52 protein-coding genes, 3 tRNA genes and 1 pseudogene (2 of these 56 cut by a window edge) are annotated in these 57,113 nt (G+C 68.0%); 44 read left to right on the plus strand and 12 right to left on the minus strand.

Annotated elements, in window-relative coordinates; all coding sequences use genetic code 11:
• From QMG61_RS08055 to QMG61_RS08160, 22 genes are all read left to right on the plus strand, one after another.
• Positions 1–1,570 carry the 3' portion of an acyl-CoA dehydrogenase family protein gene (locus tag QMG61_RS08055; RefSeq protein WP_502847020.1) on the plus strand. The gene continues 539 nt to the left of window position 1, outside the view, so 1,570 of the gene's 2,109 nt are visible here — the last part of the coding sequence; its start codon lies beyond the left edge, outside the window; its stop codon occupies positions 1,568–1,570.
• A 154-nt stretch (positions 1,571–1,724) separates the two neighbouring features.
• The gene (locus tag QMG61_RS08060; RefSeq protein ID WP_283493823.1) at positions 1,725–2,657 is read left to right on the plus strand and encodes an ABC transporter ATP-binding protein; all 933 of its coding nucleotides are present in this window, start codon (positions 1,725–1,727) and stop codon (positions 2,655–2,657) included.
• Positions 2,654–3,526 (plus strand): ABC transporter permease, encoded by an 873-nt coding sequence (locus QMG61_RS08065; RefSeq protein ID WP_283493824.1) that lies wholly within the window; start codon positions 2,654–2,656, stop codon positions 3,524–3,526. Before QMG61_RS08060 ends, QMG61_RS08065 begins: the two co-directional genes overlap by 4 nt.
• Before the next feature lie 10 nt (positions 3,527–3,536).
• Entirely contained in the window at positions 3,537–4,832 is a 1,296-nt protein-coding gene (locus tag QMG61_RS08070; RefSeq protein ID WP_283493825.1) for a sensor histidine kinase, read from the plus strand.
• Positions 4,829–5,488, plus strand: coding sequence for a response regulator (locus QMG61_RS08075; RefSeq protein ID WP_283493826.1), 660 nt, complete (start codon positions 4,829–4,831; stop codon positions 5,486–5,488). Before QMG61_RS08070 ends, QMG61_RS08075 begins: the two co-directional genes overlap by 4 nt.
• 140 nt (positions 5,489–5,628) lie before the next feature.
• Positions 5,629–6,585 (plus strand): prolyl aminopeptidase, encoded by a 957-nt coding sequence (pip, locus tag QMG61_RS08080; RefSeq protein ID WP_283493827.1) that lies wholly within the window; start codon positions 5,629–5,631, stop codon positions 6,583–6,585.
• Positions 6,586–6,594: 9 nt separating this feature from the next.
• Positions 6,595–7,479: a KPN_02809 family neutral zinc metallopeptidase gene (gene ypfJ, locus QMG61_RS08085; RefSeq protein WP_283493828.1), complete on the plus strand. Its 885-nt coding sequence runs from the start codon at positions 6,595–6,597 to the stop codon at positions 7,477–7,479.
• A gap of 364 nt (positions 7,480–7,843) precedes the next feature.
• Positions 7,844–12,283: a DUF4082 domain-containing protein gene (locus tag QMG61_RS08090; RefSeq protein WP_502847022.1), complete on the plus strand. Its 4,440-nt coding sequence runs from the start codon at positions 7,844–7,846 to the stop codon at positions 12,281–12,283.
• Positions 12,284–12,348: 65 nt separating this feature from the next.
• Entirely contained in the window at positions 12,349–13,413 is a 1,065-nt protein-coding gene (locus QMG61_RS08095; RefSeq protein ID WP_283493830.1) for a Gfo/Idh/MocA family protein, read from the plus strand.
• Positions 13,410–14,435 carry an NAD-dependent epimerase/dehydratase family protein gene (locus QMG61_RS08100; RefSeq protein WP_283493831.1) on the plus strand — a complete coding sequence of 342 codons (1,026 nt, stop codon included), beginning with the start codon at positions 13,410–13,412 and terminating at the stop codon, positions 14,433–14,435. The genes QMG61_RS08095 and QMG61_RS08100 overlap by 4 nt, the downstream gene beginning before the upstream one ends.
• Complete coding sequence (locus QMG61_RS08105) at positions 14,432–15,583, plus strand: DegT/DnrJ/EryC1/StrS family aminotransferase (RefSeq protein WP_283493832.1); 1,152 nt, start codon at positions 14,432–14,434, stop codon at positions 15,581–15,583. The genes QMG61_RS08100 and QMG61_RS08105 overlap by 4 nt, the downstream gene beginning before the upstream one ends.
• Entirely contained in the window at positions 15,576–16,217 is a 642-nt protein-coding gene (locus tag QMG61_RS08110) for a NeuD/PglB/VioB family sugar acetyltransferase (RefSeq protein WP_283493833.1), read from the plus strand. Before QMG61_RS08105 ends, QMG61_RS08110 begins: the two co-directional genes overlap by 8 nt.
• Positions 16,214–17,365, plus strand: a complete 1,152-nt coding sequence (locus QMG61_RS08115; RefSeq protein ID WP_283493834.1) for a DegT/DnrJ/EryC1/StrS family aminotransferase — start codon at positions 16,214–16,216, stop codon at positions 17,363–17,365. The genes QMG61_RS08110 and QMG61_RS08115 overlap by 4 nt, the downstream gene beginning before the upstream one ends.
• Positions 17,362–18,651: a glycosyltransferase family 4 protein gene (locus QMG61_RS08120; protein ID WP_283493835.1), complete on the plus strand. Its 1,290-nt coding sequence runs from the start codon at positions 17,362–17,364 to the stop codon at positions 18,649–18,651. The genes QMG61_RS08115 and QMG61_RS08120 overlap by 4 nt, the downstream gene beginning before the upstream one ends.
• Positions 18,652–18,869: 218 nt before the next feature.
• Positions 18,870–19,856 carry a rhamnosyltransferase WsaF family glycosyltransferase gene (locus QMG61_RS08125; RefSeq protein ID WP_283493836.1) on the plus strand — a complete coding sequence of 329 codons (987 nt, stop codon included), beginning with the start codon at positions 18,870–18,872 and terminating at the stop codon, positions 19,854–19,856.
• Complete coding sequence (locus QMG61_RS08130) at positions 19,853–21,379, plus strand: lipopolysaccharide biosynthesis protein (protein WP_283493837.1); 1,527 nt, start codon at positions 19,853–19,855, stop codon at positions 21,377–21,379. The genes QMG61_RS08125 and QMG61_RS08130 overlap by 4 nt, the downstream gene beginning before the upstream one ends.
• Positions 21,376–22,734: a glycosyltransferase family 4 protein gene (locus tag QMG61_RS08135; protein ID WP_283493838.1), complete on the plus strand. Its 1,359-nt coding sequence runs from the start codon at positions 21,376–21,378 to the stop codon at positions 22,732–22,734. Before QMG61_RS08130 ends, QMG61_RS08135 begins: the two co-directional genes overlap by 4 nt.
• Positions 22,734–24,299: an acyl-CoA ligase (AMP-forming), exosortase A system-associated gene (locus QMG61_RS08140; protein WP_283493839.1), complete on the plus strand. Its 1,566-nt coding sequence runs from the start codon at positions 22,734–22,736 to the stop codon at positions 24,297–24,299. Before QMG61_RS08135 ends, QMG61_RS08140 begins: the two co-directional genes overlap by 1 nt.
• Positions 24,296–25,522 (plus strand): pyridoxal-dependent decarboxylase, exosortase A system-associated, encoded by a 1,227-nt coding sequence (locus tag QMG61_RS08145; protein WP_283493840.1) that lies wholly within the window; start codon positions 24,296–24,298, stop codon positions 25,520–25,522. Before QMG61_RS08140 ends, QMG61_RS08145 begins: the two co-directional genes overlap by 4 nt.
• 27 nt (positions 25,523–25,549) lie before the next feature.
• Positions 25,550–25,807: an acyl carrier protein gene (locus QMG61_RS08150; protein WP_283493841.1), complete on the plus strand. Its 258-nt coding sequence runs from the start codon at positions 25,550–25,552 to the stop codon at positions 25,805–25,807.
• Positions 25,785–27,584 carry an asparagine synthetase B family protein gene (locus QMG61_RS08155; RefSeq protein ID WP_283493842.1) on the plus strand — a complete coding sequence of 600 codons (1,800 nt, stop codon included), beginning with the start codon at positions 25,785–25,787 and terminating at the stop codon, positions 27,582–27,584. The genes QMG61_RS08150 and QMG61_RS08155 overlap by 23 nt, the downstream gene beginning before the upstream one ends.
• Positions 27,585–27,764: 180 nt before the next feature.
• Complete coding sequence (locus QMG61_RS08160) at positions 27,765–29,330, plus strand: DUF4082 domain-containing protein (RefSeq protein WP_283493843.1); 1,566 nt, start codon at positions 27,765–27,767, stop codon at positions 29,328–29,330.
• A gap of 93 nt (positions 29,331–29,423) precedes the next feature.
• Here QMG61_RS08160 and QMG61_RS08165 read toward each other — a convergent pair whose 3' ends face one another.
• Positions 29,424–30,290 carry a hypothetical protein gene (locus tag QMG61_RS08165; protein WP_283493844.1) on the minus strand — a complete coding sequence of 289 codons (867 nt, stop codon included), beginning with the start codon at positions 30,288–30,290 and terminating at the stop codon, positions 29,424–29,426.
• Positions 30,291–30,390: 100 nt separating this feature from the next.
• Between QMG61_RS08165 and QMG61_RS08170 the strand changes: the two genes are divergently transcribed.
• Entirely contained in the window at positions 30,391–31,266 is an 876-nt protein-coding gene (locus QMG61_RS08170; RefSeq protein ID WP_283493845.1) for a glycosyltransferase family 2 protein, read from the plus strand.
• A complete protein-coding gene (locus tag QMG61_RS08175; protein ID WP_283493846.1) occupies positions 31,263–31,916 on the plus strand; it encodes a polysaccharide deacetylase family protein in 654 nt (217 codons plus the stop codon). The genes QMG61_RS08170 and QMG61_RS08175 overlap by 4 nt, the downstream gene beginning before the upstream one ends.
• 5 nt (positions 31,917–31,921) lie before the next feature.
• Here QMG61_RS08175 and QMG61_RS08180 read toward each other — a convergent pair whose 3' ends face one another.
• The 4 genes from QMG61_RS08180 to QMG61_RS08195 are packed head-to-tail and all read right to left on the minus strand — an operon-like array spanning position 31,922 to position 35,771.
• The gene (locus tag QMG61_RS08180) at positions 31,922–32,827 is read right to left on the minus strand and encodes a glycosyltransferase family 2 protein (protein WP_283493847.1); all 906 of its coding nucleotides are present in this window, start codon (positions 32,825–32,827) and stop codon (positions 31,922–31,924) included.
• Positions 32,824–34,182 carry an O-antigen ligase family protein gene (locus QMG61_RS08185; RefSeq protein WP_283493848.1) on the minus strand — a complete coding sequence of 453 codons (1,359 nt, stop codon included), beginning with the start codon at positions 34,180–34,182 and terminating at the stop codon, positions 32,824–32,826. The genes QMG61_RS08180 and QMG61_RS08185 overlap by 4 nt, the downstream gene beginning before the upstream one ends.
• 6 nt (positions 34,183–34,188) lie before the next feature.
• Positions 34,189–35,070 (minus strand): YveK family protein, encoded by an 882-nt coding sequence (locus QMG61_RS08190; protein ID WP_283493849.1) that lies wholly within the window; start codon positions 35,068–35,070, stop codon positions 34,189–34,191.
• On the minus strand, positions 35,067–35,771 hold the full coding sequence (locus tag QMG61_RS08195; RefSeq protein ID WP_283493850.1) for a hypothetical protein: 705 nt from the start codon (positions 35,769–35,771) through the stop codon (positions 35,067–35,069). Before QMG61_RS08195 ends, QMG61_RS08190 begins: the two co-directional genes overlap by 4 nt.
• A 434-nt stretch (positions 35,772–36,205) precedes the next feature.
• Between QMG61_RS08195 and QMG61_RS17425 the strand changes: the two are divergent.
• The 3 genes and pseudogenes from QMG61_RS17425 to QMG61_RS08205 all read left to right on the plus strand — a co-directional run.
• Positions 36,206–36,397 (plus strand): annotated as a pseudogene (locus QMG61_RS17425) (FAD-dependent oxidoreductase); the annotation flags it as partial.
• A 64-nt stretch (positions 36,398–36,461) separates the two neighbouring features.
• Entirely contained in the window at positions 36,462–37,226 is a 765-nt protein-coding gene (locus QMG61_RS08200; protein ID WP_349358153.1) for an FAD-dependent oxidoreductase, read from the plus strand.
• Positions 37,183–37,347: a hypothetical protein gene (locus QMG61_RS08205; RefSeq protein WP_283493851.1), complete on the plus strand. Its 165-nt coding sequence runs from the start codon at positions 37,183–37,185 to the stop codon at positions 37,345–37,347. Before QMG61_RS08200 ends, QMG61_RS08205 begins: the two co-directional genes overlap by 44 nt.
• A 30-nt stretch (positions 37,348–37,377) precedes the next feature.
• Here QMG61_RS08205 and QMG61_RS08210 read toward each other — a convergent pair whose 3' ends face one another.
• The 6 genes from QMG61_RS08210 to QMG61_RS08235 form a co-directional block, all read right to left on the minus strand.
• Positions 37,378–38,091 carry a hypothetical protein gene (locus QMG61_RS08210; RefSeq protein ID WP_283493852.1) on the minus strand — a complete coding sequence of 238 codons (714 nt, stop codon included), beginning with the start codon at positions 38,089–38,091 and terminating at the stop codon, positions 37,378–37,380.
• A 2-nt stretch (positions 38,092–38,093) separates the two neighbouring features.
• Positions 38,094–38,699 carry an acyltransferase gene (locus QMG61_RS08215; protein WP_283493853.1) on the minus strand — a complete coding sequence of 202 codons (606 nt, stop codon included), beginning with the start codon at positions 38,697–38,699 and terminating at the stop codon, positions 38,094–38,096.
• A gap of 51 nt (positions 38,700–38,750) precedes the next feature.
• Positions 38,751–40,298, minus strand: a complete 1,548-nt coding sequence (locus tag QMG61_RS08220) for a sugar transferase (RefSeq protein WP_283493854.1) — start codon at positions 40,296–40,298, stop codon at positions 38,751–38,753.
• 390 nt (positions 40,299–40,688) lie between these two features.
• Positions 40,689–40,761 (minus strand) — tRNA-Phe (locus QMG61_RS08225).
• Between the two features lie 70 nt (positions 40,762–40,831).
• Positions 40,832–40,905 (minus strand) — tRNA-Asp (locus QMG61_RS08230).
• Positions 40,906–40,993: 88 nt separating this feature from the next.
• A tRNA-Glu gene (locus QMG61_RS08235) sits at positions 40,994–41,066 on the minus strand.
• Positions 41,067–41,335: 269 nt separating this feature from the next.
• Here QMG61_RS08235 and QMG61_RS08240 point away from each other — a divergent pair.
• Positions 41,336–42,718, plus strand: coding sequence for a peptidoglycan DD-metalloendopeptidase family protein (locus tag QMG61_RS08240; RefSeq protein WP_283493855.1), 1,383 nt, complete (start codon positions 41,336–41,338; stop codon positions 42,716–42,718).
• Positions 42,711–44,120, plus strand: a complete 1,410-nt coding sequence (locus QMG61_RS08245; RefSeq protein ID WP_283493856.1) for a C40 family peptidase — start codon at positions 42,711–42,713, stop codon at positions 44,118–44,120. The genes QMG61_RS08240 and QMG61_RS08245 overlap by 8 nt, the downstream gene beginning before the upstream one ends.
• Positions 44,121–44,234: 114 nt before the next feature.
• Here the strand turns inward: QMG61_RS08245 and QMG61_RS08250 are convergent, their stop codons facing one another.
• A complete protein-coding gene (locus QMG61_RS08250) occupies positions 44,235–44,726 on the minus strand; it encodes an inorganic diphosphatase (RefSeq protein WP_283493857.1) in 492 nt (163 codons plus the stop codon).
• Between the two features lie 45 nt (positions 44,727–44,771).
• Here QMG61_RS08250 and tilS point away from each other — a divergent pair, with 45 nt between their 5' ends.
• The 15 genes from tilS to QMG61_RS08325 form a co-directional block, all read left to right on the plus strand.
• Entirely contained in the window at positions 44,772–45,815 is a 1,044-nt protein-coding gene (tilS, locus tag QMG61_RS08255; protein WP_283493858.1) for a tRNA lysidine(34) synthetase TilS, read from the plus strand.
• The gene (gene hpt / locus QMG61_RS08260) at positions 45,796–46,347 is read left to right on the plus strand and encodes a hypoxanthine phosphoribosyltransferase (RefSeq protein WP_283493859.1); all 552 of its coding nucleotides are present in this window, start codon (positions 45,796–45,798) and stop codon (positions 46,345–46,347) included. Before tilS ends, hpt begins: the two co-directional genes overlap by 20 nt.
• A gap of 63 nt (positions 46,348–46,410) precedes the next feature.
• Entirely contained in the window at positions 46,411–48,423 is a 2,013-nt protein-coding gene (gene ftsH / locus QMG61_RS08265) for an ATP-dependent zinc metalloprotease FtsH (protein ID WP_283493860.1), read from the plus strand.
• Positions 48,424–48,430: 7 nt separating this feature from the next.
• Positions 48,431–49,000, plus strand: a complete 570-nt coding sequence (gene folE / locus QMG61_RS08270; RefSeq protein ID WP_283493861.1) for a GTP cyclohydrolase I — start codon at positions 48,431–48,433, stop codon at positions 48,998–49,000.
• A 17-nt stretch (positions 49,001–49,017) separates the two neighbouring features.
• Positions 49,018–49,812, plus strand: coding sequence for a dihydropteroate synthase (gene folP, locus QMG61_RS08275; RefSeq protein ID WP_283493883.1), 795 nt, complete (start codon positions 49,018–49,020; stop codon positions 49,810–49,812).
• Entirely contained in the window at positions 49,809–50,174 is a 366-nt protein-coding gene (folB, locus tag QMG61_RS08280) for a dihydroneopterin aldolase (protein ID WP_283493862.1), read from the plus strand. Before folP ends, folB begins: the two co-directional genes overlap by 4 nt.
• Positions 50,171–50,731, plus strand: coding sequence for a 2-amino-4-hydroxy-6-hydroxymethyldihydropteridine diphosphokinase (gene folK / locus QMG61_RS08285; protein ID WP_283493863.1), 561 nt, complete (start codon positions 50,171–50,173; stop codon positions 50,729–50,731). Before folB ends, folK begins: the two co-directional genes overlap by 4 nt.
• Positions 50,728–51,201 carry a DUF3180 domain-containing protein gene (locus tag QMG61_RS08290; RefSeq protein ID WP_283493864.1) on the plus strand — a complete coding sequence of 158 codons (474 nt, stop codon included), beginning with the start codon at positions 50,728–50,730 and terminating at the stop codon, positions 51,199–51,201. The genes folK and QMG61_RS08290 overlap by 4 nt, the downstream gene beginning before the upstream one ends.
• Positions 51,194–51,697, plus strand: a complete 504-nt coding sequence (locus QMG61_RS08295) for a PH domain-containing protein (protein WP_283493865.1) — start codon at positions 51,194–51,196, stop codon at positions 51,695–51,697. The genes QMG61_RS08290 and QMG61_RS08295 overlap by 8 nt, the downstream gene beginning before the upstream one ends.
• Positions 51,694–53,367, plus strand: coding sequence for a PH domain-containing protein (locus QMG61_RS08300; RefSeq protein WP_283493866.1), 1,674 nt, complete (start codon positions 51,694–51,696; stop codon positions 53,365–53,367). The genes QMG61_RS08295 and QMG61_RS08300 overlap by 4 nt, the downstream gene beginning before the upstream one ends.
• Positions 53,364–54,125: a Rossmann-like and DUF2520 domain-containing protein gene (locus QMG61_RS08305; RefSeq protein WP_283493867.1), complete on the plus strand. Its 762-nt coding sequence runs from the start codon at positions 53,364–53,366 to the stop codon at positions 54,123–54,125. The genes QMG61_RS08300 and QMG61_RS08305 overlap by 4 nt, the downstream gene beginning before the upstream one ends.
• 28 nt (positions 54,126–54,153) lie before the next feature.
• Complete coding sequence (gene panC / locus QMG61_RS08310) at positions 54,154–55,029, plus strand: pantoate--beta-alanine ligase (RefSeq protein WP_283493868.1); 876 nt, start codon at positions 54,154–54,156, stop codon at positions 55,027–55,029.
• 76 nt (positions 55,030–55,105) lie between these two features.
• Positions 55,106–56,668 carry a lysine--tRNA ligase gene (gene lysS / locus QMG61_RS08315; RefSeq protein ID WP_283493869.1) on the plus strand — a complete coding sequence of 521 codons (1,563 nt, stop codon included), beginning with the start codon at positions 55,106–55,108 and terminating at the stop codon, positions 56,666–56,668.
• A gap of 4 nt (positions 56,669–56,672) precedes the next feature.
• The gene (locus QMG61_RS08320) at positions 56,673–56,831 is read left to right on the plus strand and encodes a hypothetical protein (RefSeq protein ID WP_283493870.1); all 159 of its coding nucleotides are present in this window, start codon (positions 56,673–56,675) and stop codon (positions 56,829–56,831) included.
• On the plus strand, positions 56,828–57,113 hold the start of the coding sequence (locus QMG61_RS08325) for an SGNH/GDSL hydrolase family protein (protein ID WP_283493871.1). The gene runs 338 nt beyond the window's last position; only the first 286 of its 624 coding nucleotides appear in the window; its start codon is at positions 56,828–56,830; its stop codon lies beyond the right edge, outside the window. Before QMG61_RS08320 ends, QMG61_RS08325 begins: the two co-directional genes overlap by 4 nt.

The following is a 57,113-nucleotide window of genomic DNA, read 5'->3' on the forward strand; positions in this document are numbered from 1 at the left end:
CGGCACCACGGCGACCTACGACCCGGACGCACAGGAATTCGTGATCAACACGCCGTTCCGCGCTGCCTGGAAGGACTACCTCGGCAACGCGGCCAAGGACGGCGTCGCCGCTGTGCTCTTCGCCCAGCTGATCAGCCAGGGCGTGAACCACGGCGTGCACGCGTTCTGGGTGCAGCTCCGCGACGAGAACGGGGACTTCCTGCCCGGAATCGGCGGCGAGGACGACGGCCTCAAGGGTGGCCTCAACGGCATTGACAACGGCCGGCTGCACTTCGACCAGCTGCGCATTCCCCGGACCAACCTGCTCAACCGTTACGGCGACGTCGCCGAGGACGGCAGCTACAGCAGCGCGATCTCGAGCCCAGGACGGCGCTTCTTCACCATGCTCGGCACCCTCGTGCAGGGCCGAGTCTCGCTCGACGGCGCCGCGGCCCAGGCCTCGGCGATGGCCCTGACCATCGCGATCACCTACGGCAGCGAGCGCCGCCAGTTCACCGCGGGCAACGACACCGACGAGGAGGTCATCCTCGACTACCAGCGCCACCAGCGCCGCCTGCTTCCGCGGCTGGCCACGACCTACGCGCAGACCTTCGCGCACGACCAGTTCCTGGTCAAGTTCGACCAGGTCTTCAGCGGCAAGGCCGACACCGACGACGACCGCCAGGACCTGGAGACCCTGGCCGCCGCGCTCAAACCCCTGTCGACCTGGCACGCGCTGGACACCCTGCAGGAGGCCCGCGAGGCCTGCGGCGGCGCGGGCTTCCTGGCCGAGAACCGACTCGTCGGACTGCGCGCAGACCTGGACGTCTACGCCACCTTCGAGGGCGACAACAATGTGCTGCTGCAGCTCGTCGCGAAGCGCCTGCTCACCGACTACAGCCGCAAGTTCGCGCACGCCGGCACCGGCGCACTCGCCCGCTACGTCGTGGCCCAGGCCGCCGACCGGGCCTACCACGGCAGCGGCCTCCGCACGCTCGCCCAGACCGTCGCCGACTTCGGGTCGACCGCCCGCTCCGTCGGAGCGCTCCGAGAGACGAACGTGCAGCGAGAGCTGCTCACCGACCGGGTCGAAACCATGATCGGCGAGATCGCGGCCGAACTCCGCCCGGCCGGGAAACTTCCGGCAAAGGCGGCTGCTGCCCTCTTCAACGCCCACCAGGACGCCCTGATCGAGGCCGCCCGTTCGCACGGCGAACTTTTGCAGTGGGAGGCCTTCACCCAGGCAGTCGAGAGCACCCAGGACGAGGGCACCAAACAGGTACTGACCTGGCTGCGTGACCTCTTCGGCCTTGGCCTGGTCGAGAAGAACCTGGCCTGGTACCTGATCAACGGCCGGTTGTCCGCCCAGCGTGCCCAGTCGGTCACGGCCTACATCGACCGCATCATCGCCCGGCTGCGACCGCACGCGCTCGACCTGGTCGACGCGTTCGGCTACCGCCAGGAACACCTCAGGTCCAACATCGCCAGCGGTGCCGAGAAGGAGCGGCAGGACGAGGCCCGCGCGTACTACCGCGAGCAGCGAGCATCCGGCCAGGCGCCGGCCGCGGAGAAGGCGCCGAAAAAGAAGTAGCCGGCAGAGGAGCGGACCGTCGTACCCAGGTACGAGGGCAGGCCGACCGGGAGGGTCCGCTCGGCCGATGCGGGGCGCATCCGTCTTCCGTAGCGTCGTTGTGGGGCCGTTGTCGCTGAGGCGGCACCGGCCCCACAACGCAACGAGGAGACGGATGATCCAGGCACAGGCCCTGACCAAACGCTACGGAAGCAAGACGGCGGTCGACGCGGTCGAATTCGAGGTGCAGCCCGGCAAGGTGACCGGCCTGCTCGGCCCGAACGGAGCAGGCAAGAGCACCACCATGCGCATGATCGTGGGACTGGACCGGCCGAGCGCCGGTTCGGTCACCGTGAACGGCAAGCACTACCGCGAACACCCGGCACCGCTGCGCGAAGTCGGTGTGCTCCTCGACGCCAAAGCGGTGCACACCGGCCGTTCGGCCCGCAACCACCTCCTGGCGATGGCCGCCACCCACGGCATCCCGGCCGGCCGGGTGGACGAGGTGATCGAGCTCACCGGGCTCGCCTCCGTCGCCCGCAAACGCGTCGGCGGCTTCTCCCTCGGGATGGGGCAGCGCCTCGGCATCGCGGCGGCGCTGCTCGGCGACCCGGCCGTACTGATCCTCGACGAACCGGTGAACGGGCTCGACCCTGAGGGCGTGCAGTGGGTGCGTCGGCTGATGCGCCATCTGGCCGCCGAGGGTCGAACGGTGTTGCTGTCCTCGCACCTGATGAGTGAAATGGCGCTCACCGCCGACCACCTGATCATGCTCGGCCGCGGTCGCGTGATCGCGGATGCCCCGGTCGCCGACGTCATCGGCGGCGCCGGGGGAGACTCGGTGCGGGTGCGCAGCCCACAGGCCACCCGCCTGGCCACCCTGCTCGCCGGGCCGGACGTCACCGTCACGGCCGGCGAGCAGGACACGCTCGAGGTGACCGGGATCTCCGCCGTGGAGATCGGCGAGCGGGCCGCCGGCGCCGGGATCGTGCTGCACGAGCTCACCAGCATCGGCGCGTCACTCGAGGACGCCTACATGGCGCTCACCCAGAACGAGGTGGAGTACCGCACGGGCGGCTCCGCGGAACTGCAGGAGGCAGCACGATGACCACGACGACCACACTGCCCACCGCGCCGGAGGCCACCCCCGTCGCGTCGCCGTCCGGTGCCGACGCCGCACCGGCGGCCAGCCGGCTGAGCGCGACCGGCCTCATCCGCTCGGAGTGGATCAAGCTGCGAAGCGTGCGTTCAACCGTCTGGTCATACGCCCTGCTCGTGGCCTTCTCGCTCGGACTCGCCGCCGTCATGTCCGCCTCGCTCGACCTGCAGGGCGCGGACGTCTCGCAGGTCCCGGCCGCCAACCAGGCCATCTTCGTGGCCCAGGCCTCGACGTTCGGGGTGTTCTTCGGCCAGCTGATCGTGGCCGTCCTCGGGGTGCTGAGCATCAGCGGGGAGTACTCCACCGGCATGATCCGGTCCACCCTGGCCGCGGTGCCGAAACGACTTCCCGCCCTGTGGGCGAAGGTCGTCGTGCTGTTCGGCACCACGTTCCTGGTCGGCCTGGTCAGCACCGTCGGCTCCCACCTGGTTTCCTCCGCCGTGCTCTCCGGCAAGGGGCTGCAGGCCGGCCTGTTCGAGCCCACCGTGCTCTTCCCCGTGCTCGGCGGCGCACTCTACCTGGGCCTGATCGCGGTCTTCGCCCTCGGCGTGGGAACGATAGTGCGCAACGGTGCCGGCGGCATCGCGGTGGTCCTGGGCCTCCTGCTGCTCGTGCCGATGGTGCTCCAGCTGATCCCCGCCGCGTGGGCCACCTCGCTGCTGCCCTACCTGATCTCCAACGCCGGCATCAACATGTTCGGGCTGATGTCCTTCAGCGAGGTTCCGATCGCGTGGTGGGTCGACCTGCTCGTCGTGCTCGGCTGGATCGCGGCCAGCCTGATCGGCGCCGCTGCGCTGCTGAAGCGCCGGGACGCGTAGAGTCCAGACAATGACCACCACACAGTTCGCCCCCGGGCGGCCCTCCCGGCCTCCCGGGGGCGAACTGCGTCTGCCGACGCCGCCCGGCGTGGCCAGGCGGTTCTGGGCGCGGCATCCGTGGCTGACCGATTCCCTCGTCGCCGCCGGGTATTTCGTGCCGATGGCGATCGGTGTCCTGATCGACCTGACGACGCCCGGCGGGCTCGTGCGACCCTCCAGTGTCGCGGTCGCCGTGTCGGTCACCGCCGCACTGCTCTTCCGCCGGCACGCCCCGCTGCTCGTGCTCGGGGTCACCTGCGCCGGGCTGCTCTTGTCCTTCCCGAGCCAGGGGCAGGGCGACACCGTGCCGGTGCTGCTTGCGCTGTACGCGGTGGCGGTCTATCGCAGTGTCCGGAGCGCCTGGTTCGGGCTCGTCGTCGCCGTCGGCGTCGCGGCGCTCGGCGCATTCCTGGCCGACGGCACGATCTATGCCGCCTGGCCGGGCGTGGCCGCCCAGTACGCCATCGTCATGCTCGCGGCCACCCTGCTCGGCGTCACCATCGGCGACCGCCGACGCTACGTCACCGCGCTCGTCGACCTGGCCGCCCAGCTCGCGAGGGAGCGCGATCAGCAGGCGCAACTGGCCAGGATCACCGAACGGGGTCGGATCGCCAGGGAAATGCACGACATCGTCGCGCACAGCCTCTCGGTGATGGTCGCACTCGCCGACGGTGCCGACGCGCTGCTGGACAAGGACCCGGAACGGTCCAGGACGGCAATGCGCGAGGTCGCGGCCACCGGGCGGAGCTCGATGACGGAGATGCGCCGCCTGCTCGGGGTGCTGGCCGACGACCAGTCGGACCAGGACTCGGACCCGGACCAGGGCGGGGCGGATGCGGCGGCCGCGGACGCGCCCCTCAGGCCCCAGCCCGGCGCCGACGAACTGGTCGGCCTGGTCGACTCCTTCCGCGCCGCCGGCCTGCCCGCGCGCCTGGAACTCACCGGTCGGATTCCGGCCAACCCCGGCGTGCAGCTGACCATCTACCGGATCGTGCAGGAATCGTTGACCAATGCCCTGCGCTACTGCGCCGAGCCGACGCTGGTCTCGGTTCGCCTGGCATCCGGGCCCGGCCGGGTCGAGGTCGTCGTCGCCGACGATGGCCGACCACGGGCCGAGGGGCCGGCGCTGCGCCAGGGCCGCGGCATCATCGGGCTGCGCGAGCGCGCCGCCCTCTACGACGGCACGCTCGAGGCCGGGGCACTTCCCGGCGGCGGGTGGCAGGTGCGGGCCGTGATGAATGTGGACGAACCGGAGGCACCACGATGACCCGGACCCGGATCATGCTGGTCGACGACCAGGCCCTGCTCCGCACCGGCTTCCGAATGGTGCTCGAAGCCGAGGACGACTTCACGGTCGTCGCCGAGGCGGGTGACGGCGCGGAGGCGATCGCGCTCGCCGCGAGCGTGCTGCCCGACGTGATCCTGATGGACGTGCGGATGCCCGGGATCGACGGGATCGAGGCCACCCGGCAGATCAGCGCGGCCCACCCCGACAGCAGGATCATCATCCTCACCACCTTCGACCTCGACGAGTACGCCTTCGGCGGGCTGCGCGCCGGAGCCCGGGGGTTCCTCCTCAAGGACGCCCAGCCGAGCGAGCTGACGGCGGCGATCCGCGCGGTCGCCTCCGGCGACGCGTCGGTCTCCTCCCGGGTGACCCGGCGCATGCTCGAGCTGTTCGGGTCGAAGCTGCCGGCCGCGGACGACGACGACGCCTCCCGGCTCGGCGCGCTCACCGAACGGGAACGCGAGGTGTTCCTCGCGATCGCGGAGGGGCTCTCCAACCCCGAGCTGGCCCAACGGTTCTTCCTCTCCGAATCCACCGTGAAGACGCACGTCGGACGCATCCTGGCGAAGCTCGGACTGCGCGATCGGGTGCACGTCGTCATCCTCGCCCACCGGCTCGGCCTCGGCGGCCGCTGACACCGCGCCCGGTTGCGCACGCCGCTCCCGCGCCGGCGGGCGCGGGCTGCCGATCCGGGCGCGGCGACGGACGGATGCTGCGACGGCGTAGCCGGCGGCGCGGTTTCGCTCCGGCCCGGTGCGGCCAATAGGCTCAGGGGATGCGTAGCTTCTACCCCGAGATCGAACCGTACGAAACAGGGATGCTTGACGTCGGTGACGGACAGGCCGTCTACTGGGAGGCATCCGGCAACCCGGATGGCAAGCCCGCGGTTTACCTGCACGGGGGGCCGGGGGGCGGGTCGAGCCCGAAGCAGCGCCGCGTGTTCGACCCCGAGAAGTACCGCATCGTGCTCTTCGACCAGCGCGGCTGCGGCCGGAGCACGCCCCACGCGAGCGAGGCGGATGCCGACCTCGCCACGAACACCACCTGGCACATCGTCGCCGACATGGAGAAACTGCGCGAACACCTGGGTATCGACCGGTGGCTGGTCTGCGGTGGCTCCTGGGGGAGTTCTTTGTCCCTCGCCTACGCCGAAACCCACCCTGAGCGTGTCACCGAGCTCGTGCTGCGCGGCATCTTCACCCTCCGACCCGTCGAGCTGGACTGGTTCTACGAAGGCGGCGCCGCCGCGATCTACCCCGACCTCTGGGAAGACTTCATCGCGCCGGTGCCGACCCCGGAGCGGGGACGCCTGATCGAGGCCTACGGCCGGCTGCTCTACGACCCGGACCAGGCCGTCAGGGAGCGCGCGGGAATCGCCTGGTCAACCTGGGAATCGTCGACCATCACCCTGCTCCAGCAGCCGGACACGATTGCCCGGTTCACCGAGCCGGCCTTCGCCGTCGCCTTCGCCCGGATCGAGAACCACTACTTCACCAACCGGGGCTGGTTCGAGCCGAACCAGTTGATCCGCGACGCGGATCGGCTGAAGAACATCCCCGGCGTCATCGTGCAGGGCCGCTACGACATGTGCACGCCGGCCTTCACCGCGTGGGAGCTGCACCAGGCCTGGCCGGAAGCCGACTTCCGGCTGATCCCCGACGCGGGACACTCGTTCGACGAGCCAGGAAACCTGGACGCGATAATCGAGGCGACGGACCGCTTCGCCGGGTAGCTTTTCTCTATGACGTTCAATGACAACGCGAACATCGGCGGTGGCCGGGTCAGCAAACGGGGCCGAAACACGGGGATCGCCGTGGGGGGCGGCGGGCTGGGCGTGATCGCCCTGTTCCTGCTGTCCCAGTTCCTGGGTGTCGACCTGTCCGGGCTTGCCGGGGGAGGCCAGCCGGCCGCCGAATCCGGCAGCGTCTCGAACCTGGCCGAGTGCACCACCGGCGCCCAGGCGAACGCCGACGTGGAATGCCGGATGAAGGGCGCCGCGGCCTCCCTCGACACCTACTGGTCCGAGGAGTTGCCCCGGCTCGGCGTCGCCTACCAGCAGCCGCAGCCGGTCGCGGTGTTCGCCGACAGCACCGGCACCGGCTGTGGCGCAGCATCCGCCGCCACCGGCCCGTTCTACTGCCCGCCGGATGCGACCATCTACCTCGACACCGCATTCTTCGACGACCTGCGCAGCCGGTTCGGCTCATCCGGCGGCCCGCTCGCCGAGATGTACGTGATCGCCCACGAGTGGGGGCACCACGTGCAGAACCTGACCGGCGTGCTGGAGACGTCACGGGATGGACAGACCGGGGCCGCCTCGAATGCGGTGCGGGTCGAGCTGCAGGCGGACTGTTTCGCCGGAGCCTGGACCGGCGCCGCCGCCACGCTCAAGGATGACAACGGGGTGACCTTCCTCAGGTCGATCAGCCAGGCGCAGATCGACGATGCGCTGAGCGCGGCATCCGCCGTCGGCGACGACCGAATCCAGGCGGCGACCCAGGGGCAGGTGAACCCGGAGGGCTGGACCCACGGCTCGAGCGAGCAACGCCAGCGCTGGTTCGGAACCGGCTTCGAGCAGGGCGCCGGGGCCTGCGATACCTTCGCGCCCGGCGCCGCCGAACTCTAGGTCCAGACGGGCGGTTCGGCCCCGCCGTCGGTGCCATCCGCCACGCCCACAGCCCCCGTTTCGCCCCCGAACGGGGGTATGCGAACAGCCTCGACGTGTGGCATTCTCTTCGGTGTGAGCGGATCTCAACTCTCCGTCGGCCTTACCCTCCGCCGGATTCCGTGAACGCACGCTGGAACGGCAACCACTTCGCCTAGCTACCCCGACGGAGACCAGCAACGGCGGTCGTTACCCGAACGGCCACAGCCTCCCGGGATGCCTTGGAGTACGTGTGTCGACCTTGAAAAGTGGATTTTTCCGCAACACGCTGGCCCCCCGAACGCCGGTCACACGACTGAGCGCCTTGACCGCGAGCGCGATACTGATGGCCACGGTCCTCGTTGCGACCCTGTTCGCCCCGTCGACACCGGCGATGGCCGCAGCCGGGTGCGGCGCCGCCGTCAACCCGATCGTCTGCGAGAACGCGCTCCCTGGCACCAACCCCACGGTGTGGGACATCAGCGGTTCCGGCGATTCCACCATCCAGGGTTTCTCAACCGACATCAGCGTCAACGTCGGTACGACGGTCAAGTTCAAGGTATTGACCGCCGCCCGGGCATACACGATCGATATTTATCGGACCGGTTGGTACCAGGGACTGGGCGCGCGGAAAGTCGCCTCGGTCAGCCCTTCGGTGACGCTGCCACAGGCGCAGCCCGCTTGTTTGAGCGATGCGTCGACGGGATTGTACGACTGCGGCAACTGGGGTGTGTCCGCATCGTGGCCGGTCCCGGCCGACGCGGTTTCCGGCGTCTATTTCGCGCTCCTGACCCGCACCGACAGCGGCGGTCAAAGCCACATCACGTTTGTCGTGCGCAATGAGGCCAGCCGTTCCGCCGTTCTCTTTCAGACCGCGGACACGACCTGGCAGGCCTACAACACCTACGGCGGCTCGAGCCTTTACCAAGGCGGGCCCGTCGGGCGTGCCTACAAGGTCAGCTACAACCGCCCCTTCAGCACCCGCGGCGTCGTGAGTGGCCGAGACTTCTATTTCGCCAACGAATACCCGCTGGTGCGGTTCATGGAGAAGAACGGCTACGACGTCTCCTACTTCAGTGACGTGGACACCGACCGTGTCGGTTCGGTGCTGCTGAACCATAAGGTCTTCCTGTCCGTCGGACACGACGAGTATTGGTCCGGTGCGCAGCGCACCAACGTCGAGGCAGCGCGTGATGCCGGGGTGAACCTGCAGTTCCTCACCGGCAACGAGGCCTACTGGCGCATCCGTTACGAACCGTCGGTAGCGGGGGCCACCCCGTACCGAACGATGGTCAGCTATAAGGAGACCAGGGCCAACGCCAAGGTCGACCCGTCGCCAGAGTGGACCGGAACCTGGCGGGATCCCCGCTTTGCCCCACAGGCAAACGGCGGTGGCCTGCCCGAAAACGCCCTGACCGGCACTCTCTACCAGTCGAATTTCTCCGACCTGCCGGTCACGGTGTCTGCGGCCGAGGGTAAGAATCGCCTCTGGCGAAACACCAGTCTGGCCACACTCGCCGCCGGCTCGACCGCTGCGCTCGCGCCTCACACCATCGGCTATGAGTCCAATGAAGACCTCGACAACGGGTTCCGGCCCGCCGGGCAGATCCGGCTGTCGACGACCACCGGTGCCGTGCCCGAATACCTGCAGGACTTCGGCAACACCGTCGCAGCAGGAACGACAACGCACCATCTGACGATGTACCGCGCGCCCAGCGGTGCACTGGTTTTCTCCGCAGGAAGCATCCAGTGGACCTGGGGGCTCGACCAGACCCACGACGGCGCGGGTGCGGCCGCTGACCTGCGGATGCAACAGGCGCAAGTCAACCTCTTCGCTGATATGGGCGCCCAGCCCGCGACACTCTCGAGCGGACTCATCGCGGCCACCACGAGCGCGGACACGACGGCGCCGACGGTCACAGTGACCTCTCCGACGGCCGGAACGTCGGTGCCCAATGGAGCCAGTGTGACCCTGACCGGCACGGCCGCAGACGTCGGTGGTGTCGTCGCCGGGGTCGAGGTCTCGACCGACGCCGGTGCGAGCTGGCACCCGGCGATCGGCCGGACAACTTGGTCGTACACCTACATTCAGCACGGCGTCGGCCCCCAGAGCATTCGGGTGCGGGCGATTGACGACAGCCTGAACCGACCGGCCACTCCGACCCTTTTCGCGATCACGAGCACCGGGCCGTACTCCGTCTTCGGAGCCCAGGTGCCCTCGGTGCCGGATTCCGGCGATACGTCGGCCGTTGAGGTCGGACTCCGCTTCACGCCCACCCAGAACGGCTATGTCACCGGGGTTCGGTTCTACAAGAGCCTGGCGAATTCGGGTTCCCACACGGGGTCTCTGTGGAGTTCGACCGGCGTGCGTCTGGCAACGGTGACCTTCGGCAACGAGAGTGCCTCCGGGTGGCAAACGGCTACCTTCACGTCCGCAGTGCAAGTGGCGATGGGGGCAACCTACACGGTGTCCTATTCGGCGCCGAGGGGACACTATGCGGCAGCGACGTACTACTGGTCCTATCGCGGGGTCACCAGTGCGCCACTTAGTGTCGCGGGCGGATTCGGGACAGCGCCAGCCGGCGTGTACAGCACGAACGGGTCATTCCCCGTTGACAGCTACCTGCAGAGCAATTACTTCGTCGATGCCGTCTTCGATGCCACCGACAGCTCACCGCTGGTGGCCATCGGACAGGCGCCGCTTCCCGGCTCCTCAAGCGTGCCGACCGACACTACCATCAGTGCAGTGCTCTCCAAGGAGTCTGACCCGACCTCCATCAGATTCACTGTCGTGGACCAACTCGGTGCAACAGTGGCCGGCACCACGAGCTACGCCGCGACCACCCGCACGGCGATGTTCACACCGTCGAGCGCACTCAACGGGTTCGTCACCTACTCCGTGACCCTTACGGCGAAGGACACCGCGGGAGTCGCACTCTCGTCAGGTGGGACATGGGCATTCACCACGGTCCGACCGTCCGCCGCCGATGGGATCTGCCCGTGCAGCCTCTTCACTGACGCGACGGTGCCGAGCATCCTTCAGATCTCCGACGCGGCCATGCTGACGCTGGGCGTGCGATTCTCGAGCACGGTCGCCGGAACAGTCTCCGGAATCCGGTTCTACAAGAGCGCAGGCAACACCGGTGTCCACACCGGCGCCCTCTGGACGGCGGGCGGCGCCCAGCTGGCGACGGCAACATTTGCGACCGAGAGCATCTCCGGCTGGCAGACCGTGACGTTCGGTACCCCGGTGACCATCGCCGCCGGTACCGAGTACATTGCCTCCTATCGGTCCCCGAACGGAACGTATTCGGCATCGCCGGGTGTCTTCAGCGGGTCAGGCATCACGAAGACGCCGCTCAGCGCAAGCGCCAATGCCGGATCGTACATCTACGCGGATGGCTTCCCGTCGTCCAGGTCCTCGACAAGTTATCTCGTCGATGTCATCTTCAACCGCACCGCGGACTCCATCACGGTCGTCGGCCTCACGCCGGCCGCCGGAGCGCTCTATGTTGATCCGGGAACTGTCATCGCGGCCCAGCTTTCGACGCCGGTCAAACCAGGATATTCCCTGACCGCCCAGAACGCTGGAGCTCCTATTGCCGGCACGACGACCCTGTCCGGTGACGGCACAACGATCACGTTCACTCCGACCCAGGCGCTTCCGAACGGGGCAACGATCAACGTCAGCCTGAGCAATGTGACCTCGACCCAAGGGGTGGCCCTGGCCACCCAGACCTGGGCCTTCACCGTGGCCGCGGTCGATGGGCAAGGCACATACAGCCTGTTCGGCAGTGAAACCCCGGCGAATCTCTCCGCAACGGGGGATACCTCTGCGGTGGAACTCGGGACCGCCTTTACCCCTTCGCGGGATGGCACCGTCACCGCGATCCGCTTCTTCAAGGGGACAGGCAACACCGGCACCCACACGGGCTCCATCTGGTCCCCAGGTGGCGTGCGCCTGGCCACCGTGACCTTCACCGGCGAAACGGCCAACGGTTGGCAGACCGCCCAACTGGACACACCGCTTGCCCTGACGGCCGGTCAAAACTATGTCGTGTCGTACTTCGCACCCTTGGGTCGCTACTCCTTCACTCCCAACTACTTCGCGCAGGCGAAGACCGTTGGCCCCCTGATGGCACCGGCGAGCGGCAACGGGCGATACCTCTACGTCGCAACCGGTGGATTCCCCACGTACTCCTGGAACGCCACGAACTACTTCGTCGACGTTGTCTTCACCGTCACGCCGACTCCGACTCCGACTCCGACTCCGACTCCGACTCCGACTCCGACTCCGACTCCGACGCCGACGCCGACTCCGGAAGCGTCCATCTTCTCGCCGACGAGCACGCCGACGAACCTCTCCTGGGCTGATTCCTCCCCGGTGCAGATCGGCGTGCGGTTCACGGCCTCGGTGCCCGGCAACGTCACCGGGGTCCGGTACTTCCGCGGTCCGGTCGACACCGTGGCGCACCCAGGGTCGCTCTGGTCCGCGACCGGCGCCCTGCTCGCAACGGGGACCTTCGCCGCCTCGTCGACGAGCGGATGGCAGGATCTCACCTTTGATACGCCGGTCGCCGTGCAAGCCGGGGTTGAATACCGCGCCAGCTACTACACCACCGCCGGTTCGTATGCCGTCGACCTGAATACGCTGGCGGTTCCGGTCACGAACGGTTCGCTCGTCACGGTCGCCAACGGTGGCGCGTACAGCTACTCGACCGGTTTCCCGAACAATGTCGCGGGCCATAACTTCTGGGCTGACGTCCGATTCGTCCCCACTCCCTAGCCATGTTCGTTTGAACTCGACGTGCCGAAAGCACCGACACCACACAATTCGATTGGGGGGCAAGGATGAATACCAAGCTGAGGATCGCCGTCATCGGAGCGGGCTATTGGGGCCCCAACCTAGCTCGAAATTTCCACAACAGCCCGGACTGGGATCTTGTCGCGATCTGCGACCTCGACCTGGACCGAGCCCAGAAGCTGGCCGACACGGTCGGCGGCGTTCGCGCGGTCACCTCACTCAATGACCTCCTGACCTCGGACGACGTGGACGCCGTTGCGATCGCGACGCCGGCCCGCACCCACCACGGCATCACGCGGGCCGCCCTAAACGGGGGCAAGCATGTAATGGTCGAGAAGCCCCTCGCGGACACCGGAATGCGTGGACGAGACATGGTGCGCGCTGCCGCTGAACGTGGCCTGGTCCTGATGACCGACCACACCTACTGCTACACGCCGGCCGTCCTCAAGATCCGGGAGCTGATCAGGGCGGGCTCCCTCGGTGAGGTCCTGTTCATCGACTCCGTGCGGATCAACCTCGGCCTCATCCAACCCGACGTCGACGTCTTCTGGGACCTGGCACCGCACGACCTGTCGATCATCGACTTCATCCTCCCCGGGGGCCTGCGACCGCGCAGCGTCTCGGCCAACGGCGCGGATCCCCTGGGCTCAGGGAAATCCTGCATCGGCTACCTCGTACTGCCGCTTCCCAATGGCGCAATGGCCCACGTGCACGTCAATTGGTTGAGTCCGACGAAGATTCGCCAGATGATCGTCGGCGGCACCAAACGCACCCTGGTCTGGGACGACCTCAACCCGCAACAGCGTCTCAGCGTCTATGACCGCGGCGTCGACCTGGAATTGCAGGCCCTCGACGGCGCCGAGCGCCAGGCGGCCACCATCTCGTATCGGCTCGGCGACACGTGGTCGCCGGCGCTGCCGGAACGGGAGGCACTGGGGGCCATGGTGGCCGAGTTCGCGGAGAGCATCCGCGAGGGTCGTTCACCGCGCACCGACGGCGAGGCGGGGCTGCGGGTGCTGTCCGTGCTGGAAGCGGCAAGCAAGAGTCTGGCGGCCAACGGGGCTGCGGTAGTGCTGAATGAAGACCGCGTGCCGGTCGGGGAGTTCTTATGACAACTTTGAGTGGGGCGCGCGTCCTTGTGACCGGTGGTGCCGGATTCATCGGCAGCCATCTGGTTGACACCTTGCTGGGTCGCGACGCCGCTGAGGTGCGCGCGCTCGACAACCTCAAGAACGGTACCCCGCACAATGTGGCTACTGCGCTCGAGGACCCGAGATTTTCCCTCATCGCCGGCGATATTCGTGACAGCGCGGTGCGAGAGCGCGCCCTGCGGGGCATCGACATGGTGTTTCATCTCGCCTGCTTGGGCGTGCGACACAGTCTGCACGATCCCCTGGAAAACCACGAGGTGAACGCCCTCGGCAGCCTCCTGATGCTGGAGAGCGCTCGCTCAGCGGGGGTGCGACGCTTCGTCTATGTGAGCACGAGCGAGGTCTTCGGCACGGCGCAGTACGCACCGATGGACGAACGCCACCCCACCTGGCCTGAGACTGTTTACGGTGGAAGCAAACTCGCCGGCGAAGCCTATGCGCGGGCATACTTTCGTACCTACGGGATGGACACCGTGGTCATTCGCCCGTTCAATACTTATGGTCCACGCAGTCACTTCGAGGGCGACAGTGGCGAGGTTATTCCGCGCACCATTGTTCGGTTGATCTCCGGCGAACGACCGATCATCTTCGGTGATGGAGAACAGACGAGGGACTTCATGCATGTGCTCGACACGTCCGCGGCCCTCGCCTTGCTCGCAGACGCACCCGGCCTCGCGGGGGAGACGCTCAACCTTGGGTCGGGCACCGAGGTGACAGTGAACGCGCTGTGCGCGGCCGTCGCCGCGGCCGTAGGCCGGCCGGACCTCACACCAGTGCACGACGTCGCTCGTCCCGGCGACGTGCGCCGTTTGCTCGGTGACCCGACCCACATGGCGTCACTTACCGGATTCGCGCCGACCGTGGAGTTCACCGCGGGCGTCGCGGACCTCGTTGAGTGGTTTCAGAAGTCAGCGGGAGCCGACCCCAACCGACTTTCTCACATGGAAGATCGCAACTGGGTCACAGCTGAGGCCGTCCGATGACGCGCCTCAATGTGATGCAACCCTGGATGGGTATGGAGGAGATCGCCGCCGTGACGGCCGTGATCGAGTCCGGATGGGTGGCACAGGGGCCTCGCGTTGCCGCGTTTGAGGAGCTGTACGCGGAGACCATGCAGATCCCGTTCGCCGTCGCGACCTCGAATTGCACGACCGCACTGCACCTGGCGCTGGTCGTTGCCGGAGTCGGTGCCGGGGACGAAGTGATCGTCCCGTCCTTCTCCTTCATCGCCACGGCTAACGCGCCCACCTACGTTGGGGCCGTGCCGGTCTTCATCGATGTCGACGCCGGCAATGGCAACGTCACGGCGGCCGGCGTCGCCGCAGCACTCACCGACCGCACGCGGGCCGTCATCGTCGTTGACCAGGGCGGCGTTCCAGTTAATCTCGCCCCGATTCGAGAGCTGTGCGATCCGTTGGGAATCGTGGTGATCGAAGATGCCGCCTGCGGTGCCGGTTCGACCTACCAGGACCGTCCCGTCGGGGCGGGCGCGGTGCTCGCCGCCTGGTCTTTCCACCCGCGCAAGCTGCTGACCACGGGGGAAGGCGGCATGCTGACGACCTCGAACCCTGAATGGGCTGCGCGAGCCAAACGGCTGCGCGAGCACTCCATGAGCGTGTCCGCGAGCGACCGGCAGGCGAGCGTGCTCGCGCCTCCAGAGGAGTACCGGGAGATCGGATTCAACTATCGGATGACCGACATCCAGGCGGCTGTCGGAATAGTGCAACTGGGCCGACTTCCCGAGATGGTGCGCCGACGTCGCGAACTCGCCAACGGATACACCGCGGCCCTGGCCGGCATCGACGGGCTGCGCCCGGTGCGGGACCCCGACTGGGGCACCTCCAACTTCCAGTCCTACTGGGTCGAGGTCGGTGAGGAGTACCCGCTCGACAGGGACGAGCTTCTGCTCCGACTCGCCGAGGCCGGTGTCTCCGCCCGCCGAGGCATCATGTCCTCGCACTTGCAACCGGCCTATGCCGGGTCACCGTCGCTGCGCGGTCCACTGCCGGTGTCCGAGCACCTCACCGGCACCACGCTGATTCTGCCGCTGTACCATCAGCTCGAAGCGGCACAACAGTCATCCGTGATCGACGCCCTGCTCGCTCCACTCGCGGTGGTCCAACATGGCTGACGTGCTGCTGGTGGCGGCGAGCGGCCTGGCCCGGGAGGCGCTCGCTGTGCTTCGGCGCTCCGGTGAGCACACCGCGATTGGCTACCTCGACGACGACGCGAGCCTGTGGGGCAAGATCCTCGACGGGCTGCCGATCCTCGGCGGAATTGTCAGCGCCATCGATCATCCGCGGGCGAGCCTGCTGGTCTGCGCCGGTCGCGGGGTCGCGCGGGCCGCGATCGTGGCCCGGCTCGCGGAGGACGGCCGCACCAAGGAGGATTACGTCACCGTCATCGACCCCAGCGTCACCGTGCCGGTCGATTGCACGGTGGGGGCGGGCAGCATCCTCCTCGCCGGCGTCGTGATGACCACGAATGTGGAGCTCGGCCGGCACGTGGTGGTGATGCCGAACGTCACGCTCACCCACGACGACCTCGTCGAGTCGTTCGCCACCCTGTGCGCGGGCGTCGCCCTCGGCGGTCACGCCTGGATCGGGGAGAGCGCCTACCTGGGCATGAACGCCAGCGTGCGGGAAGGCATTCGAGTCGGGAAGCGCGCGGTGCTGGGAATGGGCGCGGCCCTGACGCGAGACCTGCCGGCGGAGGAAACCTGGGCCGGGGTTCCGGCCCGTCCTCTGGCGGGAGTCCCCGCATGAAGGTTCCATTCCTCGATCTGGCCGCACAACAGGCCGAGATCGCAGACGAGGTGCTCCCCACCTGGCAGGCCCAACTCCTGTCCGCCGCGTTCGTCGGGGGCCCCGAGGTCGCCTCATTCGAGCGGGAGTACGCCGAGTACATCGGTGTCGAACACTGCATCGGAGTGGCCAACGGCACCGACGCCGTCGAACTCGCCCTGCGGGCCGTCGGCATCCGCCCCGGCGACGAGGTCATCATTCCCGTCAACACGTTCATTGCGACGGCCGAGGCCGCGACCCGCATCGGTGCCGTCCCGGTTTTCGTCGACGTCGATGACGAGTTCCTGCTGGTCGACCCGGCCGCCGTCGAGGCCGCGATCACCGCGCGCACCCGGGCGATCATCCCCGTTCACCTCTATGGCCAGACCGCACCGATGGAGGCGCTCTCCCCGATCGCGGAGCGACACGGGCTGGTGATCGTGGAGGACGCCGCGCAATCGCAGGGCGCGTCGTCGACCGTCGGCCGGGCCGGCTCGATCGGCCGGGTCGCCGCGACGAGCTTCTATCCGGGCAAGAACCTCGGAGCTGCCGGCGATGCCGGCGCCGTGCTCACCGACGACCCGACTATTGCGGAGTTCGTCCGGAACCTCGGCGCCCACGGCAGCTCGGTCAAGTACATGCACGACCGGGCGGGCATGAACTCGCGCCTCGACGCGGTGCAGGCCGCGGTGCTCCGGGCCAAGCTGCGCCGCCTCGACGGGTGGAACGCCGCACGTCGCGCCGCCGCCACCCGCTACACCGAGATGCTCGCCCACCTGCCTGGTGTGCGCCTGCCCCCCGTGCGCGAGGGCAACGAGGACGTCTGGCACCTCTACGTCGTGCAGGTCGCCGAACGCGACCGCGTGCTCGCGGAGCTCGGCGCCGCGGGCATCGGCGCCGGCATCCACTACCCGACGCCGTTGCACCTCACGGCGGCCTACGCCGACCTCGGTTACCGGACGGGCCAGTTCCCGGTCGCGGAAGCGGCGGCCCGTCGCATCCTCTCGCTGCCGATGTTCCCGCATCTCACTGCTCTACAGCAGGCGCAGGTGGCTGAGTCGCTCCACCGCAGTCTGGGCCCCGCAGCCGCCCAGCCGGACCTCGTCCAGTCGAGCGGTCTCGATCGATGACCGTGCGCCGCAGAATACTGGTGCAGGTCGGCAGCCTGGAGCTGGGCGGCGCCCAGATCAACGCCGTGCAACTGACCGCTGCGGTCGCCCAGCACGGATACGACAGCCTGCTTGTCGGCCCGCGGCAAACCTGCCCCCGCACGGGGCCATCCCTGCTCAACGTCGCGACCGACTACGGAGTGAGGCTCGAGGCCTACGACCGCCCCGCGTCGCTCTTCGGCCACGCGCGCGCTCTATCTGGGCTCGCCCGAACGTGGAACGCCGACCTGGTACACGCGTTCAGTGCCTCCGAGAGGGCCGCATACTGGGGGCCCGGACTGCTTGGTAGGCGCGCCCTGGTTCGCACCATTTACGAAATGTCATTTGATCCAAGGACGCATCCATCCGTGCCGGTGGTGATCGGCACGGGGTACCTGCGCGACGAGCTGTCGGGCCACCAGGGTGGCGCCACCCTGATCAGTCCCCCGGTCGACACAACCCGAGATGCGCCAGGCGTGACCGACCGGGATGAATTCCGACGCGGTCTCGGGATCGGCCCCGACTCGATCATGCTCGTCGTCGTCAGCCGACTCAGCGAGGAGATGAAGGCACACGGCATCGAGGATGCCATCAACGCCGTGGCCCGCCTGAATGACCCCCGTGTCCGTCTGCTCATCGTTGGCACAGGAGACGCCGAAGAGCGCCTTCGAGCATGCGCCGCGAGCGTCAATGCCCGGCTCGGAGAGGAGTCCGTCCTGTTCGCGGGCCCGCTCTCGGACCCGCGCCCCGCCTACGATGCCGCCGACGTCGTTTTGGGAATGGGGAGCTCGGCTGCCCGCGGACTCGCCTTCGGCAAACCGCTCATCGTGCTCGGCGAACGAGGCTGGAGCGCGGTGTTCCGGGAACCGGCCACGGACGCGATATTCCGCAACAGCTTCTGGAGCCCGAATGAGGTCGCTGACGGGGTCGGCCTGCTCACCGGGCACCTCCGCGCCCTGATCGAGGCTCCCTCCGAACGGGCACGACTCTCCGTCTCCGCCCGAGGTTTCGCCGAGGCCAACTTTGGACTGCCCGCCATGGCCAGCCGACTCGCGGAAGTCTACGAGAAAGCGCTGCACTCGACGTCCGCGCGCGCATGGGTCGGCGACCTGCAAATGGAGGCGCGGATCCTCGCGGCAAAGCTGGAGCGTACCGCCGACGCGGCCAGCGGTGGCCGACTCAAGCGCGGACGGCAGCACGCGATGCTGACTTGGGAGCAGCGCCGCCGCGACGAGACCCCACGGCTCAGAGAAGGGTCCTCGAAATGACGCTTGAAGCGAAGGTTGCCAAGGCATTCGGCATAGTCCGAAGTGACGGTCCGCGTGGGCTCGCGCAGAGGCTCACCCGATACGCGTATGGCCGACTCGGCGCGGCAGCCCTCGACCAGCCGTTATTCGATGACGACATCTCCGATTCGACGCGCCTTGACCTGGCAATTCCCGAACACCGACAGCCGCGATCGCAGCCGCTGAGGATCGGCTGGGTCATGACTCCTCCTCAGGCAGGCTCCGGGGGACACACCACTCTTTTCCGGATGGTGGAGGCGGTCGAGCGGGCCGGTCACAAATGCGACCTCTTCCTGTATGACCGGTACGGCGGAGACGCCCGCGGACACGAACGGGTGATCCGCGACTGGTGGCCGAACGTCCGCGCCGAAATCCACGACGCATCCGCCGGCATTTCAGGAGTCGACGCGTGCGTCGCCTCCTCATGGGATTCCGCCCACGTTCTCGCTCGTCGCGGTACCGGGCCGATGCGACGGTTGTACTTTGTGCAGGACTTCGAACCGTACTTCTACCCACGCGGGTCGATGTACTCCCTGGCGGAGGACTCCTACCGGTTCGGGTTCCGAACCATCGCCCTCGGCGAGATGGTCGCCCGGCTGCTACGTTCCGAGGTGGGGATCTCGCCGGACGTGACCGAGTTCGGGTGCGACACGTCGGTGTACCGGCCCCTGCCCGGCCGGGTGCGCACCGGGGTGGTGTTCTACGCGCGCCCCGATGTGCCCCGGCGTGGTTTCTGGCTTGCCCGCCTCGCGCTGCAACAATTCCACGAACGTCACCCCGAGGTCGACATCCATTTCTACGGGGCCGAGGTGTCGGGGCTCACTTTCCCGGCCACCCAGCACGGCAGGCTCGCCCCTGCCGAACTCAACGAGCTATACAACTCCAGCATCGCCGCGCTCGCCATGTCGTTCACGAACATCTCCCTGGTGGCCGAGGAGATGCTGGCAGCAGGCGTAATACCCGTCGTGAACGACTCGCCGCACTCGCGAGCTGACCTGGTGAACGACCACGTCGCATGGGCGAACCCAACGCCGTTGTCACTCGCCGTCGCCCTCAGCACGGTCGTGACTCGGCCGGACCGCGAGGCCGCGGCATGGGCAGCATCGGAGTCCGTCCGGCAATTCGGCTGGACCCGGGCCGAGGCCGCCGCGGTGCGGATCATCGAGGACGAGGTGTACGGATCGTGACCCCGCTGGAGCAGCAACCCGCGGCAACCACGCAGGCCGCCCCGTCCGTCAGCGCGCAGACTGCAGCCGGCGTGCTCTGGCTCACGGTGCAGAAATGGGTTGTCCGCCTCTCAGGTTTCGTCACAATCGCCATTCTCACCCGATTTCTCAGCCCGGCGGAATTCGGCACGGTGGCGGCCGCGACCGTGGTGCTCCCGTTCTTTTATCTCCTCGCTGACCTGGGATTCACCGCCTACATCGTGCAGGCAGAGAGCACCGGTCGCCGGATGTTGAGCACGGGCTTCTGGTTCTCGATGCTGGCCGGGCTCTTGTTATGCGCCGCGGTCGTCGGGATCGCACCTCTGGTCGGGCTGGTGTTCAGCTCCGACGAAGTTGTGCCGGTCCTGCAGGTGCTGGCGCTGGCGGTGGTGCTCACCGCCGTCTCGTCGGTTCCGACCGCGTTGCTGCGTCGAGCCATGCGGTTCCGTGCGCTGGCGATTCAGGGGACCATCGCCGCCATCGCCGCGCAGGTGGTAGCCATCACGATGGTCGTGACGGGCTTTGGTGTGTGGGCGCTGGTCGGCCAGACGTTGACGGCACTGTTGGTCACGGCAGTCCTCGCGTGGGTCGCGGCAGCGTGGCTTCCCTCGTTGGCCTTCTCCCGATCGGAATTCAGCACAATGGCACGCTTCGGCAGCCAGGTGCTCGGAGTCGAATTCGTCAACGTGGGTCGCGCTCTGGCGGAGACCGCGATCATCACCGCCACCCTCGGCCTCACCGGGCTCGGTTATCTGAGCATCGCCCAGCGGATCGTGCAGATCGTGCAGGACCTGACCGGGGCGGCGCTGCTGCCCGTGTCCACCGTTGCGTTCTCGCGGATCCGGGATGCCGCGGAGCGCCTGCGAGCCGCTTACGTGCGCGCGCTCCGAATGACCTACGCCATCATGTCGCCGCCGCTGATCGTGGTGGCCGTGGCCGCGCCGCTGATCATACCCATCGTCTTCGGCGACGGGTGGGCCGACAGCGGCCGGGTGGCGCAAATCCTCGCCCTCGCCGGGATCATGGTAGTCGGGGCGACTCTCGATCACGGGCTGTTCTACGGACTCGGCAAACCCGGTCGGTGGTTCGTCTACGCGCTCATCATCGATGCGTGCACCGTCGGCACGACGGCCGTCATGGTGCAGTGGGGACTCGATGCCATCGCGTGGGGGTTCCTGGTGATCGCCGGCATCGCGACCGTCATCCGGTGGTTCCTGGTCGCGAAGCTACTCCAGGCCTCCCCACGGACCTTGGCCGGACCATTCGGCCTACTTGCCGCTCTGGCCCTGACCGGAGGTGGAACCGGATGGGTGGTCCTCGTTCTTTCGACGAGCTTGCCTCCGATGGTGAGGATCGCGCTCATCGGTCTCGCCGTGACGGTGGTGTCCATCGTGGTGATTCGGTTGCTCGCCCGCCAGATCATCGTCGAGGTGGCCGGGCTCCTTCCCCGATTCAACCGGGCGATCCGCGTCCGCATTGCGTCCGCACCGAAGGAGCAAGCATGAACCCCACGACGTCGTCGCCGCACGTGCTGATCATCGTGCAGAACCTCCCGGTTCCGCTCGACCGCCGGGTGTGGCTGGAATGCCAGGCCCTGATCAGACGCGGCTACCGCGTGAGCGTGATCTGCCCCAAGGGGCCAGGCGATCCCTCCCGCCAGAACATCGACGGGGTCGACATCTACAAGTACAAGCCCGCCCCGGAAGCCAAGGGGCTCCTGGGGTTCGTCTGGGAATTCGCATACAGCTGGCTGCGCACCGCCTGGCTGTCGCTGGCAGTGCGGCGCGCCCGGCCGTTCGACATCATCCAGGCCTGCAACCCGCCGGACACCTACTGGCTGCTGGCGCTGCTCTGGCGTCCCTTCGGCGTCAGGTTCGTCTTCGACCACCACGACCTGAACCCGGAGCTCTTCATCTCCCGGTTCGGTGAGGCCCGCGGCGGGTTGAAGACCCTGGAGTACCGTGGCTTGCTCTGGCTCGAACGGGCCACCTTCCGCGCCGCGCACCGGGTCATCTCGACGAATGAGTCCTACAAGGCCATCGCCGTGCGGCGAGGACGTCGCAGCCCCGCGGACGTGACCGTCGTGCGCAGCGGGCCGGACACCCGTCGGATGCGCCCGATCTACCCCGACCACCCACGTGCCGCCGACCAGATCAACCTGGTCTACCTTGGGATCATGGGGCCCCAGGACGGCGTCGACCAGGTGTTGCTCGTCGTGGACGAACTCGTGAATCGCCGAGGGCGCACCAACGTGACCGCCACGCTCCTCGGCTTCGGCGACTGCCTGGAAGACCTGGGGCTGCAGGCGACCGCATTGGGACTCAATGACCACGTGACGTTCACCGGCCGGGTGGACAAGGTGGCCATCGCCGAGCATCTCAGCCGTGCCGACATCGGCGTGTGCCCGGACCTGAAGACACCCCTGAACGACCTGTCGACCATGAACAAGACGATGGAATACATGGCCTACGGACTGCCCTCTGTATCCTTCGACCTGGTCGAGACCCGGGTTTCGGGGGGCGACACCCTGCTCTACGTCCCCTCCGGCGACGTCGAGGCGTTCGCCGATGCCATCGAGACCCTGATCGACGACCCGGCGCTGCGCGCCACGCTCGGCCGCACGGCCCGCACCCGGGTGGCGACCCTGATGGATTGGCGCCCCCAGGCGGAGGCGTATGTGTCGGTGTACGACGACCTGTCCGGTTCGGCCCGGCCCGCGCCGCCCGCGCGGACCGACGAGGACGAGACGCTCGAGGACACCGACCCGGAAGGCCGGCGCTACGTCGACCTCGATGATGCCGAAGAGTTCGACCGGTATCTGCGGGAGCGCAGCGCACGAGCCGAAAGGACCACCCGCTGATGCCCACCCGGACGAGCGTTCATCATCTGCTCAGCCAGGCGGCCACCGCCACCCCGGATGCCCCGGCCCTGAGCTATCGCAATGCCACGCTCAGCTACGCCGAGACCTGGCGGAGCGCCCGCGCCGCCGCGGCCCAACTGCTCTCCGTGGGTGTTCAGCGTGGCGACCGGGTGGCGATCTACCTCGAGAAGCGGTTCGAAACCGTCGCGTCGATCTTCGCCGTGTCCGCCGCCGGAGGCGTCTTCGTCCCGGTCAATCACGTACTCAAGGCGGCACAGGTGCGCCACATCCTCGCCGACAGCGGCGCGGAGGTGCTGATCACGTCCGCCGACAGGCTCACCCAGCTCGACGAGGTCCTGCCGGACACTCGGATCGCGCACGTGATCGTCGTCGGCGCCGCGCTGCCGGACCCCACGTCGGCCTGGCGACTGCACGGATGGGACGACGGCCAGGCGGCGGCGGGAGAACCGGGCCAGTCGCCCGCGATCGACCTGGATCCGGCCGCGATCCTCTACACCTCCGGCAGCACCGGCAAGCCCAAGGGTGTCGTGCTCAGCCATCGCAACCTGATCGTCGGTGCCGAGAGTGTGAGCACCTACCTCGCCAACACCAGCGACGACGTCATCCTCAGCGTGCTGCCGCTGAGCTTCGACGCCGGCCTTAGCCAGGTCACGACGGCGTTCTCGGTCGGGGCGCACTGCGTCCTGATGAACTACCTGCTGCCGCGGGAGGTGGCGAAGCTCTGCGGGCAGTATGGCGTCACCGGCCTCACCTGCGTGCCCCCGCTCTGGCTGCAGCTGGCCGAGGTGAACTGGCCGGAGGCCGTGGCCGGCAACCTCCGATACTGGGCGAACACGGGGGGCAGGATGCCGCGTCCGACCCTCGATCGGCTTCGGGGAATCTTCACGGAGGCCGACCCATACCTCATGTACGGTCTCACGGAAGCGTTCCGATCGACCTATCTCGACCCGTCGGAGATCGATCGACGTCCCGATTCGATCGGCAAGGCCATCCCCAACGCCGAGATCCTGGTACTCCGCCCGGACGGGTCGCCGTGCGCGCCCGGCGAGGAGGGCGAGCTCGTGCACCGCGGGGCCCTGGTCGCGCTCGGCTACTGGGGCGACCCCATCCGCACCGCCGAACGCTACCGCCCCGTCGACGATCCTCGGGAGCAGTGGCGTGCCCCTGAACGGGCCGTCTGGTCGGGGGACACAGTGGTGGCCGACGAGGAGGGATTCCTCTACTTCGTGGGCCGAACCGACCACATGATGAAGACATCCGGTTACCGGGTGAGCCCGAGCGAGATTGAAGAAGCGGCGTACAGCACCGGGCTGGTGCGCGACGCCGTCGCCTTCGGCGAGGAGGACAAGGCGCTGGGTCAACGCATTGTCCTCGTGGTCACGCCGACCACACCCGACCTCGACGTCTCCGCGCTCGCCACCGCGCTCCGGCAGGCCCTGCCGCTATACATGGTCCCGTCCCGCATCGATGTGCGCGGTGAGCTGCCTCGATCGCCCAACGGCAAGTACGATCGCACCCAACTGGTATCGGAGGTGTCCGGATGAAGCCGCACGAGCATATGGCGAGCTTCGGCACGCTGGACGGCGAACTCCGGGTCGGAGGGATGCCGCTCAGCCGGTTGGCAGCGCGGGTCGGGTCGACGCCGTTCTTCGCCTACGATCGCGCGTTCCTCGACCAGCGGGTCGATCGGCTGCGATCCGCGCTCCCCGCACGGGTGGAGCTCAGCTTCGCGATGAAGGCCAATCCCATGCCCGCGATCGTGCAGCACCTGGCAAGCCGGCTCGACCGGATTGACATCGCGTCGGGCCTGGAACTGCAGACTGCGCTCGACACCACGATCCCCGCCGACAAGGTCAGTTTCGCCGGTCCGGGCAAGACGCCCGCGGAGATCAGGCAGGCGGTGGCCGCCGGCATCCTGATCGAGGTCGAGTCCAGCACCGAATTCCGCCGGGTCATCGCGGCGGGCGACGAACTCGGGCTCGTGCCGAATGTCGCCGTGCGAGTGAACCCCGACTTCGCCGTCAAAGGGTCGGGAATGCGGATGGGCGGGGGACCGCAACAGTTCGGCATAGACGCGGAGCAGGTGCCCGCTGTCCTGCGCGAGTACGCCAACGCCGGGGTTGACGTGCTGGGGTTCCACGTGTTCGCCGGATCGCAGAACCTGAACGCGGAGATCATCGCCGAGGCGCAGCGCCGCACTGTCGACCTGGTGAGCGGCCTCGCGGAGTACCTTCCCTCCCCGGTGCGTTACCTCAATCTGGGTGGCGGGTTCGGCATCCCCTATGTCGAGAAGGACCGGTCGCTCGATCTTGATGCGGTCGCGGCGAATCTCCACCAGCTGGTCGACGGTCCCATTACGGAGCGGATGCCTGAGGCAAGCCCCGTCATCGAGCTCGGCCGATACCTCGTCGGCGAGTGCGGGGTCTACGTCACCCGGGTCGTCGACCGGAAGGTGTCGCGCGGAAAGACCTTCCTCGTCGTGGACGGGGGCATGCATCACCAGCTCGCCGCCTCGGGCAACTTCGGCCAGGCGATCCGCCGAAACTATCCCGTCATCGTCGGCAACCGCGCCGAACTCGCCTCCGAGGAGGTCGTCACCGTCGTCGGATGCCTGTGCACTCCCCTCGACCTGCTCGCGAACGATGTCGAGCTGCCCACGGCCGACATCGACGACCTCATCGTCATCTTCCAAGCAGGGGCGTACGGACTGACCGCCAGCCCAACCGCATTCCTCGGACACCCCGCCCCGGCAGAAATCCTCGTCTAACCGTCCTCGTCACCACAAGGAGCAACCATGACCGACACCCTGAATGCCCTCCGTGCCGTACTGATCGAAACCCTCGAGCTGCGCCAAAGCCCCGAGGAGCTGCGGGAGGACACGGCGTTGTTCGGCGCGTTGCCGGAACTGGACTCGTTCGGTGTCGTGAGCCTGGTGGCGTCCATCGAGGATCGCTTCGAGATCACGGTCGACGACGACGAGTTCGGCGCCGAGATCTTCGAGACGGTTGGCACCCTGACCGGGTTTGTCGATGCAAAGCTCGCCGAAGCCTAGCCACGAGGGGCCGGACGGCGCCCTTCCCGGTTTCGTCGCCGTGGAGCGCGATGCCCCGACGCTCGACGGGATGCTCGGGTCCCAGGAGGGACTGACGACCTCGATCTGTGGTGCGGCGAAACTGACCTCGTGGGATGTGACATCGCTGAGTGAGAAACATTCGATCTTCGCGCTATCCCGGGTGATGAGAACCGAAAGCGGTGCGGTCTCGCCCGAAGAGATCGCCGAAGGCATGCGTCACAACCCGGCGGGGCTGACGCGCCTGCTCCCGCCCTTCGCCGCCGTCCGCGGCGACGAACAGGGGGTGACCATGGTCGCCGACGCGATGGGGTTCCGGCAGCTCTACCACAGCGTTCCCGATGCCCCCGGTGCGCCGGTGCTCTCGACCTCGGCCCTCTTTGCGGGCTGGATCCGCGGCGCCGAACTCGACCCGGCCGCCGTCGCCGTTCAGTCCCTGCTCGGCTGGCAACTCGGCCAACGCACCCTGTTTCGTGGGGTGGAGAAGCTCGACCCCGGTGCGGTCGCCCATCTCGATGCCGAGGGGGTGCACGTGGCCGCGACAGCGCGGAAACCCGAAGAGAGGATGTCGCTAGAGGACGCCGTGACTGCGGCGGCCCGGGTCTTACGCGTCTCGTTGGAGGCACTCCTGGACGACCACCCCGAGGCGGTCCTCCAACTCACCGGCGGTCAGGATTCCCGCCTGCTCCTCAGCGCTATCCCGAAAGCTCGCCGACGCGGGCTCCGGGCGATGACGCTGGGTGTTTCCGGCAGTGGGGACGTCACCGTAGCGAGGCAGCTCGCCGAGCGGAACGGACTGCGGCACGAGGTGCGCGGCCTTGCCGCCCTCGATGGGTTGACTGCCGCGGCGGGTTGGGACCTCGTGCAGCGGGCCGCGATGCGGCTGGACGGCATGTCGGATCCGATTGCCCTCGCGGCCCTCACCGTTGCGGAGGGCGGCTTCGATCAAGGAGTGCGGATCTCGGGCCTCGGTGGGGAGATCGCCCGTGGCTTCTATTACGTCGGTGGGGTCCGGGAGCGGTCGTTCACTCGCAAGGACGCGACCACACTCGCAGCGTGGCGAATGTTCGTGAATGAAGCAGTCGAGCCGGGCCTGCTCGACCCGGAGTTCTCCGCGTGGGCCCGCGCGACGGCCGACGATGAGGTGGCCTCTGCGCTGTCGAAGGGTGGGGACGAATGGTTCCGGGCCACGGACGAACTGTACCTGCGACACCGGATGCAGCGATGGGCGGGGGTCACCGACACAGCTGTCGGTGCCCAGCGAACAGTGATCAACCCGATGCTTTGTCAGGAGTTTCTCAGTATCGCATCGAGGCTTTCTCCGATGGACAAAGCGCACGCCCGCTTCCTCGCCAGGCTGCAGATGGAACTCGACCCCGAGCTGGGACGAATTCCGCTGGAGGGACGGACGGCTCCGATTGCGACCGCCTACCCGACCCCGTGGCGATCGGCTGTCGGCGCCCTGGGCACGGGGCGCCGCCTGGCCAGGAAGGTCGGCCAACGCATCCGGCGTGGGAATCGGCCTCCGGCGGGGGGTTCTGTGCTCGCCGGGAAGGTCGTCGCTCACTGGCGTGAGCATCCCGAACTCCTGTCGGCGACGGCACTCTCGGCCTTCGTCCGGCCGGACTGGATCGACTCCGTGATCGACGGACGGCTCCATCCGCGACCCAGCTCGGTCGCGTTCCTGACGAACCTCATCGTCGCGAGCGGCGGACACCGAGCGCCCATTTCGAGGGATGTTCGCGCGGGCGCACAATAGCGACGCGCGGGCGCACAATAGCACTTCGAGCGATGTAGGTTTGACCTGTTGCGTTACGTCAGGTCTAATGGGACTGCCGCGCCCCCCCGAATGGGGGTCTACGTGATTTCCCTACGGCAAGCTCCCCGACCCCACCCACGGCGGGGGCTCACCGTATTCGAAAAGAAGACTAGGACGTACATGCATTCCCACACAGGTTCGGCGAGCCACGTCGCCACCACGCCCCTCAGCTCGAACCGCTTCGGTCGCATTGCAGCGTCGTTAGCGATGATGCTGGCTCTGCTCCTGACGACCAGCCAGTGGGCGTTGAGCCCCGCCACCGCCGCTGAAGCCACGATGCTCGGGGCCGCGGCTCCCACCGGCCTCGTCCAGCACAATGACACCAACGGAGTCGAGGTGGGAACTCGTTTCACCGCCCGCGTGAATGGCAAGGCCACCGGAATGCGCTTCTGGAAGGACAAGGACACCACCAGTACCCACACCGGAACCCTCTGGACCGCCCAGGGCAAGAAACTCGCCGCTGCGACGTTCGCCACGGAGTCGGCTTCCGGCTGGCAGATCGCTTCATTCGACCGGACGGTTGCCTTGACCGCGGGCCAGACCTACGTTGTCTCCTACTACGCCCCGAAGGGACGGTATGCAGTTACGTATGATGTCCGCGCAAAGTCGAGTTCTCCCGACCTGACGATCTCATCAGGCTTCGGTGTGTACAAGTACGGTTCCCAGTCGCGATTCCCGACCAATACCTACCGCAACAGTTCGTACTGGGTTGACCTGGTCTTCTCCTCCCAGACCACCCCCGTAGCGAAGCCGGCACCCACCCCGACGCCGGCCCCGGCACCGACGACAACGCCGGCTCCGGCACCGACGACGACGCCGGCCCCGACGCCGACCACGGCGCCTGCTCCCACGCCGACCACGGCACCCGCCCCGGCCCCGGCGCCGGCCCCGACCGCCACGCCGTCCACGGGATTCCCGTCGGCGGCAACGACGGGAGTGCCCGCCGGAACGACCCTCTCCACCTACACCGGACCGTGCCGAATCACGACCCCGAATACCGTCATTGACGCCAAGCGGGTGAACTGTGGGCCCCTGGACATCCAGGCGACCGGTGTAGTGATCACCCGTTCGATCATCAACGGAACCGTCTCCACCAATGACTCGGGCACCGGATCGTTCACCATCAGTGACAGCGAGATCGTCATGGGAGCAGAGATGGGCACCGGAATCGGCGACGCCCGATTCACGGCCCTCCGCGTGGAGGTCACCGGCGGGAACCGTTCGGTGAACTGCTACCTCGACTGCTCCATCACCGCCTCCTACGTGCACGGCCAGTTCCGTGACGCGAGCGGTGTCGCCCACGAATCCGGAATCCGGATGGGATCAGGTTCAGTCATCCGCGGCAACACCATCGCCTGCGACGCTCCTGACGTGGCTCCGGATGCCGGATGCTCGGCGGCCCTGACCGGCTACGGCGACTTCGCGGTCGTGAAGAACAACACGATTGACGGCAATCTGTTCGTCGGCGGCTCGGGCGGCTACTGCACCTACGGTGGTGCGACTCCTGGCAAGCCGTTCTCCACCGGGACCCGGGACATCCGGTTCACGAACAACGTTTGGCAGCGCGGAGGATCGGGCAAGTGCGGTTTCTACGGGCCGATCACGTCGTTCGACTCCAACGCACCGGGCGCCGTGTGGTCCAACAACCGTTGGGACGACGGAGCTCTCGTCGCTGCGGCCAACTAGGGCGCACGACTAAGGCTGCCGATTCTCAGGTGGCCGCCTGACAGGGGCGCGTGACCGATCCAATGATCGGGCACGCGCCCTTATGTGCGTGCTCTACCACTCCAGCAGGGTCAGCTCGCTGTAGAGGTAGTCGATTGTCTCGGCGGACACATTCTCGCTCCGGAGCATTTTCGCCCGAGGAGCACCGAGCTCGAAACCCAGGGCGGGGCTGAAACCGAGCACTCGGCGCTCCGCCAGCGTCGCCAGGGCCCCGTGCCGCAGGAGCAGATGCGAGCCGACCTGCGGCCACGCCGACCGCAGCAGGTCACGGTTTCCCCCGACATACAACGGCGAAGCAAACAACGGCAGCCGTTTGCGACGATCCTTGCGAACGACGAGGTATCCGTACTCTCCGTCCGCGATCGCCACGATGTGGCGGGTCGCGGGAGCCTCGCGGTGATCGCCGTAGACGAGGGAGTCCCGGCCCTCCAGGACCCGCGCGACAACGGCCGGATCGTCCGACACCGTCAACCCTCGACGCGGAAAGCGAGGCAGATTCGGTGCCAGCCGGGTCTTGGTGTCGAGCACGTCGAAGCCGAGCCTCAGGTTCAGCGCCACCACGTTCCCGCTCGGTGAGAAGTCGGTGAACTCGAATCCTCGCTGCGCGAGGATCGCGCGGATCAGCCGAAAGCTGTGCGCGCGGTAGTCCTCGAGCACGCAGAAAGCCGCGAGGTTGCAGAACCTGCGCCTCTCGCCGCCGACGTCACGTTCGGAGTACACCGCGACGTAGGCTCCGACGATCCTGTCGTTCACGACGAGTTGGAACCCGTGGTTGGGCGCCTCGGCACCCCACGGGGGAGCGAGGAGGGAGCCCCAGGCCGCGGCAGGGACCCTCGAGTTCAGGTGCTCGTGGAGGAACCGGGAGACCGCATCGGCGTCCGCGGTCGTTATCGGTCGAACGTCGATCTTCTCGCGGTCCATGTGCCGCATATTACGGCACAATCGGCACTTTCACCGGTAACATTCTTCTCGAAGGTACTCCAGGATTTGGTTTCCGATGTGTCCCGCCGAAAGGAATCACATGCCGAGCATCGTGATCGCCGCGCACAACGAGGAGAACGTGATCGGGCAGAACCTCGACGCTCTCCTCGCCCAGCAGACGGTCGACCCGCTCGAGATCATCGTGATCGCCAACGGGTGCACCGACCAAACGGTGGCCATCGCGTCGCGTCCCGGCGTCATCGTGATCGATCGCGCCCCGCCGGGCAAGGCGGCGGCCGTCAACGCGGGCGACCTGGTCGCCACCGGGTTCCCCCGGGTCTACCTCGACGCCGACATCATTGTGCCGCCCGGCGGGCTCGCGGCCCTGGTCGCCCGACTCGCGGAGGCACCGTGCGTGCTCGCGGCGGTGCCTCGGCGCCGCATCGACACGGGAGGACGGCCCTGGCCCGTTCGCGCCTATTTCTCGATCAACGAGCGGTTGCCCGCGTTCCGGAACGGGCTCTTCGGACGGGGGATGATCGCCGTGTCCGAGCAGGGTCGAGCCAGGTTCGACGCGTTCCCGGTCATGATCGCCGACGATCTCTTCCTCGACTCTCAGTTCACCGATGCCGAGAAGGCGGAGGTGGTCGGCGTCGAGGTCGTCGTGGCCGCCCCGTTCACGACCCGGGACCTGGTTCGACGCCTGGTCCGCGTGCGGCGCGGGAACGCCCAGATGCGGGCGGCCGCGGCAGCACAACAGATCGACGTGCGGGTGCGACCGGCCGACCGCTGGGCCTGGCTGTGCGAGGTTGCGCTGCCGAATCCCCGATTGCTGCCCGCGACCATTCCGTACGTGTCGATCACACTCCTCTCGGGACTCTTGGCCCGACGCCGGGTCAAGGCCGGTCAGGAGTGGGGCCGGGATGAGAGCACGCGTGGAACGCAATCGTCGGCAACGAACGGGGCATCGGCATGATCATCAACCTCTGCTTTCACGGCATCGGAACCATCGATCACGAGAGGGAAGAGGGGGAGTCCCGGTACTGGGTGGCCACGGACCGATTCCTCCGGATCCTGGACGAGGTGCGCGAGAGCCCCAACGTGCGGCTCAGCTTTGACGATGGGAACCGCTCGGACGCCGAGGTGGCGTTCCCGGCCCTGCGTGAGCGCGCGCTGCGGGCGTCGTTCTTCGTGCTGGCCGGTCGGTTGAATGATCCGGCGAGCCTCTCTCCGTCCGATCTTCGGGAGTTCCGCAGCGCGGGAATGGAGATCGGGAGCCACGGCTGGGCCCACATTCCGTGGCGCGGACTGGGCGAGGAGGAGGCCCGCCGGGAACTGGTGGACGCCCGATCGACGCTGGTCGAGGCCAGCGGCGGTGAAATCGACGACGCAGCCCTCCCGCTCGGGCGGTATGACCGTCAGCTGCTGGGACGACTGGCTCGGACCGGCTATCGAACGGTGTACACGAGCGATCGGTTTCCCGCGCGCTCCTCTGCGTGGCTTCAGGCCAGGTACAGCGTTACCGCCGGAGACACGGCGGAATCGATCCACTCGGTGATCGGGCATCGTGCGGGCGTGCGGGATGCGCGCAACATACTGGCGAGCACGGTCAAACGGATTCGCTGAGGCCGCTACTCGGGCAAGAACGCGGAGCTCGCGCCGAGCTGCGGGGGCCGCAGCGACGGGCGCAACAACGCGCGCACCGTCGTCCAGGACTGTCGCTCGCCGAGGACCGCGCGACGCAGCTCGACGACGATCGTCAGGCCGAAGTACAGCCACGTGCGCACCTCGCCCGTACGACGACGATAGAGGCGCACCCGATTGAGCATCTGCATCGTGTGCGTGGTCGCATTCTCGCCCGAGCCCCCGCCGACATGCATCGCGCCGGCGAGGGGCGTATAGACGGTGGCCCAGCCCGCATCCCTTGCCCTGAGGCTGAAATCGGTCTCCTCCGAGTAGAGGAAGAAGGACTCGTCCAGGCCGTCGAGCGCATCGAAGCACGGGCGATCGACGAGCAGGATCGCGCCCACCGCCCAGTCCACCTCGTGCTCGGTATCGTACTCGGCCGGGATCTCGATTCGCTCTGCGAAGAGCGGCAGTCGCGTGAAGCTCAACCCGCCGACTCGACCGAGCGTCGGTCCCCGCCGGAGAGTGGGGGAGAGACTGCCGTCCTCCTCCCGCACGCGCGGCGCGACAATGCCGGTATCGCTCCGCCGCCGGAGCACCTCAAGCATTCGTGGCACCGAATCGGGGTCGAGAGTGGCGTCGGGGTTGAGAATGAGGATTGTGGACGCCTCGGGGGAAGCGAGCACGGCTCGATTGATTCCGGCCGCGTAGCCGTCGTTCGACGCGCGCACGACGCCGCAGTCGGACCGACGCTCGAGCAATTCCGGTGTTCCGTCGGCTGAACCGTTGTCGACGACAACAACGGAATAGCTGAGGTGTCCGAAGGCGGCCGGCAGACTGTCCAGGAGTCCCGCCACGTGGCGCGTGCTGTTGTATGTGACGACGACCGCCGCCACATCCAGCGGCGTCATGCTCGGGCCGCCTTCTGGTGGCCCGGTGGCTGCGACGTCGCCGCCGCCGTCTCCGCCGCGAAGACGGTGCGCACGCTCCCGCACAGGCCGGCGAGGAGGAAGAGCATACCGCCGGCGATCGGGAAGGACAGCGCGTCAAAGAACGCGAACAGAACGGCGACGTTGAAGACGGATGCGGCGAGGGCGTGCCCCAGCAGCCGCACGTCCAGGTCGGTGGAGTGCCACGCGTTCCGGGCGCTCCAGATTCCCGCGGCGAAGAATGCGGCGAAGGCAATGACGCCCAGGATGCCCAGTTCGATGGCGATCAGCACCCATTGGTTGTCGAAAATGTAGTACCGAGGCAGGAACAAGCCGAAGCCGGATCCGATCACCGGTGAGGGGGACATGAACTCGGGAATCCGTTCCAGACCATTCGTTCGAGACTCCGTACTCGGGTCCGTCGCGGCGCCCGCGAACAGGTTGATCGTCGTCGACAGCAGACCGGGGAGGGCGGCGAAGACGACCAGGGTGACAACGGTGCCCGCGCCGAACACGGCGGCGCGGTACCGAGCCGGAACCGCCGGGATCATCGACAGCATAGCCACCGCGAATCCGATGATGGCCGACCGGGAGACGGCCACCAACGACGAGAGCGAGATCAGGCCGATGGGCAACCACCACCAGAGTCCACCCTGGGTTCTGCTCGATCGGAATCCGCGCGAGATCGCGGCGGCGATGACGAGCGGCAGCGCGGCGTTGATCGCGGTCGCGTACTCGAGCGGGTGGATGGCCGTTCCGGACGAGCGAATCACCCCGGCGCGCTCCTGAATGCCTCCCGCCATGCTCAGCCCGGGAATCGTGCCGAAGAAGTCCACGATCCCCAGCCCGGTGAAGAACTGCGCGAGGCCCAGAGTTGCGAGCAAACCGGCGCCGACTCCGATCCGGCGAACCATGCTGGCGAGATCGTTCTTCGTGCGGACGCCATCGACCGCGACGAGTAGCACTCCCGCCCAGGACAGCAACCGTAACAGTGCCGTGAAAGCCGGGCTCACCTGGTCGTCGGGTTGGCCGCGCAGCATGGCGGCCGCGAAACTCACGAGCACTACCAGCAGAAAGGCCACGAAGGTGAACCGCACCGGTTGTGAGACCGCGCCCGCCTCGGGCGCTCGTGCCTGCAGCCGGTGCACCGTCCACCAGCAGAGCAGAACGAGCCCCCAGATCAGTGAGGGACTACCGAGCGATCCGAGCGCGGTGACCACGACGCCCGAGGGTATCGCCAGAAGCAGAACGAGGTACACCGTGAGCATCGACACCGCATCCGCCCCGCGGCGCGGGGCAGCGACGAACGGCTTCTGCGACGAGCCCTCGACGATCATGCCGACTCAGCGCGCTTGTCGAACCGGACGGGCGAGGGGGGCTCGCTCCTCGTCGTCGTTGTCGTCGTTGCGGGACTGGCGACCCAGAGTGGCGAACTCGGGTTCCATCGACGGTGCGGCGCCGGTACCCGACCGAGACTGCGTGGCTTTCGCAGGCCCGGTGGTCTCAGCCGGGCTGGAGAGGGATTCGTCCTGTTCAGGATCGGTGACCGTTCCGTTTTCGACCGAGGATTCCTCCGGCTCCGCATCGGGGCCCTCGACCGCTTTGGCCACCCGGGCTCGGCGTCGGCGTCGGCGTTTCGAGCTGAATCCGTCGACAAGGCCGGCGAGAAGCAGGGTGAGTACGACACCGGCGACTCCGGCGCCGGCGGCTCCGACCATGCGTGTGCGTTGTTGCAGAACGCTCTTGGTGTCGACCGTGATGGGCAGCACCGTCACACGGTTGTTGCTCGCGATCTTCTCCGTAGTCTGTAGGTCCTCGAGCATCGTCGCCGTGCGGGTGACGAGCAGATCGAGAACTTCCTGAGCTGCAGCATCGCTGGGTGCCGTCACGGCGATGAGCATGACCGGGCCTGCGGTCGTCGTGTCGCGGGTGATGGCGATCTTCGTGTCGGGGTGCTCCGCAACCATCTCGTTCAGCACGTTCTCCGAGCCGACCGCACGCACGAGCACGTCGGCGGCCGGTGCCAGGCCGCCTAGAAAGAGATAGGGATTCGCACCTTCGGGCATGCTGGCGGCACCGGGGATGAGCAGTTGCGTCGCGGAACGCTCGTATCCAGGGGGGATCGTGTACCACGCGCCGACAGCAAGGGCGGCGGCGACCATGACCCCGGGGAAAACGATGTACCACCGTCTCCAGAGCTTGCGAAGCGTATCGCTGAACTTCACGCTGTGGTTCCTTCCTGTGCGTGATCGGGCACCCGCGGTTGCCGAGCGGAGTGCGCCGCTCGTCCTTTCGCCAGCAGGCGATCGGCGGTGACGGAACCCCACCCGCCCACGATGCCGGCTACGGCGAGCATCGCGGCGCCGGCGGCGAGTTGGCCTCGGCGAGACGAGGTCACGTGTTCGATCTGCATGGTGAGGGGAACCACCGCCGCCGTTATTCGGTCTTTCGCGGCGGTCTTCAGCGCGGCTTGTTGAGAGGCGGCGCTGCCCAGAATCCTGTTGACCAGCTCCGCCTGTGTCGACTCGACCCACTCGGCCGAACGCCCCACGATCTCGATTTCGATGTCCGACCTATTGAAGGTCGACACCCATTGATTGCCCGAGTTCGCCAATTCGACCAAGACACCCTGGCGCACCCCCGCTCCGTGAAGCGGGGCTTCATTCGTCGAATACCGTGCGGGGGGCCGACCGTTGTTGGTCTCTTGCACGACGGCCCCCGCGAACGCGATGACGCTCACGTCCGTGGTTCCGTTTGTCGGCGACAAGCTCGTTGTGGCGGGTCGCATGAACGAGACCACCGTCGTGGTCGTGTACACCCCGCCATCGCGCGCCAGCACCACGGTGATGAGCGCCGCGCACGCGATCAGCACCAGCGGGATGTACCAGCGCCGGAGCATGGCCAACAAGATGTCGCGGAATGTCATCGGCGGCCGCCGGGATCGACGTGCCCCCCGGTGACGAACGCTCGCACGAACGGCATCCGTTCAGACGCGGGTCGGGAGCCGGGCAGGCCGGGGGAGGACGAATTCACGATATTTCCCTGCAGTTCGGGGTACAGGTGGGTACGGGATACGCGGTTCGGAGACGAAAGCGAGTCGACTCCTGAGTGCCGACGATATCCTCATTCTCGGCGTCGCGCTGTAGCTCATACGGGGGGTGCGCTCCGGTGGGGGCGGCGCCAGGGGCAGTGTTTTCGACATTCTCGCGGTGCGTAGACCGCGGATTCCCGCTGCCGAGCGGGTTCGGGTGCGGCTGGTGGGATGATGGCTCTTCACTGGCGACACCCGAGTCGCGGCAGCTCAACCGGTGAGGAGGATCCATGAAGCCACGCTCAGCCGTTGTGATCGACGGGGGGATAATGGGCCTGGCGGTCGCGCAACGGCTGTCGTGCACCGGAACCACCGTCACCCTGCTGGAGAAGGAGCCGGGCTGGGCGGCCCACCAGACCGGCCACAATTCGGGCGTTGTCCATGCAGGACCGTACTACGCGGCCGGGTCGCTCAAGGCGCGCCGATGCACGGCGGGCAACGAGTCGATGGCCCGTTTCGCGCTCGAGAACGGCGTTCCCTACGAACGGTGCGGCAAACTGATCGTCGCCGTCGCTCCCAAACGAGGTGGCGCGCCTGGAGGCCCTGCACGAGCGGGCGATGGCCAACGGCGTGGTCACGAGGTTGCTGTCGACGGCGGAGACGCTCGAGTTCGAACCACACGTCAGGGCCGTGAAGGTGCTCAGGGTCGAGGCCACCGGGATCATCGACTACGGAGGAGTGAGCCGCGTTCTGGCCCGCAAGGCGGCCGAGAACGGCGCCAGCCTCCTGCTCAACGCCCGCGTGGAGAGCATCCGGGTCGACCGAAGCGGCGTGAGCGTCGCGCACGCCGGCGGCAGCGTGCGGGCCGGTCTGCTCATCAACTGCGCTGGTCTCCACGCGGACCGGGTCGCGACCCTGGCCGGCGTCACCCCGGAGGTACGGGTCGTGCCGTTCCGCGGCGAATACTACGAACTCGTTCCGGCGCGACGCGACCTGGTCAGAGGGCTCATCTATCCCGTCCCCGACCCCGCGCTGCCGTTCCTCGGGTTGCACCTCACCCGGATGATCGACGGGACGGTCCACGGCGGACCCAACGCCGTGCTCGCGCTCTCCAGGGAGGGCTACGACTGGCGAACGATCAACCTGCGCGACTCGATCGAGGCGATCAGCTATCCGGGATTTCTTCGGATGGCGCGGAGCAATATCGGGACCGGGGTTGGCGAGGTGGCACGCTCGTTCTCGCAGCGCCTGTTCGCCCGCAGCCTGGCCCGGCTGGTGCCGGAGATCGGGCGTGACGATATCGTGCGTGCGGGCGCAAGCCGTTCGGCGCGACGGTGCCCTCGCCGATGACTTCGTCATCCAGCGCGCACCCCGGCAGGTGCACGTGCTTAATGCGCCGTCGCCCGCGGCCACAAGTTCCCTCGAAATCGCCCGGCACATCGCCGCGATCGCCGATGACGTGGATTCCTGACCCGGACGGGTTCGAGCCCGGACGCGTGGGTCAGGTCGCGGCGGTGAACGTGCCGAAGACCACGTAGCGACAGCCGCCGTCGACCGCGGTGGCGCTGAGCGTGATCGTGTTGCTTCCGCGAGTGAAGGAGAGCGCCGAGGACCCGTCGAGGGCCGGTGCCGGCGTGTCATAGAGCCCGAGTTCCGCCAGGCTGGAGCGGTAGAAATCCAGGACCTCGACGACGGTGAGGCTTGTCTGCGCCGTCAGGGCGGCCTGGAGGCGGGAACCCTCGGTGGCAACGGAGCTCGTCGCGACGGCGGAATGCGGTGCCGCCGGGATGACCCGGGTCGGGAACCCGTCCACGATCGAGCCGACGGCGTGAGACGTGTCCGGCAGCGGCAGCGACACGAGCACGGCCTGGGGCTTGGATTCCGGGAGAGGGAGCGAGACCGAACCCGAGCCCGGAGTGCCGGGCTCGACGACGCGCACATCGTTGGCTTCGCCGGGCGCCGGAACAGTGGGCGATGGCGATCCCTGCTTCGGTGCAGGCGCCGGTGCCGGTGCGGGCGCCTGGGTGGGCGTGGCGTCGGGTTGAGCCGCCGCGGTTTTCGCAACCGGGCTCGGTGTCGCCGTCGGCAAGCCTCCGTCGGCCGATTTCGACACCGTTGCGGGGGTCTCTGCGCCCTGTTGCTGGAGCAGGAGTGCTCCGGTGAGGACGAGGACGACGGCGGCGGCGGCAATGCCGGTGATCTGCGTGCGGCGCATGGTCAGCTCTCCGTGGTGGCGGGCCAGAGGGCGCCATCCACTTCGCGATAGGTGGTGCCGGTGGATGGGCAGCGGAAAAGTTCTCCGATCCGCACGAGCGGGATGCCCGCCGTGCCGACCCAGCCGACCTTTCGGGCGGGGACCCCCGCCACAATGGCGTAGTCGGGGACGTCCCTGGTGACGACGGCTCCGGCCGCGACGAGGGCCCAGCGGCCGATCGTGACCGGCGCGATACAGACGGCGCGTGCGCCGATCGATGCCCCGGTGCCGACCCGTACCCCGACCGCTTTCCAGTCCTCGGCGCTCTTCAGAGTGCCGTCGGGATTGATCGCGCGGGGGAACTCGTCATTGGTGAAGACGACCGCCGGGCCGATGAAGACTCCGTCCTCGAGCACGGCGGGCTCGTAGAGAAGCGCGTAGTTCTGCACCTTGCAATTGGCGCCGAGGATGACGCCCGGTCCGATGTACGCCCCGCGGCCCAGTGTGCAGCCGCTCCCGACGCTGGCGTGTTCCCTGACCTGGGCCAGGTGCCAGACGGTCGTGCCGTCTCCGATCGTGGCGAGCGGGTCAACGTCCGCCGTGCCGGCTATGCGGCTTTCCTGAATCATCTGTGATCCCCCAACGCGTAGATCATTCATTGTTCCGCACCGGCCCGTTCACTAGTAGGCGCCGGTCGGGTGGGTGAGCACGCGAAGTGTGCGCCACAGGATGATGAGATCGCCGGCCAGTGACCAGTTCTCGACGTAGTAGAGATCGAGGCGTACGCTCTCGTCCCAGTCGAGATCCGACCGCCCGTTGACCTGCCACATACCGGTGAGTCCAGGCTTGATGTAGAGCCTCCGGTGCACGTGCTGTTCATAACCGTCGACCTCCGTCGGAAGCGGAGGGCGGGGACCGACCAGGCTCATTTCGCCGACGAGGACGTTCCAGAGCTGAGGCAGCTCATCGAGCGAGTACTTGCGGAGGATCCGGCCCACCCGGGTCACCCGGGGATCATTGTGAATCTTGAACAGCACCCCTGAACCCTCGTTCTTGTCGAGCAGACCGGCGAGGTCGGTCTCCGCTGTCTGGACCATCGAGCGGAACTTGAGCATCTGGAAAGTTTGCTGGTTCCGTCCGCACCGTTCCTGGCGGAACAGTGCCGGACCCGGCGTGTCGGCCTTGACCACGATCGCGATCACCGCCAGCAGGGGCGCAATCAGGATCAGGCCCGCACCCGCGGCGACCACGTCGAGGGTCCGCTTGAGCACATGCCTCGTGCCCTCGAAGTGGGGAATCTCGACGTGGATGAGCGGAAGGCCCTCGACCGGGCGGAAGTGGATCCGGGGTCCGGCGACGTCCGTCAGCCGGCTGGAGAGCACGAGCTCCGCCGGGGTCCCCTCGAGGTCCCAGCCGAGATTCCGGATGAATGTGCTGCCCCCGCGAGGATGCCCGGCCACGATCACCGCGTCGACTCCCATGGAGCCGACGGCATCCGCCACGTGGGCGGAGTCCGCGACGACGGGAATCCGGTTACCGCGGGAGAGCACGCCCGTCGTGTCGCCGTCTTCGAGGGCGACACCCACCACGTGGTAGACCGCGCCCGACTTCTCGGCGATCTGGCGCACGACGTATTCCACATCATCCCTGCTGCCGACGACGATGACTCGGGACAGGTAGTGCCCGAAGTGACGTTGGTGCAGAAGCCATTTCCGCCAGAGCCATCGCTCGACGATGAGCCCAACCATGCCGAGGGGCAGGGCGAAGATGAAGAAGCTCCGCGCGATATCGACCTGGAAGACCAGGAAACCGATGGCGAGCATGCCGAAGGCCAGGGCGCTCGCGTTGACCACCTGGCGATATTCTGTCGCCCCCACTCCAATCACCCGGGAATCACGGGTGTGGAACGCACCGAGGGTGATGATCCAGATCGTCACCACCATCAGGGCGACGACCCAGTAGTCGATCTGGAACGGGCCGGCCGCGACCGCGGCGGTCCCCACGCCGAAGCGCGCGATGAAGGCGATGCCCACCGCGACCACGATGATGCTGACGTCGCTGACCCTCAGCTTGGTGCGGTACCTCCTGGCCCAGATCAGACCGGAGGTGTGCGAGTCCGCGAAGACTTTTCGTACCGGCGTCTCCACCTGGTCGACGAGCCTGAGCCGGGCGCGCTGTCCAGCGGCTGACAGGCCGGTGGCAGACGGATGTGCTCCGGCGGTGGTCATCTCGAACTCACCTCCGTCAGGAGGCGCGAAGAGCGACTGTTCGGGTTTCTGTGGTCGGCCTGGGTGGAGCCGATTGTTTTTTTGGGTCGACAAATGAGTCGACACGTCAAGGACGTGATCACGGGCATTCCCTGCATTTCGGGTTACAGGTTCTGGTCGGGTCGCACCGGACTCGCGGTCTAGGGGGCCACTTCGTCCAGCACGGCAGGTAGTCGATCGATCCTCAACTACTCACGTGCCGAACATACCCCCATCCGGGGACTTCACGCTGTAACCAGATCGGGGGGTACGCACCGAATCAAGGGGACGCGCCGGCGGAAGATCCCTGCCCTGACTGCGCGTGAGACAAAAAGAAGACCACCCCAGTAGAAGCCTGGGAGTGGTCTTCAGTGGCCCCGACCGGCGTCGATCCGGTGACCTTTCGATTTTCAGTCGAACGCTCTACCAACTGAGCTACAGGGCCAGAAAGAAACCTCGAGAAGTCGCTTTCCAAGGAAAAAAACCCTCTCTTTCGAAAGGGCTTAGTGCCTTTGCGACCCTGACCGGACTTGAACCGGCGACCTCCGCCGTGACAGGGCGGCGCGCTAACCAACTGCGCTACAGGGCCTCGTGATGAGAACCATTACTTATTCTATTGTGTATTTTGCACGTCGTAACTCGCACGTAATTCTTGCACATATTTGACACGACCTGCGTAGCCCCAACGGGATTCGAACCCGTGTTAACGCCGTGAAAGGGCGCCGTCCTAGGCCGCTAAACGATGGGGCCGAGACGCCATAAACTTCATGGCTTCCGACGCATAAGCATACGGTCTGTGCGCAGAAAATCCCAAATCGTGTTCGCCCCGGCGTTTCGCGCGCGTATTCCCGCGGGTCGCCTGCAGGGGAGGCAGACCCCGGCTCGCCCGGAAATGGCCGGGCCGGAGCACGATTCCCGGGTTAGATTCCTCAAGATACTGGGCGAGTCTGCCCGAAGTTGTTATTGTGAAAAGAGTTAACACAGTTACGCATGTGTTTAACAAACCCGATCGGGGAGTAATGAAGAGCACGGCACACGCAGTCGGCCGCACCGTCCGGAAGCGAAGGGGAAGCCTCCGGGCGGGGCCCGGACCACGCCTCCGGCGCCGGTCCATCGCGGCGACCGGCTTTCTGGCGGCGGTCACGCTGGTCGCGACCCTCGCTGCTCCGGCCCAGGCCGTGGACTACCCGACCTGGCAGGACCTGCAGAACGCGAAGTCGAACACCGCGGCGGCCGCAAGCCAGGTCGCGCAGATCCAGGAGATGATCGCCGGGCTCACTGTGCAGGTGGCGCAGACGCAGGCCGAATCGGAGAAGCGCGGCGCCGAATTCCGGGTCGCGCAGGAGAAACTCGACGAGGCCACCCGCCGCGCGACCGACCTGCAGGCCCAGGCGGATGCCAGCAAGGTCACCGCCGACGCGGCGACCAGGCAGGCCGGCCAGCTGGCCGCCCAGCTCTACCGCACCGGCGGCACGGACCTCAGCGTCAACCTGTTCCTCGATGGCCAGGGCGCGGGCAAGAGCGCCGACGCTCTGCTTTCGAAGCTCGGGAGCATGAGCAAGCTCGTCGAGCGAAGCTCCGACGTCTACGACCAGGCGCAGACCGCGCGCAACGCCGCGCAGGCGCTCGGCGACCAGGCGAAGATCGCCCAGACCGAGCGTGAAGCGCTCAGGGTCGAGGCGGAGGCTGCACTCGTGGCGGCGCAGGCGGCGGCCGAAGCCGCAGCGAACGCGCTGGCCGAGTCCCAGGCTAAGAGCCTCGAGCTCGACGCCCAACTCGCCTTCATGCAGGACGCCCAGGCCACCACGACGGCCGGCTACGAGGCCGGAGTCGCCGAACGCGCCCGCCTCGCGGCAATCGAGGCGGAGCGGGCCCGCGTGGCGCAGGCGGCGGCCGATGCCGCAGCGGCCGCGGCCAGCCGGAACAGTGGCGGCGGATCGACCGGCAGCGCGGGGGCAGGCCTCGGCGGCGGTTACGTCCGCAACGGCTGGGCGGTGCCGGCGAGCGGACGCATCACCGATGGTTTCGGCCCCCGCCCCGTGGTCTGCGGCGGCGGCAGCTGCAGCAAGGGCTTCCACAGCGGCACCGACATCGGCGCCGGTTGCAGCGCTTCGATCTACGCGGCCAACGACGGCGTCGTCACCTACGCCGGCCCCAACGGCACCTACGGCAACTTCGTGCAGATCAGCACCGGAGACGGCATCGCCACCGGCTACGCTCACATCCGTTCCGGCGGGATCTTCGTCTCGAACGGCCAGCGCGTCTCGGCCGGCCAGAACATCGCCAGCGTCGGCAGCACCGGCGCCTCCACCGGTTGTCACCTGCACTTTGAGGTGCGCTCCAACGGCTCCCTGATCAATCCGCAACCGTTCATGGCCGACCGGGGAGTGCCACTTGGCTAACGAACTCACTCGGGCGCGGCGCCTGCCCGCCCGTCTGCTGGCAATCGGCGCGATCGGGGCAGTGGCGGCATCCGCCGGCCTCGTCGCCCCGGCCGCCTTCGCCGACCAGGGCTACCCCAGCTGGGACGACGTGCAGAAAGCCAAGCAGAGCGAGGCCACGAAGCAGGCCGAGATCGTGAAGCTCACCGCACTGCTCGTGGGGCTTCAGACCGCCGCGGCCGATGCCTCGAAGACCTCCCTGATCGCGGCGGAAGCCTACCGCGTGGCGCAGGACGACCTCGAGGCCGCGACGGCCAGGGAAGAAAGCCTCACGAAGCAGGCCGAGGCGGCGACGGCCCGCGCCGCGACCTCCAAGATGCGTGCCGGTTTGATCGCCGCGCATCTCGCCAAGGCGGGGGCCCAGGACCTGTCGCTGAACCTGTTCCTCAACGGCCAACATGCCGACGACCTGCTCGCGCAGCTCGGTACTGCCACCAAGCTCGGCGAGCAATCGGAAACCATCTACCGCCAGGCCCTGCAGGACAAGAACACCGCCGAGTCGCTCGGCGACCAGGCGCGTGCCGCAACGACAGAGCGCACCAGGCTGAGCGCGGCGGCGATGACCAGGTTCGACGAGGCCAACGCGGCGGCCCGGGCCGCCGAGGCCGCCCTCGAAACCGAGCAGAAGAAGTCAAACGACCTGTTCGAGCAGCTTGCCCTGCTCAAGGACACCACCGCAGAGGCCGAACGGTCCTACCGGGACGGTCAGGACGCCGCCGCTGCGGCCGCGGCGCTTGCCCGCGCCCAGTCCGCCGCCGCAGCCCGTGTTGCGGCCGACCAGGCGGCTGCGGCGGCTGCCGCTGCGGCAGCAGCCCCCAGAAACCCGGCTCCCGCAGCCCCCAGAAACCCGGCTCCAGCGCCGGCCTCCGGCGGCTCGGCCCCGGCCCCAGCTCCAGCTCCAGCTCCTGCTCCGGCCCCGGCCCCGGCCCCGGCTCCTGCTTCAGCTCCTGCTTCAGCTCCGGCTCCTGCTCCAGTTCCGAACGGCAACACCGTGGAAACGGCGATCTCGTTCGCGAGCTCCCAGCTCGGCGACCGCTACGGCCTCGGCGGCTCCGGCCCCGACGTGTGGGACTGCTCCGGGCTCACCAAAGCGGCGTATGCCGCTGCCGGCGTGTACATCGGGTCACACTCGGCGACGAACCAGTACCGCACCATGGCGAACCAGGGCCGTCTCGTCTCATTCAGCCAGGTGCAACGAGGTGACCTCGTCTTCTGGGGCGGCGGCGGGGACTACTACCACGTGGCGATCTACGTGGGCGGTGGCCTGGTCCTGGAGGCCGCCGACTACGGCAAGCCCGTGCGCATCCACAGCATCTGGTCTCCCGGCGACGTCGCGCCCTACGTGGGGCGCCCGACCGGCTGATCCCGCCCGATACACGCGCCCAACTGAGAGAAAAGCCCGCTTCCGGAGTCCGGAAGCGGGCTTTTCTCACCGTTCGGCGAACGGGGCCGCCCGGTGGAAGGACGGGTAGGGAGCCTAGTGGCCTTCGGCGGCCAGCTTCGCGATGCCGTCGCGCACGATCTGGTCGGCCTCGGCGGCATCGCCCCAGCCCTCGGTCTTGACCCACTTGTTCGGCTCGAGGTCCTTGTAGTGCTCGAAGAAGTGCTCGATTTCCTTGCGGGTGTACTCGGGGATGTCGGTGACGTCCTGGATGTAATCCCAGCGCGGGTCGCCCGCCGGTACGGCGATGACCTTCGCGTCCGAGCCGCCGTCATCGGTCATGTTGAAGACGCCGACGGGACGCACGGACACTCCGACGCCGGGGAAGAGCGGGAAGTCGAGCAGCACGAGCACGTCGACGGGATCGCCGTCGAGGCCGAGCGTGTTCTCGAAGAAGCCATAGTCGGTCGGGTAGACGAAGCTCGTGTAGAGCACCCGGTCCAGGTACACCCGTCCGGTTTCGTGGTCGACCTCGTACTTGTTGCGGCTCCCGCGGGGGATCTCAATCACTGCGTCGTATTCGGCCATGGCCTGGTTTCTCCCTTGATCAAAGTCTGCGGCTAACGTTACTGGATGCAGCAACCACCCCGCCCGAGACTAACCCCGGCCATCGCCGATGTGCGGAGGATGGTGCGTGACGCCCTGCCCGCCCGCGGACTGGTGCTGGTCGGACTGAGTGGGGGAGCCGACTCCCTCGCCCTGGCGGCGGCCTGCGCCTTCGAGGCTCGGCGGGCCGGTCTGAAGGCCGGAGCGGTCATCGTCGACCATGCCCTGCAGGCCGGGTCAGCGGATGTCGCGGCGACCGCGGCAGGCCAGGCCACCGCCCTCGGGCTTGCCCCCGTGCTCGTACTGCGGGTCGCGGTCGATCACGGTGTTGCCGGCGACGGCCCGGAGGCGGCCGCCCGCACCGCGCGCTTCGCCGCCTTCGACACGGCCAGGGCGGAGACCGGCGCGAGCCACGTGCTGCTGGGCCACACCCTCGACGACCAGGCGGAGACGGTGCTGCTCGGTCTGGCCAGGGGATCGGGGCCGACCAGCCTGCAGGGCATGGCGGCATCCGCCGGGCCGTACCTGCGCCCGTTGCTCGGCCTGCGCCGCAGCATGACCCGGCAATTCTGCATCGACGCCGGCCTCGTGCCCTGGCAGGACCCGCACAACCTCGAGCCTCGTTTCACCAGGGTGCGGGTGCGGGAAACCGTGCTGCCGCTGCTCGAACGCGAGCTCGGCCCCGGCGTTGCGGAGGCGCTCGCCCGCACCGCGGAGCAGCTGCGCGAGGACTCGGCCGCGCTGGACGCCCTCGCCGGCGGGATCAGCACCGAGCTCGGAGAGCCTGCGGGCGACGGAGCGGTGCGGGTCAGCGTGGCCGTGCTCGCGGCGAGCCCGCCCGCGCTGCGGCAGCGGAGCATCCGTTTCTTCGCCGAACGCGAGTTCGGAGTGTCCCTCGGTCGGACGCACACGCTCGCCGTCGCGCGCCTGGTCACCGATTGGCACGGGCAGAAGGCACTCGACCTGCCAGGCGTTAGAGTTGTACGGCAGGACGGATGGTTGATTTTCTCCGCGCCTGGACCCGAACCGAGCAAAGGACCCTCTCGCTCCCATGGAACCACGCGACATTGACGGCGACCTCACCGAGATTCTGATCGAGGAAGAGGAAATCCGCGCCAGGCTGGCCGAACTGTGCCGCCAAATCGAAGCGGACTACGCCGGCAAGGACCTGCTGCTGGTCGGGGTGCTCAAGGGTGCGGTCATGGTGATGGCCGACCTGGCCCGAGAACTCAAACACCCCATCGCGATGGACTGGATGGCCGTGAGCTCCTACGGCTCCGGAACCCAGTCCAGCGGTGTCGTGCGCATCCTCAAGGACCTCGACACCGACCTGCACGGCCGCAACGTGCTCATCGTCGAGGACATCATCGACTCCGGACTGACCCTGTCCTGGCTGCTGGCGAACCTCAAGTCGCGCCAACCGCAATCCGTGGAGATCTGTGCACTGCTCCGCAAGCCGGATGCCGCCAGGGTCGCCATCGACGTGAAATATCTCGGCTTCGACATTCCGAACCAGTTCGTCGTCGGCTATGGCCTCGACTACGACGAGAAGTACCGCAACCTGCGTTCGGTCGGGGTGCTCGCCCCCCACGTCTACGCGTAACGATCGCGCTCACGGCGAACACACGGTGACCACTCAGTGGCGGCACGATAGCCTGTGACCACCATGAACGTCAAGAAACTACTGCGCGGTCCACTCCTCTACATCATCCTGGCGATTGTCGCCGTCTGGGTAGGGTCGAGTCTCATCACCATGTCGGGGTTCCGCGAGATCCCCACCCAGCAGGGACTGGAATTCCTCGGGGACGGCAAGGTCGCCGAGGCGAAGATCGTCGACGGCGAACAGAGGGTCGACCTGACCCTGCTGAAGGCCGACAAGGACCTGGGCAACCAGGTGCAGTTCTACTACGTCGCTCCGCGCGGTGCGGAGGTTGTCGACGCCGTCACCAACGCGAACCTCAAGGACGGCTTCACCGACGAGGTTCCGCAGTCGAGCTGGTTCCTCTCCCTGCTCAGCATCATGCTTCCGCTGCTCCTGATCGGCGCATTCTTCTGGTTCATGCTCTCCGGCATGCAGGGCGGCGGCAACAAGGTCATGAAGTTCGGCAAGTCCAAGGCCAAGCTGGTCTCGAAGGAGAGCCCGCAGGTGACGTTCGCGGATGTCGCGGGTGCCGACGAGGCGATCGAGGAGCTCGAGGAGATCAAGGATTTCCTCAGTGAGCCCGCGAAGTTCCAGGCCGTCGGCGCGCGCATCCCCAAGGGTGTGCTGCTCTACGGCCCTCCCGGTACCGGCAAGACTCTGCTGGCCCGTGCGGTCGCCGGTGAGGCCGGCGTGCCGTTCTACTCCATCTCCGGTTCCGACTTCGTCGAGATGTTCGTCGGCGTCGGCGCGAGCCGGGTGCGTGACCTGTTCCAGCAGGCGAAGGAAAATGCCCCCGCGATCATCTTCATCGACGAGATCGACGCCGTCGGCCGCCACCGCGGCGCCGGCATGGGCGGCGGGCACGACGAACGCGAGCAGACCCTCAACCAGCTCCTGGTCGAGATGGACGGCTTCGACGTGAAGGCCAACGTCATCCTGATCGCCGCGACGAACCGTCCGGACATCCTCGACCCGGCTCTGCTCCGCCCCGGACGTTTCGACCGCCAGATCGGCGTCGACGCTCCCGACATGCTCGGCCGCAAGCACATCCTCGAGGTGCACGCCAAGGGCAAGCCGATGGCGAAGGGAGTGGACCTCGAGGTCCTCGCCCGCAAGACCCCCGGTTTCACCGGTGCCGACCTGGCCAACGTGCTCAACGAGGCCGCGTTGCTCACCGCCCGCTCCAACGCGCAACTCATCGACAACCGCGCCCTCGACGAGGCAGTCGACCGGGTGATGGCCGGCCCACAGCGCCGCACCCGCATCATGCGCGACAAGGAAAAGCTGATCACCGCGTACCACGAGGGTGGCCACGCCCTCGTCGCCACCGCGATGAACAACACCGACCCGGTGACCAAGATCACGATCCTGCCGCGTGGACGAGCGCTCGGCTACACCATGGTCATGCCGCTCGAGGACCGCTACTCCGTCTCACGCAACGAACTGCTTGACCAGCTCGCCTACGCCATGGGCGGGCGCGTCGCGGAGGAGATGGTCTTCCATGACCCGACCACCGGCGCCTCGAACGACATCGAGAAGGCCACCGCCACGGCCCGCAAGATGGTCACCGAGTACGGGATGAGCGCGGCCGTCGGTCCGCTCAAGCTGGGCCAGTCCTCCGGCGAGGTCTTCCTCGGCCGCGACATGGGCCACCAGCGCGACTACTCGGAGCAGATGGCCGAGAACGTCGACCGGGAGGTGCGCGAGCTACTCGAGGCCGCGCACGACGAGGCCTACGAGGTGCTCGGACGCAACCGGGCGATCCTCGACCGCCTGGCCGCGGCGCTGCTCGAACACGAGACGCTCAGCCAGGCCGAACTCACGCCGATCTTCGCGGATGTCGAGAAGCTCCCGCCCAGGCAGCAGTGGCTCTCCAGTAACAATCGTCCGGTCTCCGACCTGCCGCCGATCGCGATGCCGCTGCCCAAGGCGCCGATCGACGAGGGCGTCGTCGACGGCGGCGTGACCAGCGGCGACTCCGCCTCGAGCAAGCCGAAGCGCGCGCCCGCCCGCACCCCGCGTCCCGCCACCGCGTAGGCGCCGGGTGGCAGTCGACAGGACGCGGATCGAGGCCGCGGTCGGTGAACTCCTCGCCGCGATCGGCGAGGACGTCACCAGGCCCGGCCTCGAGGCGACCCCGCGGCGAGTCGCCGAGGCCTACGGCGAGTTCTTCGCCGGGCTCGGCGTCGACCCGCTCGATCACCTGCGCGACACCATCCCCGTCGGCCCGGCCACCGGCGAACTCGTGCTCGTGCGCGACCTCGCGTTCCGTTCGATCTGCGAGCACCACCTTCTGCCGTTCGTCGGTCGGGCCCACCTCGCCTACCTGCCCGGTGACAGGGTGGTCGGCCTCGGCCGCCTGCCCGCGGTGGTGGACACCCTCGCCGCGCGCCCGCAGGTGCAGGAGCGCCTGACCGAGGAGATCGCCGAGGCACTGCAGACCGGGCTGGCCCCCCGCGGCATCCTCGTCGTGCTCGACGCCGTGCACGGCTGCGTCACCAGCCGCGGCCCCCGCCAGACCGCGAGTTCTACCGTCACCATGGCGACCCGCGGCGAGCTGTCCGACCCCGTGCACCGCGCGGAGATCATGGCCATGATCGGCGCCGGGCAGTGACCACCTCGACCCTGGTGATGGGAGTTCTCAACGTCACCCCCGACTCCTTCAGCGACGGCGGAAAGTGGGCCACGACGGAGGCCGCGGTGAGCCGCGCCCTCGCCCTGCACGCCGAGGGCGCCGACCTGATCGACGTGGGCGGAGAGTCCACCCGCCCCGGCGCCGGCCGGGTGTCGCCCGCCGAGGAGCAGTCCCGGATCATCCCGGTGATCACCGAATTGGCCGGGCAGGGTCTGACGATCAGCGTCGACACCCTCAACGCGGGCACGGCCGCCGCGGCCGCCGCCGCAGGGGCCGTCATCATCAACGACGTCTCCGGCGGGCTCGCCGACCCGCGGATGGCCGCCGTCGCCGCCGATACCGGACTCACCTACGTGGCGATGCACTGGCGTGGGCACGCCCAGAAAATGGACTCCCTGGCCGTCTACGGTGACGTTGTCGCCGAGGTGGTGTCGGAGCTCTCCTGGCGGGTCGACGCCCTCACGAGCGCCGGGGTACGGCGCGACAAGATCGTGCTGGACCCCGGGCTCGGCTTCGCGAAGCTTCCGGAGCACAACTGGCGGTTGCTCGCGAGCCTGTCCTCCTTCACCGATCTCGGTCTACCGGTGATGCTCGGCGCATCTCGCAAGCGCTTCCTCGCCGGGGTACTCCCGGCGGAGGCCGGCATCGATGCCCGGGACCTGCCGACCGCGGTCGTCAGCGTGCTCGCCGCCCAGGCCGGTGCGTGGGCGGTGCGCGTGCACGACGTCGCGGCGACCCGCACGGCGCTGAACGTGCTCGCCCTGGTGGACTCCGCCAGAATGGAACCATGACAAGCGACTCCATCACCCTCAGCGGGCTGCGGGTCACCGCGCACCACGGTGTCTACGACTTCGAGCGCGAGGACGGCCAGGAGTTCGTCATCGACGTCACGGTGTGGCTCGACCTGCGGGCCGCGGCGGCCGCCGACGATGTGGCCAGCACGATTAATTACGGCGAGCTCGCGGTCGAAGTGACGGATGCCGCCAGGGCAAACCCGGTGGATCTGATCGAGACTGTCGCCGAGCGAATCGCCGCCGTCGTGCTCGCGCACCCGACCGCCGAACGGGTGCAGGTCACCGTGCACAAACCGGAGGCGCCGATTTCGGTTCCATTCACGGACGTCGCCGTTCAGATCACCAGGTCCAGGCCATGAGCGAGGTTCCCGCCGAACCCGGCAGCACCGAGCAGGGCTCGCCGACAGCTGCCACTCCGGTGGTGCTCGCCCTCGGCAGCAACCTCGGCGACCGCGCCAGGACCCTCGCCGCCGCAGTGCGTGCCCTGACCGACCTCCCCGGCTTCGAGCTGACCGGGGTCTCCCCGGCGTTCCAGTCCGCCGCCGTGAAACCGGCCGGCGTGGACGAGGCGGCTCCCCGCTACCTCAATTCGGTGGTCGCCGGGGGATACAGCGGTTCCCCACACGCCCTGCTCGACGCCGTCAACGGCATCGAACGGGACCTCGGTCGGGTGCGCGCCGAACGGTGGGGTGACCGCACCATCGACATCGACATCATCCTCTTCGGGGACCTCGAGCTGACCGGGGAGCGGTTGGCCATCCCGCATCCGCGCGCCCACGAACGTGACTTCGTGCTCGCGCCGTGGCTGGAACTCGACCCGGCGGCGGCCATTCCCGGCCGCGGCCCGGTGCGCGCCCTGCTCGATGGCCTCGAGCGCACCGCGATGCCGTTCCGTGAAATCGGCGGCGCCCGGTGAAACGCTCCCAGCCGGGCATCGTTGTCCTCCTCCTGCTGGTCGGTCTCGTGGTCGGGTTTCTGGTCGAGGTGACCGCGGCCGCGACCGGGTCCCCGATCGTGATCCTCCCGATCACCCTGCCGATCGCCCTCGTCGTGATCGGCGTCGCCGTCGTCGTGCTGGCCTGGCCGATCAGGCAGGCCACGCACGGCAAGCCCGGTCGCCGCGTCGACCCGTTCATGGCGATTCGGGTGGCGGTGCTCGCCAAGGCCTCCGCGTTCAGCGGGGCGCTGATCCTCGGCGGCGGCATCGGCATCCTGGTCTACGTCCTCACCCGCTCGGTCCTGCCGGCGGTACCATCGATATGGCTCGCCATCGGTATGGCGCTCGGCGCCGCACTCCTCCTCGTCGGAGGTCTGGTCGCCGAGCATTTCTGTACCCTCCCACCCGATGACGACGATGAGAACGAGCGGGGAGAAGTGCGTGCCTGAAGCCGAAGCAGTGCGCCGGTTGGACCTGCCGGGCCTCAATGAGTGGAAGCGGGTCTCCCCGCGACACGTCCTGGTCGAGATCGTCGGGACCCTCGTTTTCGGCCTCGCCCTGTGCGGCGGCGCCGTCGTGCTCTGGCTCGTCGTCGGTCTGGAGTGGGCGCCCTACCTGATCGGGGCGATCGTGCTGATCATCGGGATCACCGTGTTCTTCGAGCCGCGCCGGGTGCGTGCGATCGGCTACCAGCTGCGACAGGATGACCTCCTGTTCCGGCGGGGCATCATGTTCCAGCGGTTCGTGTCCGTCCCGTACGGGCGGATGCAGCTGGTCGACATCACGCGTGGCCCCATCGCCCGCTGGCTCGGCCTGGCCGACCTGAAATTCGTCACCGCGGCCGCCTCCTCCGGGGTGCTCATCCCCGGCCTCGCCGAGGCCGACGCGGAAGGCCTCCGCGACCGGTTGGTCGAGCTGGCCGAGAGTCGCCGGGCCGGGCTGTGACCAGTCTCACCGACGGGGAATGGCATCGGCTGCACCCGGCAAGCCCCCTGTTGCGCGGCGGAATCTTCATCGTCGCGGTGCTCGGCTTCATCATCGCGAATCTGCGCGAACGACTGATCGACGGCTTCCTCGGCGTGCGCGTCCACGGCGGCGACCCGATCGACGAGATCATGCGCCGCGGCGCCGCCGGCTGGGTGCTGCTCGGCGTGGCCGTCGTGCTCGTGCTGATCCTGCTCGGTTTCTACCTGTCCTGGCGGATGCACACGTTTCGGGTCAGCGACGAGGTCGTCGAGGTGCGCAGCGGGCTCGTCTTTCGCAGCAACCGGAGGGCCAGGCTCGACCGGATCCAGGGCGTCAACATCGTGCGGCCATTCATTCCCCGGCTGTTCGGTGCCGCAAAGCTCGAGGTCAGTGTGGCCGGCCAGGACGCGAACGTGCAGTTGGCCTACCTCGGCTCCGCCCCCGCGGATGCCCTGCGGCGCGACATCCTGCATCTCGCCTCCGGCCTCCGCCAGCCGGACCCGCCCGCGCCAGTTGTCGCCTCCGGCGGCACCGGGTTTGGTGCCGCGGTGACCGGCATCGCCGGGGGAATCGGCGGGTTCGCCGCCAACCGGGCGAGCGAGTTATTCGCCCCCGAGCTCGACCCGGACGCGGCGCCGCCGGAATCGGTCGTGCGTATTCCGCCCGGGCGTCTGATCGGCTCCGTCTTCTTCAGCGGCTTCACGGTCGTCCTCGTGCTGGGCGGGATCGCCCTGATCGTCGGCGCCCTGATCGGCGGCAGCGGCTGGCTGCTCGTGGCCATCCTCCCCGGCATGATCGGCAGCGTCAGCTACTACTTCTCCCGGTTCACCAAGTCGCTGCGTTACAGCATCGCCGGCACCCCGGACGGCGTGCGCGTCGGCTTCGGGCTGCTGTCGACGAGTAACGAGACCCTGCCCCCCGGCCGCATCCACGCGATCCGGGTGTCGCAGCCGCTGCTCTGGCGTCCGTTCGGCTGGTGGCAGGTGCGGATCAACACGGCCGGCCACTCGACGAACAAGGGCGCGGCGGGCGAGGCGAACACGACCACCCTGCCGGTCGGCACCGAGAACGACGTGGCCCGCGTGCTCGACCTGATCCTGCCCGGTTTCAACTCCGACGACCACCTGGCGCTGATCTCCCGTGGCCTCCGCTCGAAGGGCGGCGACGACGGCTTCGTCAACGCGCCCCGGCGGGCGGCCTGGCTCCGACCCGTCTCCTGGCGCCGCACCGGCTACACCATCTCCGACGGCGTCGCGCTGCTCCGCCGGGGCGTCGTCAGCCGGGAACTGATCCTGGTTCCGCTGGCCCGTCTGCAGAGCGTGGCGGTCAGCCAGGGCCCGGTGCAGCGGATGCTCCGCCTCGCCTCGGCCGACCTGCACACCGTTGCCGGGCCGGTCGCCGCCACCCTCAGCGTGCTCGACGCCGGGGAGGCCGTGAACTTGTTCGACCGCGTCGCAGCCGGCGCCGTGGAGTCGGCCCACCTCGACACCAGCCACCACTGGAATCTCCCGAGCGGGATCGTGCCGAACGGGATTGCACCGAGCGGGATCGTGCCGAACGGGATTGCACCGAGCGGGATCGTGCCGAACGGGATCGTGCCGGACGGGATTGCACCGAGCAGGATCGTGCCGAACGGAGCGCCCGAATGACCCAGCGACCAGGCCGCCTCGGAATCGGCATCATCGGTGCCGGTCGGGTCGGCCCCATCCTCGGCGCGGCCCTCGCCGGCGCCGGCCACGCGATCGTCGGCATCTCCGCGATCTCCCAGGCCAGCCGCGACCGCGCGGAGGCCATCCTGCCGCTCGTGCCCATCCTCACCGTCCCCGAGATCGTGGAGCGCAGCGAACTGGTGATCATCGCCGTGCCGGACACGCAGTTGGAGAGCCTCATCGCCGGGCTCGCCGCCACCGGAACCTGGCAGGCCGGGCAGCTGGTGCTGCACACCTCCGCCCGGTTCGGCGCCGCCGTGCTCGCCCCCGCCCAGGCGGGCGGCGCGATCCCGCTGGCCATCCACCCCGCGATGAGCTTCACCGGCACGAGCATCGACATCGCCCGGCTGGCAGACAGCTACTTTGCCGTGTCCGCGCCGACCCCGGTTCTGCCGATCGCGCAGGCGCTCGTCGTGGAGATGGGCGGCGAGCCGGTGATCGTCGCGGAGGCCGACCGGCCGCGCTACGCCGAGGCCGTCGACACGGCCACCGCATTCGCAACCTCGATCGTGGAGCAGGCCACCGGGCTGCTCGCCGGGATCGGGATCGACCGGCCGGGCGCCGTGATTGCGCCGCTCGTGCGCTCCGCCATGGAGAACGCCCTCGCCCGCACCAGTCCCGACCGGCTGGACCTGTCCCACCTCGGTGATCTGCCGGGGGCGGACGCCCGCGACGACGCGGACGACCTCGATGAATGAACCACCAATCGCACCACACGGAGAACGAATGAACGTGCTCACCACACCTGAGGTCATCGACACCATCGGCGCCCTCCGCACCCGCCTGACCGGCGAGAGGGAACGCCGAGGCGGCGCCGCCCCGCGACTGGTGCTCCTGCCGACCATGGGCGCCCTGCACGCCGGCCACCTCGCCCTGGCCCGCCGGGCACGCGAACTCGGCGACATCGTTGTGGTGTCGATCTTCGTCAACCCGCTGCAGTTCGGCGCCGGCGAAGACCTGGCCAGCTACCCGCGCACCCTCGATGCCGACGTCGCGGCCCTCGCCACGGTCGGCGTCGACATCGTCTTCGCCCCCACCGGGCGGGTGATGTACCCGCACGGAAAGAGCTCCACGAAGGTCACGGCCGGTCCCGTCGGCGCGATCCTGGAGGGCGCCGCCCGTCCGGGGCACTTCGACGGAATGCTCACTGTCGTCGCCAAACTGATCAACATCGTCGACCCCGACGTCGTCGTCTTCGGCCAAAAAGATGCCCAGCAGGTCTTCCTGGTCGAGACCATGCTCGAAGACCTCGACTTCCGGCCCGTGATCGAGGTCGTTCCGATCGTGCGGGAGGACGGCGGACTCGCCCTCTCCAGCCGCAACCGCAACCTCGACGAGGCCCAGCGCGCCGCGGCGAAGGCGTTGTCGGCGGGGCTGGTTGCCGCGGCATCCGTGGCCGGCCGGGGCGTAGCCGCCGCCGAGCAGGCGGCCCGTGAAACCATCGACGCCCAGCCACTGGTTAAACTGGACTACCTCGTCGTCGTGGACCCGCTGACCTTCCTTCCGGTCGCCGCCGACCATCACGGTCCGGCCCGGATGCTGGTCGCCGCGCTGGTGGGCAGCACCCGCCTGATCGACAACGCAGCCATCGACCTGAACTGACCACCTTCTTCCCACCAGATCAACCCGCGGAACAGCCTGGGCATCGCCCGCCTGCCAGCCGCCGACGGAGAACCGCATGAGAGCGCACAACACCCCAGAGCCCGCCACGACCGTGGGAACGACAGACACGGGGAGCACGGCCGAACTCGCCGAGGCCGCGCTGGCGGAGATCACCGAGCAGAAGGCCGTGCGGCTCGCCAAGCGCGACCGTCTGATCGGTGCGGCGACGACGCCCGGCGGCGGCGCCTACCCCGTCTCCGTCCCGGTCACCGACACCATCCCCGCGGTGCGGGGCCGATTCGGTGACCTCGAACCCGACGCCGTCACCGGCGTCACGGCCGGCCTCGCCGGGCGGGTCGTGCACCTGCGCAACACGGGCAAGCTCTGTTTCGCCAGCCTGCAGGCCGGCGACGGCAGCCGCATCCAGGCCATGGTCTCCCTCGGCGAGGTCGGCCCTGACTCCCTCACCGAGTGGAAGGAGCTGGTCGACCTGGGCGACCACCTCTTCGTCGCCGGTGAGATCATCTCTTCCCGTCGCGGTGAGCTGTCGATCATGGTCACCGACTGGCAGATCGCCGCCAAGGCCCTCCTGCCGCTGCCGAACCTGCACACCGAGCTCAGCGAGGAGACCAGGGTGCGCAGCCGCTACCTCGACCTGATCGCCCGCGAGCAGGCTCGCCGCAGCGTCATCCAGCGCTCTCAGACCGTGGCCAGCCTCCGCAAGACGTTCACCGACCGGGGCTTCCTCGAGATCGAGACGCCGATGCTGCAGGTCATGCACGGCGGCGCATCCGCTCGCCCGTTCACGACCCACAGCAACGCGTTCGACACCGACCTGTACCTCCGGATCGCCCCGGAGCTCTTCCTCAAGCGCGCCGTCGTCGGCGGCATCGACCGGGTCTACGAGATCAACCGCAATTTCCGCAACGAGGGAGCCGACTCCACCCACTCGCCCGAGTTCGCGATGCTCGAGGCCTATGAGGCGTACGGCGACTACAACTCGATCGCCGACCTCACCCAGACGCTGATCCAGGATGCCGCACTCGCGATCTCCGGATCGCACGTTGTGACCTGGGCCGACGGCACCGCGTTCGATCTCGGCGGCGACTGGGACCGGATCGGCATGTACGACAGTCTTTCCGCCGCGGTCGGCTACCAGATCTCCCCGGAGACGCCGCTCGCCGAACTCAAGGTGCTCGCCGACGCCGAGGGCCTCGAGATCGACCACCCCATCCACGGCAAGTACGTGGAGGAGCTGTGGGAGCACTTCGTGAAGGGCGGCCTGACCAGGCCGACCTTCGTGATGGACTTCCCCGTCGACACCAGCCCGCTCGTGCGCGGCCACCGGAGTGTCGCCGGGGTCGTCGAGAAGTGGGACCTCTATGTGCGCGGCTTCGAACTGGCCACCGGCTATTCGGAGCTCGTCGACCCGGTCATCCAGCGGGAACGGTTCGTGGAGCAGGCCAGGCTCGCGGCCGGCGGCGACCCGGAGGCCATGCGCCTCGACGAGGAATTCCTCCGCGCCCTGGAGTACGGCATGCCGCCCACCGGCGGAATGGGCATGGGCATCGACCGGCTGCTGATGGCCCTGTCCGGTCTCGGCATCCGGGAGACCATCCTCTTCCCATTGGTAAAGTAAGGCCATGAGCCTGCAGCCCCCGGAGGAACCCGCCCGCGACGAGCCGCCGACCGGGCCGGAGAACACCGGTCCCTCGCGCAACCGGATCATCCTCTGGGTCATCGTCGGAGGCATTGCGCTCTACCTGATCGGCTCAGGGGTCTACGGCATCCTCGTCACATGACCTCTGTCGTGTTGTTCACCGGGGACAGCGTGACCGATTGCGGCCGCCGCGAGGACCACGACGGCCACCTCGGGTTCGGGTACGTGCGGAACATCGCCGGCTCCGGCTGGGCGACCGGCCGCCGGGTCGTGAACACCGGGATCGGCGGCAACCGGATGGTCGACCTCGCCGCGCGGCGCCAGCGGGACGTGCTGGCGCACAACGCCGACATCGTGTCGGTGCTGATCGGCGTCAACGACACCTGGCGGCGCTACGACAATAACGAGTTCACCAGCACGGAGA

The organism is Cryobacterium sp. PH31-AA6 (genome assembly GCF_030063195.1).
Classification (GTDB): domain Bacteria; phylum Actinomycetota; class Actinomycetes; order Actinomycetales; family Microbacteriaceae; genus Cryobacterium.

Bases quoted from the DNA above. Each gene is read 5' to 3' on its own strand.
- QMG61_RS08060 (WP_283493823.1), top strand. From the start codon at position 1,725: ATGATCCAGGCACAGGCCCTGACCAAACGCTACGGAAGCAAGACGGCG.
- QMG61_RS08065 (WP_283493824.1), top strand. From the start codon at position 2,654: ATGACCACGACGACCACACTGCCCACCGCGCCGGAGGCCACCCCCGTC.
- QMG61_RS08070 (WP_283493825.1), top strand. From the start codon at position 3,537: ATGACCACCACACAGTTCGCCCCCGGGCGGCCCTCCCGGCCTCCCGGG.
- QMG61_RS08075 (WP_283493826.1), top strand. From the start codon at position 4,829: ATGACCCGGACCCGGATCATGCTGGTCGACGACCAGGCCCTGCTCCGC.
- pip (WP_283493827.1), top strand. From the start codon at position 5,629: ATGCGTAGCTTCTACCCCGAGATCGAACCGTACGAAACAGGGATGCTT.
- ypfJ (WP_283493828.1), top strand. From the start codon at position 6,595: ATGACGTTCAATGACAACGCGAACATCGGCGGTGGCCGGGTCAGCAAA.
- QMG61_RS08090 (WP_502847022.1), top strand. From the start codon at position 7,844: ATGGCCACGGTCCTCGTTGCGACCCTGTTCGCCCCGTCGACACCGGCG.
- QMG61_RS08095 (WP_283493830.1), top strand. From the start codon at position 12,349: ATGAATACCAAGCTGAGGATCGCCGTCATCGGAGCGGGCTATTGGGGC.
- QMG61_RS08100 (WP_283493831.1), top strand. From the start codon at position 13,410: ATGACAACTTTGAGTGGGGCGCGCGTCCTTGTGACCGGTGGTGCCGGA.
- QMG61_RS08105 (WP_283493832.1), top strand. From the start codon at position 14,432: ATGACGCGCCTCAATGTGATGCAACCCTGGATGGGTATGGAGGAGATC.
- QMG61_RS08110 (WP_283493833.1), top strand. From the start codon at position 15,576: ATGGCTGACGTGCTGCTGGTGGCGGCGAGCGGCCTGGCCCGGGAGGCG.
- QMG61_RS08115 (WP_283493834.1), top strand. From the start codon at position 16,214: ATGAAGGTTCCATTCCTCGATCTGGCCGCACAACAGGCCGAGATCGCA.
- QMG61_RS08120 (WP_283493835.1), top strand. From the start codon at position 17,362: ATGACCGTGCGCCGCAGAATACTGGTGCAGGTCGGCAGCCTGGAGCTG.
- QMG61_RS08125 (WP_283493836.1), top strand. From the start codon at position 18,870: ATGACTCCTCCTCAGGCAGGCTCCGGGGGACACACCACTCTTTTCCGG.
- QMG61_RS08135 (WP_283493838.1), top strand. From the start codon at position 21,376: ATGAACCCCACGACGTCGTCGCCGCACGTGCTGATCATCGTGCAGAAC.
- QMG61_RS08140 (WP_283493839.1), top strand. From the start codon at position 22,734: ATGCCCACCCGGACGAGCGTTCATCATCTGCTCAGCCAGGCGGCCACC.
- QMG61_RS08145 (WP_283493840.1), top strand. From the start codon at position 24,296: ATGAAGCCGCACGAGCATATGGCGAGCTTCGGCACGCTGGACGGCGAA.
- QMG61_RS08150 (WP_283493841.1), top strand. From the start codon at position 25,550: ATGACCGACACCCTGAATGCCCTCCGTGCCGTACTGATCGAAACCCTC.
- QMG61_RS08155 (WP_283493842.1), top strand. From the start codon at position 25,785: ATGCAAAGCTCGCCGAAGCCTAGCCACGAGGGGCCGGACGGCGCCCTT.
- QMG61_RS08160 (WP_283493843.1), top strand. From the start codon at position 27,765: ATGCATTCCCACACAGGTTCGGCGAGCCACGTCGCCACCACGCCCCTC.
- QMG61_RS08165 (WP_283493844.1), bottom strand. From the start codon at position 30,290: ATGGACCGCGAGAAGATCGACGTTCGACCGATAACGACCGCGGACGCC.
- QMG61_RS08170 (WP_283493845.1), top strand. From the start codon at position 30,391: ATGCCGAGCATCGTGATCGCCGCGCACAACGAGGAGAACGTGATCGGG.
- QMG61_RS08175 (WP_283493846.1), top strand. From the start codon at position 31,263: ATGATCATCAACCTCTGCTTTCACGGCATCGGAACCATCGATCACGAG.
- QMG61_RS08180 (WP_283493847.1), bottom strand. From the start codon at position 32,827: ATGACGCCGCTGGATGTGGCGGCGGTCGTCGTCACATACAACAGCACG.
- QMG61_RS08185 (WP_283493848.1), bottom strand. From the start codon at position 34,182: ATGATCGTCGAGGGCTCGTCGCAGAAGCCGTTCGTCGCTGCCCCGCGC.
- QMG61_RS08195 (WP_283493850.1), bottom strand. From the start codon at position 35,771: ATGACATTCCGCGACATCTTGTTGGCCATGCTCCGGCGCTGGTACATC.
- QMG61_RS08210 (WP_283493852.1), bottom strand. From the start codon at position 38,091: ATGCGCCGCACGCAGATCACCGGCATTGCCGCCGCCGCCGTCGTCCTC.
- QMG61_RS08215 (WP_283493853.1), bottom strand. From the start codon at position 38,699: ATGATTCAGGAAAGCCGCATAGCCGGCACGGCGGACGTTGACCCGCTC.
- QMG61_RS08220 (WP_283493854.1), bottom strand. From the start codon at position 40,298: ATGACCACCGCCGGAGCACATCCGTCTGCCACCGGCCTGTCAGCCGCT.
- QMG61_RS08240 (WP_283493855.1), top strand. From the start codon at position 41,336: ATGAAGAGCACGGCACACGCAGTCGGCCGCACCGTCCGGAAGCGAAGG.
- QMG61_RS08250 (WP_283493857.1), bottom strand. From the start codon at position 44,726: ATGGCCGAATACGACGCAGTGATTGAGATCCCCCGCGGGAGCCGCAAC.
- tilS (WP_283493858.1), top strand. From the start codon at position 44,772: ATGCAGCAACCACCCCGCCCGAGACTAACCCCGGCCATCGCCGATGTG.
- hpt (WP_283493859.1), top strand. From the start codon at position 45,796: ATGGAACCACGCGACATTGACGGCGACCTCACCGAGATTCTGATCGAG.
- ftsH (WP_283493860.1), top strand. From the start codon at position 46,411: ATGAACGTCAAGAAACTACTGCGCGGTCCACTCCTCTACATCATCCTG.
- folP (WP_283493883.1), top strand. From the start codon at position 49,018: ATGGGAGTTCTCAACGTCACCCCCGACTCCTTCAGCGACGGCGGAAAG.
- folB (WP_283493862.1), top strand. From the start codon at position 49,809: ATGACAAGCGACTCCATCACCCTCAGCGGGCTGCGGGTCACCGCGCAC.
- folK (WP_283493863.1), top strand. From the start codon at position 50,171: ATGAGCGAGGTTCCCGCCGAACCCGGCAGCACCGAGCAGGGCTCGCCG.
- QMG61_RS08305 (WP_283493867.1), top strand. From the start codon at position 53,364: ATGACCCAGCGACCAGGCCGCCTCGGAATCGGCATCATCGGTGCCGGT.
- panC (WP_283493868.1), top strand. From the start codon at position 54,154: ATGAACGTGCTCACCACACCTGAGGTCATCGACACCATCGGCGCCCTC.
- lysS (WP_283493869.1), top strand. From the start codon at position 55,106: ATGAGAGCGCACAACACCCCAGAGCCCGCCACGACCGTGGGAACGACA.
- QMG61_RS08320 (WP_283493870.1), top strand. From the start codon at position 56,673: ATGAGCCTGCAGCCCCCGGAGGAACCCGCCCGCGACGAGCCGCCGACC.